Origin of the sequence: Novosphingobium sp. 18050 (assembly GCF_902706195.1) — a bacterium.
Taxonomy (GTDB): Bacteria; Pseudomonadota; Alphaproteobacteria; order Sphingomonadales; family Sphingomonadaceae; genus Novosphingobium.
The window spans coordinates 168,856-216,041 of sequence record NZ_CACSJO010000005.1; the positions used below are offsets into that span (position 1 = coordinate 168,856).

Genomic DNA, 47,186 nt, shown 5'->3' on the forward strand with positions numbered 1-47,186 from the left:
TCGTCGTCTATCCCGGTTGGAAGGCGCAGGTCGACGACGCGGGGGATTACCAGCTGCTGCGGACCTGACCCTATCCCCAGCCACGGAACCCACCGCACTTTCGCACGTCTATCGCTTGCAGTACGAAACGTGCCTGAGTGCGAACCCGGGACCGACGTGATTGGGGTCTGATTTGAATACCTTGAGCCGGTTTACCGAACGACTCCCGCTCCTCCCCGGCCGACCAGTCCTGCGCTACGGCGCGGCACTGGTGCTGTGCATTTTCGCACTATGGCTGCGCTGGGTGCTCGACGACGCATTCCCGCCGGGATATCCGTTCCTGACCTTCTTCCCGGCGGTGATCCTCAGCTCGTTCCTGTTCGGCGCGCGCCCCGGCGTCCTTGCCGCCGTACTCTGCGGAATCTTCGCCTGGTATGTGTTCATACCTCCACGCATGACGTTCGGGACGGACGGCGGCACGGTCACGGCAATGCTGTTCTACCTCGGCGTGGTCACCGTCGACATCTGGCTCGTCCACCTGATGCAAACCGCCAATGCCCACCTTAACACCGCCCGCGAGGAAGTGCGCCTGCTCGCCGAGGAACGCGGACACCTGGCCGCACGCGCGGAGCTTCTGTTCCAGGAGATGCAGCACCGCGTCGGCAACAACCTGCAGATGGTGGGCGCGGTCCTCTCGTTGCAGATGCGCACCCTCAACGAGCCGACCGCACGCAAAGCCTTGTCAGACGCCGCCGCGCGGCTCCAGGTCATCGGCAATATCCAGCGCCAGCTCTACCGGCAAGACGGCCAGCTGGTCCCGCTCGACCGTTTCCTCACCGAAGTCTCCGGCAAGATCATGGCCTCCAGCGCCCCTCCCGGCATCACCTGCCATGTCGACGCAGAGGCCGGCATCATCCTGCGCCCCGACAGTGCGGTGCCCGTCGCCCTGATCGTAAGCGAGGCAATCGCCAACGCGCTCGAGCACGGGTTCGCAGGCCGCCCTGCCGGGCGCATCGCGCTCTGCATGGCCCGCCGTGACACCTCCATCGTGCTCAGCGTGGAGGACGATGGCGTCGGTCTCCCACCCGGCCTGGACCCCACCAGCACAGACAGTATCGGCCTGCGCATCTCGCGCGTCCTAAGTCAGCAGCTGGGGGCGGAAATGGCGCTGGAAAGCCGCGAATCGGGCGCCTGCATGACCCTTCACCTTCCCCTTTCCCGACTTGCGGAACCCGCCCAACAGGCGCTTTAAGCGCCCCGAACCGCCCGGCCGCAGGGCTTGCGAGCCAAAACGAACATTATCCTTGCCCCCGCTAGCTTGAGATTCAGCGGCAGACGCCTACATTGGCAATCTGAAAGGACGGTTTCCCCGAATGAACGACGACCAGCCAAGCGGCAATCCCTGGGTCAAGAGCCTGCTCGTATGGGGGGGCATCTTCCTCGCGCTCCTGATGGTGGTGTCGATGTTCGGCGCGCGCACCACGACGGGCCCGTCGATTCCCTATTCCGATTTCCGCAGCAAGGTGGCGGAAGGCAGCGTCGCCTCGGTGGAGATCGCCGAAGACCGTATCGACGGAAAGCTGAAGAACGGTGACACGTTCAGCACGGTTCCTGTGCAGAACGACATCACCCTCACCCAGCTCCTGTCGCAGAACGACGTCAAGTATTCGGGCAAGGAAGCCGAACAGGGCAGCCTGCTGCTTTACATCCTCGCGCAGACCCTGCCGTTCCTGCTGATCGTGGGCATCGCGTTCTTCGCGCTGCGCCAGGTCCAGAAGGGCGGCGGTTCCGGCGCGATGGGCTTCGGCAAGTCCAAGGCCAAGATGTTGACCGAACGTTCGGGCCGCGTCACCTTCGACGACGTCGCCGGCATCGACGAAGCGCGTGAGGAACTGGAGGAAATCGTCGAGTTCCTCCGCGATCCCACCCGCTTTTCCAAGCTGGGCGGCCAGATTCCCAAGGGCGCACTGCTGGTCGGTTCGCCCGGCACCGGCAAAACCCTCCTTGCCCGCGCCATTGCGGGTGAAGCGGGCGTGCCTTTCTTCACCATTTCCGGTTCCGACTTTGTCGAGATGTTCGTGGGCGTCGGCGCCAGCCGCGTGCGCGACATGTTCGAACAGGCCAAGAAGAACGCGCCCTGCATCGTCTTCATCGACGAAATCGACGCCGTCGGCCGTCACCGTGGCCACGGCCTCGGCAACTCGAACGACGAGCGCGAGCAGACGCTGAACCAGCTGCTGGTCGAAATGGACGGCTTCGAAGCCAACGAAGGCATCATCATCATCGCGGCGACCAACCGTCCCGACGTGCTTGACCCCGCGCTGTTGCGCCCGGGCCGCTTCGACCGCCAGGTCGTGGTCCCCGTGCCCGATATCGAGGGCCGCGAGAAGATCCTCGCCGTGCACATGAAGAAGGTGCCGCTTGCCCCCGATGTCAATCCGCGCGTCATCGCGCGCGGCACGCCGGGCTTTTCGGGCGCCGACCTCGCGAACCTTGTGAACGAGGCAGCCCTGCTTGCGGCCCGCCGCAACAAGCGTCTCGTCGCCATGCAGGAATTCGAGGACGCCAAGGACAAAGTCATGATGGGCGCGGAACGCCGCTCCATGGTCATGACCGACGACGAGAAGAAGATGACCGCGTACCACGAGGCCGGCCACGCGCTAGTCTCGGTGCACGAGCCTGCTTCAGACCCGATCCACAAGGCCACCATCATCCCGCGCGGCCGCGCCCTCGGCATGGTGATGCGCCTGCCGGAGCGTGACAGCTACTCCTATCACCGTGACAAGATGCTCGCGAACCTCTCGGTCGCGATGGGCGGCCGCGTCGCCGAGGAACTGATCTTCGGCTACGACAAGGTCTCGTCGGGCGCTTCGGGTGACATCCAGTATGCCACGGGCCTCGCGCGCAGCATGGTCACCAAGTGGGGCATGTCGGACAAGCTCGGCCCGCTCCAGTACGAGGAAACCCAGGAGGGTTACCTCGGCATGGGCGGCTCGAACCGCACGATGGGCTCGGACGATACCAACCGCCTGATCGACAGCGAAATCCGCGTGCTGGTCGACAACGCCCACGCCCGCGCCACGCAGATCCTCAAGGACCAGAACGAGGCTCTGCACACGCTGGCGCAGGCAATGCTGGAATACGAAACGCTCTCGGGCGAAGACATCAAGCAGTTGCTTGAAGGCGGCTCGATCGATCGCCCCAGCACGCCGCGCGGCGCTTCGACCCCGCGCCCGCTCTCGGGTTCGGCCATTCCGAAGTCGGGCAAGCGCTTCAGCGGCGGCACCGCTCCGCAAGGTGCCTGACAGACGTTAAAGTTCTCCGACGGGAGAATGCAGGAGGGGCGCCAAGGTCTGACCTTGGCGCCCCTTTGCTTTTGATCGCAGCTTTCAGAATTATCATCGGGAAGATCCGTGCCGAGATAGCGCTCCGCACGGAAACTGCTGGCCCCCGCTTCCCGGCCAGCTAAGCAGTCCGCGTCCGCGCCGTCAGTTCGCGCGCTGCGCCAGCTTCTTTTCGATGGCGTTCCACAGCCGCGCAAAGGACCGCGCCGCCGGACTTTGCGGTGCGAGGGCGCCAACCGGCTGGCGGTGGACCGCGCATTGTTCGACCACGCTGGCATAGGGGATCGACGGCCAGTTGGGGTTCGCCTCCTGCGCCTGCTTGTGCAGTGCGCGGCGCATGTCGAGCATCGAGAGGACCGGCAGGATCGGCGGGTGACGCTTGGTATTGCCCGCAATCTCGCGCACCACCAGATCGAAGGCGCGCGCCGACAGCGGCGACGGCGGCAGCGGCACGATGACCAGGTCGGCGGCGCGCACGATCTGCGCGGAAAGCTCGTTCATCACCGGCGGGCAGTCGAGGATGATGCGCGAATAGTCGGCCGCCAGTTCCTCGGTCAGCCTGGCCAGCCGCTTGCGCTTGCCGATCCGCGCAAGCTGCGCGTCAAGCGTGCGGATCGATTCGTCCGCAGGCAGGATGTCGAGATCGGCAAAGGCCGTCTTCTGGATCAGCCCGGCAGCCGAGCGTTCCCGCGCAAAAACTTCCTCGGCAAGCTGCGCCTCCTGCGGCTCAAGGCCGTAAAGAAACGCCGATCCGCCCGCAGCGTCGAGGTCCCACAGCAGAGTGCGCCGCGCGTTCGTCACTGCCGAACACCACGCAAGATTGGCCGAGAAGGTAGTCTTACCGACCCCGCCCTTGACGCTGTAAACGGCGATCGTCGCACTGCCAGCCAACCCGCCGGTCGTCCGCGCTTCATCTTTCACGGACACGTCAAGGGGACCGGCCCTGTTGGGCGGTCCCCCGGAAATTCCGATAATACGAGGTAGTTTCGATTTAGATCCCACCTCGTGATCGTCGCCTGCCGCGGCGCGACAGTCAACGAAAAGGATCAGCCGTCGTAGTCGCCGCCGATCGAGGTGTTGCGCGTCGGTGCCGAAGCCGTGATGCGCAGAGCCTCTGCCGACTGGCTGAGCGAGCCGACTTCGTCCATCTCGTCATCGTCGTCAGGCAGGACGCGCTGCATCGAGGTAACGAGCGTTTCCTTGAGGGTCGACGGGGTCACCGTCTGCTCGGCAATCTCGCGCAGGGCGACGACGGGGTTCTTGTCGCGGTCACGCTCGAGCGTGAGTTCCGCGCCGCCCGAAATCTCCCGTGCACGCTGGGCAGCCAGCAGGACGAGGTCGAAACGGTTGGGGATCTTGTCGACGCAGTCTTCGACAGTTACGCGCGCCATGGGCACTCCCGGTAAAGAATCTAAAGGTTCGGAAAGGACAGTGGTTAGGCGCGCGCCGTGCCAAAGTCAAGAAAATGGGGCGGACTGCTGCTGCCTGTCGCGAAGCGATGAGCATACGGCGGCCCGTGGGGGCCGACGGAGAGGGCTTTGCCCCTCCATCCACAACCCGGTGCGCAGCCGGTGCCCCTCCCCGAGCAAGCCCGGGGAGCTGTCACTACCCCTGCGTGAAGCCCAGCGCCAGCTTCGCCAGCTCAGGGAATGCCTCCGCCCGTTCCCGCGCCTGCGCATTGGCCGCGGTGCCGCGGATCACGCGGCCCTTGATGCCATGGAAGATCGCCGCGAGGCGGAAGAAGTTGAACGCCATGTAATAGCGGTAGTCGGGCATGCCCTCGCGGCCGGTGCGTCGGCAGTAGGCGGCGACGTATTCCGTTTCGGTCGGGATGCCCAGCGCGGCGATGTCCGCCCCGCCAAGGCCCGCAACGATATGCGGGGGCATGTGGTACATCATCGCGTTATAGGCGAAGTCGGCCAGCGGATGGCCCAGTGTCGACAGTTCCCAGTCCAGCACCGCCAGAACGCGTGGCTCGGCGGGGTGGAAGATCATGTTGTCGATGCGAAAATCGCCGTGGATCACGCTGGAGGCGCCGTCATCCTCGGGCATGTTCGCCTCGAGCCAGGCGATCACCGCGTCCATGTCGTCGTTTCGGCCAGCCGCTTCGTCCGCGAAATACTGCTTCGACCAGCGGCCCACCTGACGGGCGAAGTAATTGCCCGGCTTGCCGTAATCGCCCAGTCCGATCGCCTCGGGATCGAAAGAATGGAGCTGCGCGATGGTGGCGTTCATCGCGTCGAAGATGCCGGCGCGTTCTTCGTTCGAGACGCCGGGGACGGTCGCGTCCCAGAAGATGCGGCCCTCGACCATTTCCATGACGTAGAACCACGTGCCCAGCACCGAATCGTCAGTGCACAGGCCGTAGACCCGCGCCGCCGGGAAGCCCGCGCCGTGGAGCGCGGACAGCACTTTCGCCTCGCGTTCCACCGCGTGGGCGCCCTTGAGCAGTTCGCCCGGCGGCTTGCGGCGCAGGACATAGGCGCGGCTGGGCGTCACCAGCTTGTAGGTGGGGTTCGACTGGCCGCCCTTGAACTGCTCGACCGTGAGCGGCCCGGCGAAGCCTTCGACCTCGGCCTCCATCCAGCGGATCAGCGCCGCCTCGTCGAAGGCGTAGCCCTCGCGAACGGCAGTGGTGCCCGAGTTGGCTTCCGCTACATCGCTCATGCGGGCTCAGCTTCTTTCGCTGCCAAGGCTTCCTGCGCCTTGCGCCAGTCACGGCGGATTTTCTTGGCGAGGCTCCATTTGTGGACTTCAGTGGGGCCGTCATAAATGCGAAAAGCGCGCACTTCGCGGAACACCTGCTCCACGATAGTGCGTTCCGTGACGCCGGTGCCACCCATGACCTGCACGCAGTTGTCGGCGATCTTCATCAAGGCCTCGGAGACCGAAACTTTCGCCATCGAGCTTTCGACGGTGCCCAGCGATCCGGTGTCGAGCACGCCCGCGCACCAGTCGATCATCAGCTCGCACTGCTTTATGAGGATCTCGTTTTCGGCGAGCATGAAGCCCACGCCTTCATGCTCGATCAGCTGCTTGCCGAACGCCATGCGGCGGCAGGCATAGTCGCTGGCGATCTCATGCGCGCGGATGCAGCAGCCCAGCCAGCGCATGCAGTGCGACAGGCGGGCCGGGGACAAGCGGATCTGGGCGTATTTGAAGCCCTCACCCGGCTGGCCCAGCATCTGGTCGGCGGGGACGCGCAGGTTGTCGATGGTCAGGGTGGCGTGGCCGCCGGGCATCGAGCTGTCGATCGTGTTCGGCACTTCGTCGATGCGAATCGCCTCGTCCGGCAGGTCGACCAGGAACATGCAGGCGCCGCCCTTTGTGTCTTCCTCGGCCGAGGCCGCCATGACGATGCCCACCATCGCGCCCTGCGCGCCGGTGATGAAGGTCTTGCGCCCGTTGATGACCCACTGGTTGCCGTCCTTGTGGCAGGTGGTCTTCATCATCGAGGGGTCGGAACCCGCGCCGCCCCATTCGGCAGGCTCGGTCATGAAGAAGGCGGAGCGGCCCTTGCCCTCGACCAGCGGCTTCAGGAAGCGTTCCTTCAGATCGGTCGAACCGACGTGGCCGATCAGGTACATGTTGCCCTCGTCGGGCGCCATGGTGTTGCAGGCCAGCGGGCCGAGCGGCGAAAGGCCCGACTTGATGAGGACAACCGCCGTCTCGCGCTGGGTGAGGTGCGAACCGTCCGCCTTGATGTGCGGGGTGAGCACGCCGGCCTCACGGGCCAGGCTGCGCATCTCCATCATCAGCTCATCGGTGGGCGCACCGTGGTGATCGCGGCGCGGGTCCTTCTCGAACGGCACCACCACATCGCGCACGAAAGCTTCGACCCTGGCGGCCATGTCGAGTGCGTATTGGGAAATCTCGGTCATTACTGAAGCACCCGGATCGGATCGGAGCCATCCCAGTCGCGGGCGGCATCCTTCATCATCTGAAACAGCCCTTCGGTGCCGCTGAGCGGCTGAAGGTACTCGATTACGTGGCCGGGGCCCTGGCCGGGATCGACGTAGATCACTTCGCCGTCCGCGCCGACCTTGCCCTCGACGATAACCTGCGCGCCTGCTTCTGCACAGGCTGCCCGCGCTTCTGCGATCGATTCGACGAAGACGCAGACATGATGCAGGCGGTCCCGCACGGCATATTCGCCGGAGTAGAGCGAAGGCGCATCGCTGTCGGTCTTGATAAGCTCGATCTGGATATCGCCCCAGTAGCCGATCGCCATCGTAAAGATGGCGTCGGTCGGTTCGCCCTTGTATTTCATCTCGTCGAGCCGGACGTCGTTGAGCACGAAGAACGGACCGACGCCGACGGTTTCGATCCAGTATTTCATCGTGGCGTCGAAATCGGTCGGGAAGTAGGCGAGCTGGATCACGTCGCCGAGCCGCTTGAGCGGGCCCGGTTTCATGATTGCTGTGGTGGTAGCCTCTCCGGTCATTGTTTTTCCTTTCAGGCGAACATGCCTTCCGGCGCCTCGATCAGCCCCTTGAGCGTCTGCAGGAACTGCGCGCCCGCAGCGCCGTCGATGGCGCGGTGGTCGACCGAGAGCGTCACCGAGATGCGGGTTTCGAACGCGATGCCGCCGTCGTCAGTCTCCACCGGCTGGCGCAGGGCAGCGCCCACGGCCAGGATCGCGCCCTGCGGCGGGTTGATGATCGCATCGAAGTTCTCGATCCCGAACATGCCAAGGTTGGAAACGGAAAACGTGCCCCCGTCCATGTCGTCCATGCTCAGCTTGCCGGCCTGCGCCTTGTCGATCAGGCGGCGGGTTTCGGCCGCGATCTGGTCGATGCGCATGAGGTTGGCCTGCCGCACCACCGGCGTGACGAGGCCCTTGGGGCTGGCCACCGCAATCGACACATCCGCATGCGGAAAGCGGTGGATTTCCTGGCCGTGCACCTGCACGTTGACGTCCGGGTGTTTGGCAAGCGCCGTAGCGCAGGCCTTGACGATCCAGTCGTTGACCGAGGCCTTGCAGCCCAGCACCACGTTGGCGGTCCGCCGCATTTCCATCAGCTTGTCTGCGCTGGCGGACATGCGCAGGTAGAAGTGCGGCAGCTCCTGCTTGGCCTGCGTCAGCCGCTGGGCAACGACCTTGCGTACGCGGTCGAAGGGCACGACCTCGGGGCGGTTTTCACCAGCCACGAACTCCGGCGTGCCGAAACCGGCAGCGGTTTTCGTTTCCGGCACAAGCGCCAGAACGTCCGCCTTGGAGATACGGCCACGCGGGCCGGTGCCGGTGAGGCCCGACAGCGAGAGGCCGTGGAGCGCGGCGATGCGGCGGGCGAGCGGCGATGCCAGCACCCTGAGGTCGTCGGGCTCCACCGCCAGCACGCCTTTGGGCGCCGCCGAGGAAGGACCGCGCAGAGCCTTGATTACATCCTGATGGGTAATCCGGCCTCCGCGTCCTGATCCCTCGACACCCGAGATATCGACGCCTTCCTCTTCCGCGAGGCGCAGGGCCTCGGGGCTGATCGGGCGGTTGGTGTCGATCTTGACGCGCTGCTTCTCAGGTTCCGGGGCAGCGGCCACGGCGGCGGGTTCAGCTGCCTTGGCCTTCTCCGCGCCCCCCTTTGCTGCACCTTGGGCGATACCGCCCTCGGCAGGCTTGAAACCGGACACGAAGGCTTCGATCTCGTCATCCGAGTGCGCGCCTTCGTCGAAGACTGCCAGCAGTGCACCAACCGGCTCCTCACCCGCGCCGCCAGCGACGATGATGCGGCGCACGGTGGCGTCGTATTCGGCCTCGACTTCATTGGTGATCTTGGCGGTTTCGATCAGGCACAGCGTCTGGCCGCGCTTGAAGCTGTCCCCTTCCTTGACCATCCAGTCGGCGATGGTTCCCTCGGTCATTTCAATGCCCCATTTGGGCATCGTGAATGCGCGGATGCGGCTCATGTCAGCGCCTCTCTCAACGGTAATCGAGCGTCTTGCGCACGGCCGCCGCGATCTTCGCGGGGCTGGGCAGGTAGGCGCTCTCGAGTTCGCGGGCGAACGGTACGGGCGTGTGCGGCGGCGTCACCATCTCGATCGGCGCCTTGAGGCTGGCGAAAGCCTTCTGGGCGATGAGCGAGGACAGGTCGGTCGCCAGCGAGCAGCGTGGCGGCGCCTCGTCGACGATCACGGCGCGCCCCGTCACTTCCACCGAGTCGAGGATCGCTTCCTCATCCAGCGGCGAGGTTGTGCGGATGTCGATCACGTCGCAGCCGATGCCGTCCTGCGCCAGATCGTCCGCCGCCGTCTCGGCGTAGCGAACCATCATGCCGCTGGCGACGATGGTCACGTCCTTGCCGGCGCGCGCAAGGCGCGCGTGGCCGAAGGGGATGCAGAAGTCCGGGTCTTCGTTGACCTCGCCGGTCAGGCCGTAAAGGAACTTGTGCTCAAGGAAGACCACCGGATCGTCATCGCGGATCGCCTGGCGCATCAACCCGCAGGCGTCTTCGGGCGTGGTCGGCATGACCACCTTGATGCCGGGCATGCCGGTGACGAACTGGCTGATCATCTGGCTGTGCTGGGCAGCGGCGTTGTAGCCGGCGCCGCAGGGCATGCGGATCACCGCCGGGCAGACAGACTTGCCGCCAAACATATAGCGGAACTTGGCGATCTGGTTCCAGAGCTGGTCCATGCTGACGCCGATGAAGTCGGCGAACATGATCTCTGCGATGGGGCGTTTGCCGGCCAGAGCCAGACCGCCCGCCGCGCCCATGATGGCGCTTTCGCTGATCGGCGTGTCGATCACCCGGTTTGGCCCGAAGGCGTCGTAGAAGCCGGTCGTGGTCGACCAGATGCCGCCGATGGCCTCAGGCCCGCCGGCAGTGCCCATGCCGCCGACCACGTCTTCGCCCAGAACCACAACCCGCTCGTCGCGCTGCATTTCCTGGAACATCGTGTTGCGGATGGCGTCGCGATACGTCAATTTTGCCATTGTTCTCGCTCCTGCCGTCAGTAGCTGATGTAGACGTTGTCGAGGACGTTCTCGGGCTGGGGACGTGCCCCTGCCCGCGCTGCCGTAACGGCATCCTCGATCGCCTGGAGAGCGTCCGCGTCGATCTTGTCGAGGTCGGCGGCGTCGAGCAGCGCCGCGCCGGTCACGCTGGCGCGGAAGATCTTAAGGCAGTCACGCTCGGCGCGCAGGCGATCGAGTTCGCCCTCGCCGCGGTAACGCTGCGGATCGCCCTCGAAGTGGCCGAAGAAACGCTCGGTGTCGAATTCGACCGCCGCCGGGCCGTTGCCGGGGGTGCGCACATATTCCAGCACTTCGCGAAACGTGTCGTAGACCGCGAAGAAATCGGTGCCGTCCGCGCGCCATACCTTCATGCCGAACGCTTCGGCGCGGCTGGCGATATCCTGCACGGTGCCGACGGCGTAATCGACGCCAGTGTGCTCGGAATAGTGGTTGTTCTCGAAGACGAAGATGCACGGCGCCTTGGTGACGACCGCAAGGTTCATCGCCTCGAAGGTGGTGCCCTGATTGCAGGCGCCGTCGCCCGAGAAGGCGAGCGCAATGGCCAGCTTGCCGTTTTCATCCGGGCCGTCGATCTTGTTCGACAGCGCCGCGCCCACCGCGATCGGAGCGCCCGCGCCGACGATACCGTTGGCGCCGAGCATGCCCTTGTCGATGTCGGCGATGTGCATGGAGCCGCCCTTGCCGTTGCAAAGGCCGTCCTGGCTGCCCCAGATTTCCTTCATCATCCCGTCCACGTCGCAACCCTTGGCAAGGCAGTGGCCGTGGCCGCGGTGGGTGGAGACGATCTTGTCGCGCTCGGTCAGGTGTTCGCACACGCCGACGGCAACGGCTTCCTGTCCGCAGTAGAGGTGGGTGAAGCCTGCGATTTCGCCGGTCTGGATCTCCTCATGGAGCCGTTCCTCGAATTCGCGGATCAGCTTCATCTGCCGATAGGCGCGGGTCAGCGCCTCGCGGTTCAGCTGCATCAGGATTTCCTCTCGTTTGTAATATGGATACGCGGGGGCTTCGACAGGCTCAGCCTGAGCGGGGTGGAGAGCAGATTGCCTACCCTACTCCGCTCATGCTGAGCTTGTCGAAGCGTCACAGGCCCAGCACCGATTTGGCGATGATCGTGCTCTGGATTTCGTTGGTCCCGCCAAAGATCGTCCAGGCCCGGCTGTTGAGATAGCGCGCGGAAGCGACTTGCGCTCCCTTGGAGTGAAGGCCCTGCGGCGCATTGTCACCGTATAGCGGACGCGCGGTTTCCAGCTGGAGACCGGCGGGGCCGTAAAGGTCCACGGCCAGCAGATCGATGTCCTGTCGCAGGTTGGAGGCGAGCAGCTTGGTCAGCGAGGTCTGCGGGCCGGGCTTGCGGCCCTTGGCGATCTCGGAAATGATCTTCAGTTCGATCATTTCGAGCGCGTTGACCGAAAGCCGCGCCTTGGCGACACGGCGCCGCCAGTCGGTCTGGTCGGACAGCGCGCCGCCCTTCCCGTCGCTTTCCAGCTTCGCAGCGGCCTCGATCTGGTCGAGATCGTAGCCCAGCTTGGGGGCGTGGCACGATCCGCCGCGCTCGTTTTCGAGGAGGAACTTGGCGATGGTCCAGCCCTGCCCCTCGCCGCCGACGAGGTTTTCGGCCGGGACGATCACGTCCTCGAGGAACACCTGGTTGACCTCATGGTCGCCGGCATTGGTCAGGATCGGGCGCACCGAAACGCCGGGGCTGTCGAGGTCGATCAGCAGGAACGAGATGCCCGCCTGCTTCTTCACCTCGGTATTGGTGCGGACCAGCGTGAACATGCGGTTGGCATGGTGGGCGTGGGTGGTCCAGATCTTGGAGCCGGTGACGCGGTAGTGATCGCCTTCCAGTACCGCGCGGGTCTTCAGGCTGGCAAGGTCGGAGCCTGCGCCCGGCTCGGAGAAGCCCTGGCACCAGTAGTCTTCGCCAGAGAGAATGCGCGGCAGGACCTGCGCCTTTTGTGCATCGGTGCCGAAGTTGTAGACCACCGGAGCGAGCAGCTTGAGGCCCAGGACGGTAAGGTTGGGCGCGCCGGCGGCGGCGCACTCCTTCTCGAACAGGTAGCGCTGCAGCGGGGTCCAGCCGGTGCCGCCGTGTTCGGCAGGCCACTGGTAGCCCAGCCAGCCTTTCTTGTTGAGCACGCCGTTCCAGACTTGCCCGATCTCCGGCTCGACGAAAACGGATGGGGTCGCCGCCGCGCCGGCCTTCACGTCGGCAGGCAGATGATCGCGCAGGAAGGTGCGGACCTCGTCGCGGAAAGCGGCGTCTTGCGGGGAAAGTTCGATATCCATCAGCGTTCCAGAATGGTGACGGCGGAGACGCCCGGCGCGCCGTAGACGTGACTGTAAGCCGTCTTCGGCGAGTTCGGGACCTGACGGCCACCGCCGTCGCCCCGCAATTGCACTACGTTTTCAAAGACCTGGCGCAGACCCGATGCGCCGATCGGCTCACCACAGGCGAGGCAGCCGCCATCGGTATTGACCGGCAGCGCGCCGCCGATCTCGGTATGGCCCTCGGCCAGCCACTTCTCCTGCTCGCCATCGGCGCAGAAGCCGTTTTCGGCCATATGCATGATCTCGGCGCCGGCCTCGGTGTCCTGAAGCTGGGCGACGTCGATGTCGCCCGGGCCGATACCGGCAAGGCGGAAGGCGTCGGCCGAGGCGATGCGCGAGGCCGTGCCGCGCGGGCGGGTATCGTCCGCCACCACGTCGACCGAAGGCGCGAAGACTTCGAAACTGCTGGGCGGGCGGGTGCGCATGGTCGCAGCCTTGAGGCGGATCAGCGGCTTGCCCAGTTCGCGCGCCTTCTTCTCGCTGGCGAGGATCAGCGCAACGCCGCCCTCTGCGGGCGAGCAGAACATGTACTTGGTATAGGGATCGCTGACCAAGGGCGCGGCAAGGATGTCCTCCAGCGCGACCGGCTGGCGGCGCCATGCATGGGGCGCGTGGACGGCGTTACGAAACGCCTTTTCCGCCACCCGGCCCAGCGTCTCCTGCGAGATCCCGAACATGCTCATGTAGCGCATGATCTTGGCCGCGAAGAACTGCGTGGTGACCATTTGGCCCATCTCGCCGTACCAGTCGGGCAGGTTGTATTCAGCTGGCAACGCATTGAAGGCGCCGCGCGGATGCTTGTCGAAGCCGACCGCGAGGCCGATGTCGAACTCGCCCGACTTGATCGCCATCTGCGCGGAAAACAGCGCCGACCCGCCCGCCGCGCAGCCGTTGCGCACGTTGATGAACTGCATCCCGGTCAGGCCGAGGCGGTCGACCATGGTGTCGGGATTACCCGCCGCGTCAGAACTGCCATAGGCAAACTGGACCTGCGGCCAATCCACCCCGGCGTCGACTAGGGCCTGACGCACGGCGAAGACGCCCTGATCCACGCCGGACAGGCCATCGGTGCGCCCGAACGGGTGGATGCCGATGCCGACGATGCACACGTCACCGCTCATGCTGCGTCTCCATGGGGCTGGAATGCGGGGATGAAGACGCTGTCTGCATCCTCGGGGTTCAGCGGCGCGGGTGCGAAACGCACCGCCATGCCGATCTTCACGTCCTCGAAGGCAACGCCGTAAAGCGGCGCCTCGACGATGACCTCGCCGGGCAGCTCGACATAGGCGACCACCCAGGGCGCGAAAGCCTCAGGCCCCGCGTAAGGCGGCGTCTTGGGGCGATAACGCTGCACGGTGTAGGACCACAGCGATCCCTCCCGCGAAAGGGGCACGGGTTCATATGTCGTGGCGGATGGGCACGGGAAGACGATGCGGCCGGTTTCCCGGTCCTTGCCACCAATCAGGCGCGGCTCGGCCTCGTCCGTGAACAGCCCTGTTGCAATCGCGCGCATCTTGCTCCCGCTTCCCATACAAACTTGGCCGGTATTGATATCCGGTCATGAGAACGGTTTAAGCCTGCCTGCCCCGGCATTGTGACTCACCAAAACGCTAGGGTAGTCATTGCGCTAGTTCGTGCGACCCGGGGTATGTTCGGGAAAACCCGGCGCAGCGGGAGACGAGCAACATGGCCAGGCAGTGGGACTATATCATCGTAGGGGCCGGTTCGGCTGGATGCGTCATGGCCGAACGCCTGAGCGCGGACGGCAAGGCGCAGGTCCTCGTGCTGGAAGCCGGCGGCGAGAACGACAGCTTCTGGGTGACCCTGCCCAAGGGTGTCGCCAAGCTGGTGAAGAAGCCTGAACACATGTGGGCCTACGCCGTCTCCCAGCCGCGCGATCCGGGCAGCAATTCGCCCGGAGGCGAAGTCTGGATACGCGGCAAGGGCCTTGGCGGTTCGTCCTCGATCAACGGCATGATCTGGAGCCGGGGCGAAAAAGCCGACTACGACGCATGGGAAAACGAAGCCGGTGCCACCGGCTGGAACGGTGCCAGCATGACCGAGGCCTTCCTCGAACTGGAAGACCACGCCGCCGGACCATCGTCGATGCGCGGCAGCGGAGGCCTCGTGCGCGTCGATCCGGCCTGCTTCAAGTACCCCCTGGCCGAGCGCATGATCGAGGCCGGTGAAGCGATGGGCCTTGCCCGCGTCGACGATCTCAACGGGACGCCGGGACCGCGCGTGGGCTACTACAGCCACAATATCCGCGGCGGTAAGCGCGATTCGTCCGCCCGCACCTACCTCGCAGCGGCGCGGGGGCGGCCCAACGTCACGGTGCTGACCGGCGTGATGGCCCAGCGAATCGTCTTCGAGGGCACCCGGGCCGTCGGCCTCGACGTTACCGTGAACGGCCGCCGCCAGCGTTTCGACTGTGCGGGCGAGATCGTGGTGAGCGCGGGCGCCATGGAAAGCCCGTTGCTGCTGCAGCGCTCAGGGATAGGCGACGCGGACCGGCTGGCGGCAGCGGGCATTCCCCTCGTCGCCCATTCGCCGGACGTCGGCGAGAAGATGATCGAACACCTCTCGATCTCGATGCCGTTCCGGCTGGATCGCGGCAAGGGTACGAACAAGAGCTTCTTCGGCATCGGTGCCGCATTGGCGATGCTGCGCTATCTCCTGCGCCATGACGGCGTACTCGCCACCGGCCCGTTCGAGATCGGCGCGTTCTGCAACGTCGCCCACCCGGACGGGCGCACCGACGCGCAGTTCTACCTCGGCGGCTATACCTTCAAGGTCGGCGACGACAAGGACCCGGTCCCGCTCGACAAGATCGACCCAAAGCCCGGCGTCACCATCTACGGCCAGCTCCTGCGCCTTACCAGCGAGAGCAGCGTGCGGGCGACCGGCCCGTCAGCAGACGACCTGCCCGACATCCACCACAATTTCCTTACGACGGAGCACGACAAGGCCTCGGCCATCGCCATGGTCCGCCGGATGCGCGCCTATATGCGCGCGGGCCCATTGGGTCGGATGATCGGCGCCGAACTGGTGCCCGGCGCGCAGGTCGAGAGCGACGAAGACGTGCTGGCGATGTTCCGCAACCTGTCGAGCTGCGGCCTCCACGCCATCCGCTCGTGCCGCATGGGCGCGGATGCGGACGCCGTGGTCGATGCGCGCCTGCGGGTGAACGGAGTACAAGGCGTGCGCGTGGCGGACTGCTCGATCATGCCCTGGCACGTGACCGGCAATACCAATGCGCCGGCCATGGCGGTGGGCCTGCGCGGCGCGAAACTGATGCTGGAAGACAGGGGCTGATCCTCCCTGCAAGGGGAGGAACGCGACGTCAAAGCGTCAGCACCATGAACTGGTTGTGCTCGCTGGCATCGTAATCCGCGAAAGGCCCGCACGAAACGAACCCCGAGCGGCGGTAAAGCGCGATCGCCGGGGCGTGGAGATCGGCCGTGCCGGTCTCCAGATGAAGCGCCTCGTATCCGCGCGCCCTTGCCTCGGTAACGATATGCCCCAGCAGCGCACGGCCGACACCCGTTCCCCGTGCCGAGGGCGCCGCGCGCATCGACTTCACTTCGCCCCGGCCCGCCTCAAGCTGTTTGAGCGCACCGAAACCGGCTAGGTCACCGTCCCGCCATGCCGTCCAGAAGGTGACGTCGGGTGAAGACAACCCGCTCGCGTCGAGGGCAAAGGCATGCTCCCCCATGACGCTGCGCAGTTCGCGAAGGTGATGGGCGAGAAGGTCGGACACATGGGATGCCGCCGGATCGTCCAGCCTGATTTCCAACTCGTGATCCTTCAGGATTTGCATGATGCGCTGAAGGCCCCCTCAGGTCTGGAGCGAGATATAGCCCAGCTGCGCCGCTTTGAAGACAGTCTGGCTGCGGTTCACGGCATTGAGCTTGGTGGCCGCATTGTGGATGTGGAAACGCACCGTCGCGCGGCTGCGCGACATGATCATGCTGATTTCCAGATCGGTCTTGCCGATCGCCGCCCAGCGCAGGCACTCGACCTCGCGCTTGGACAGACGGGACTCGGGCGGCAGCGCCTGCGTCGAACCCATGACCTGCACATAAGTCGCGATGAACGTGCGCGCATAAAGCCCGAGCGCGTCCGAGAGCAGGTCGAATTCCTCGGTCAGGTCGGTCTTGCTCTTGTCGAGCGGATTGAAGCTGACCGCGCCGATCTGGCCGAACGGCAGGTGCACCGGCACCCCGATGGCAGCGCGGGTCATGGCGCGCTGTTCGAAGTTGCCGATTTCGATCGAGGCCAGGTAAGCGTTTGGTTCACGCGTACGGAAACCCTCGGCATTGGCCCAGAACGGCAGGCTTTCGAAGCGGCAGGCAGTGGTCAGCGGGGAATCGAGAGCGATGCGCGAATTGCGCCACCACACCCGGTCCTCGTCGCCCCAGCCGAAGACCTCGGTCGCCAGCATCTTTCCTTCGGCATCGACCGGCGTGCGCTTGTCGGCGATATCGTGAGCGGGGGCCGCGCGCATGCCGTTGTCCATGGCGATGCGGTGCAGCGCCTCGGCGGCGGAACGGATGCCTTCGGGCGACTTGACCCTGACGGCGTCGATGTTTTCCTGTGACAAAAGTGGCATTTTGGTCCTCTCGCCTTCTTCTTAGCCCGGCGATTCTGGCGGCACAATCGCTTGAAACGCAGGATTAGCGCGTTTTTATGACTAGCCTTTTGCGCAGCGGTAACGCGTGCCCGCTTGGTGGTAGACCCGGCCATATAACCGGGAGTGGAATGTGAACTTCGATCTCAACGAAGACGAGGAAATGCTCAAGGCCCTGACCGAGCGCTTCGTCACCGACCATTACGACCACGACAGCCGCCGCGCGTTCCTTAGCGAGCCCGGTGGGTTCTCAGGCGCCAACTGGCAGTTGCTCGGCGAACTTGGCCTGATCGCAGCGCCTTTTCCCGAGGAATTGGGCGGGCTTGGCCTCGATGCCACGGGAATTGCCACTGTTTTCGAAGCACTTGGCCGCGGCCTCGTCGTCGAACCGCTGGCCGAAGCCGTAGTGATGGCCGGCCGCCTGTTCGCCATGGCCGCGCCGGAAGCCCTGCAGGGCGATTGGCTGGAAGCGCTGATGACCGGTGAGAAACGCCTCGCCCTCGCCCACGCCGAAGCGCGCGCGCGCGACGGGCTGGTGTGGGTGGAAACCTCGGCAACAGCGCAAGATGATGGCTATCGCCTGTCCGGTGCCAAGCCCTATTGCGCAGTCGGCGGCGGCGCGGACGGCTACATCGTCTCGGCGCGTCTTTCAGGCAAGCCCGGCGATGCAGACGGGGTTGCGCTGTTCCTCGTACCGGCTGGCATGCCCGGCGCCTCCACGCGAGACTGGACGATGGCCGACGGCAGCGTCGCCACCTCGCTCGACCTCCAAGGCGTTGTCGTGCCCGCAAGCCACAAGCTCGGTGACGACGGCCTTGCCGCCATCGCCGCCGCCAGCGACCTCGCCGCCCTCGCCCGCAGCGCCGAGGCACTGGGCATCATGGAGCGGCTGCTGCACGAAACCATCGACTACCTGCGCACGCGCGACCAGTTCGGCTCGGCGCTCGGCGCGTTCCAGGCGATACAGCACCGCATGGTCGCGCAGTACGCCGTGATCGAGCAGAGCCGCGCCTTGCTCAATCTCGCGCTGGTTTCCTGGCAGAGCGACGAATTTGCGAATGCCGTTCAGGGTGCGCGGGCGTTCATCGCCGATGCCTCGGTTGAACTGGGCCATGAGATGATCCAGTTTCACGGCGGCATGGGCGTTACCGACGAACTGGCGATCGGCGGCGGACACAAGCGCCTGCTGGTGCTCTCGCGCTGGCCCGAGGGGCCGCTGGCAGCGCTCGACCGCTACGCCGGGCTACTCAACTGAGATTGCAGATCCACACCTGACAAGGGGGCGCTCCGGTTTCGGATCGCCCCCTTCTTTTTGTTCATTGCCGATGAAGGCTGCCAAGCGGCGAGGCGGTTGGACGAGAAATCCGCCGGCAAATCAGCCGGCGACCTCCTTACCGCTCACGCTGTTTGAGCCAGCCGACACCCCGGCGCAACAGATCGTAGAACACCGGAAGATCCCAGGCGCAGCGGTCCACCGTGGGCCACCAGTCGAGCATCGGCTGGAGGTCGTAATGCCCCCGGCAATGCCCCAGCGTGTTGTACAGCACGCCGCCCTTGCCATGGTCCTTCAAGTACATCACCGGCTGCTTGCCGAGCGCGTCGCTGGCCTCGACGAAGCCGGTGCCTTCCTCCGTGCAGTCGGTTTCGAGCAGGACGTGAAGATCGCCGTGAGTCTCCATGTGGTAGAGTTCATCGGTCGTCTCGAATGGCTCGATGCCCGCCACCAGCGGATGGCTCGGATCGGCGACCGTCACCGTATAGGGCGCGATCGGCGGGTGCGAGATGAACTGCGAACCGAGCATATCCATGAACAGCGGCGCCCAGCGAGGCGCATCCCACAGGCCCTTGTCCGGCCCTTCGGAAAGCAGGCGCAGCACCGAATTGGTGCCGTGCAGCGCATACCAGCGCCCACCGGCAGTCAGCCAGTCGCGCAACACTTCCTGCGCCGCCAGCGAAGGCGTGACGTCGCAGGTATAGGTGATGAGAATATCCGCCTCGCGCAAAGCGTCGAGGTTCTCGTAGTTCTCGAACACGCGGGTACGCACGGAAGGATCTTCGCCCAGGAGCTTGAGCAGCTCCAGCCGGGCGAAGTCCATGTCGTGCCACACGCCCCCGCACACGAGGACGCAGTTGACGCGCGGCGGCTTTGCCACCTCGTTTCCAGCTTCGCTCATGCTGTCAGGCTTCCTTCGATCCGCCGAGTTCGCCCTCGATGTACTTCATCATCGTGTCCTGGAACTGGCGGATGCGGATTTCCTGATAGTTGCCAAGGTTCACCTTGCCCGTCTTCGAGGCGTGGAGGCCCTGCTGGACGTAGGGAAGGTTATCCATGTCCTGCTCGAACACGTCGCCCAGAATGCCCAGTTCCGGCGCTTCGGTCCACTTCTGGTCGAGCCGCAGCATCTTGAGCGGAGCACCGCGTGGGATCGGCTGACCCTTCGGAATGCGCGCCAGGATGCGCACTTCCATGATGCAGGTGTCGGGCGTTTTGCCGGGCAGCCAGTTATAGACGATGTTCGGCATGTAGCCGCCCCAGGGCGCGAAATTGGGGAACACGTTGTAGACCAGCCCGTCGAGCAGTTCGGCGTCGGTAGCGTGGCTGTGATCGTAGCCGGTGCTTTCGGCATAGGCAGTGCGCATGGCCTCACCCAGCGCGGCGCGGGCTGTCATGCCGTCGGGCACGGTGATCGCCATCGGGTTGGCGTGGGCCTCACCCTCGTAGTTGTCGCCAGAGCGACCGTTGTACTTGATGAACTCGTCGACGATCCACTGCTCGCCCTGGCCCTCCTGAATGTGCGGGCTCATGATACCGAAGGGAACGAGGTTGACGTTCACGTTGTCGCCCCAGGTCCAGTAGGCGGCATTGGAATCGCCGGTGAACGGCAGCAATTGCGGGTGCGTCACGATGGTGTGCCAGGCCTCCATGAAGGCCTCCATCACGACCTTCCAGTTGGCAGGCACCTCCTTGGCGACACGCATGACGCTGGCGCATTCCTCATGGCGCCAGCGCTTGAAGTGATCAGGCAGCGGCGCGAGGAATTCCTCAAGGCTGGGGCCGCCCTTCTCCTCGCGGATGAACACGTAGCCCGCCCAGCGGCCCACTTCGGCCTCCGGCAAGTCGAGGTTCTGCTTTTCCAGGTGCGGGAAGTCCCACTGGCAGGGCATCGAATCGAAGCTGCCGTCCTTCTTCCAGGCAAAACCGTGGAACGGGCAGACGAATTTGTCCGCAAAACCTTCCTCGGTGCGCAGCTTACGGCCACGGTGGAGGCAGACATTGTGCATCGCGCGGATCGAACCGTCGTCCTGACGGGTAACTAGGAAGGACCGACCGGCGTTCTCGTAGACGATATAGTCGCCGGCTTCGGGAAGGTCTTCCTCGCGGGCTACGAACTGCCACACATAGGGCCACATCCGCTCGCGTTCGAGGCGCGCGAATTCCTCGCCGGTGTAGCGTTCGGCCGGAATCGGCTCGGAGCCGCGGAAGGTATAGCTCTCTTCCGTCAGGATCGACGGGGGGGTACGCGAATCCAGGGCCATGAGTTCGGCCCAGCTGATGCCCTCGCTGCGATCTTCGCCCAATTTCATGGCGATTTCGGGGTCTCGGTCAGCCATTGCTATCAAATCTCCCAAGCACGGATTTCCTGTTTGGACCCTGTCTGGACCTTTGCGGGTGCCAAGTCACCTTGCTCAAAATCATAGGTTGTCGCGGAGTCAGGAAGCGCCATGTTGGGCGCCAATGGTCATTGGGAGAATGCCGTGAAGCGGCTTGAAGGCAAGGTCGCGCTCGTTACCGGAGGAACCTCCGGCATCGGCGCCGGCACCGTGGAGCGCCTGTGCTCCGAAGGTGCGACAGTTATTTTCACCGGCTCCAATCAGGCCGCAGCAGATGCACTGTGCGCCGCCACCGGCGCGCGGTTCGTCAAGCACAACGTCACCGACGCGGCCGCCTGGGAAGGCCTGATGGCTGACATCCTCGGCCAGCACGGCCGCCTCGACATCGCTTTCGCCAATGCCGGCACGGAAAGCGGCGACGGCAGCATCGAGGACATCGGGATCGAGGGCTGGAACAACGTCATCGGCGTAAATCTGACCGGCGTGATGCTCACCGTGCAGCACGCGATGCGCGCCATGGCCAAGAACCCGGAAGGGCCGGTCGGCTCGATCATCGTCAATTCCTCGATGAACGCCCACCGGGCGATGGGCAATTTCGTCGCCTATTCGGTGTCGAAGTCTGCCGTGATCGCACTGGTCAAGGCTGCGGCCGTCCATTCGGGCAACAGGAAGTACCAGATCCGCGTCAACGCCGTTCTGCCGGGCGTCGTGGAAACGGCGCTGATCGTGAACCTCATCAACAAGTCGGGCGATCCCGTCGCCACGCGCGCCGCGTATGAAGGTCTTTCCCCGATGGGCCGCATGGCCGCTGTCGGCGAAGTGGCCGGCATGGTCGCCTGGCTCGCCAGCGACGAGGCTCAGTTCTGCTCGGGCAGCGAATTCACCATGGACGGTGCGTCCACCGCAGGGATGAACGGCGTATGACGGACCTGGGCTCACTGCGCCTCAAGGGCCGCGTCGCCCTCGTTTCGGGCGGCCTGCGCGGCATCGGCCTCGCCTGCGTCGAGCGGTTTCTGGCGGAGGGCGCCGAAGTCGTGCTCACCGATCTTCAGGCCCCCGACAGCGAAGCTGCCGCGTCCACCCTCGCCCGGCTAGGCCAGGCGGCCAGCTACGTGCAGGCCAACGTCGCCAGCGAGGAAGACTGGGCCAAGGTGCTTGCCGCAGTGACCGAGCGTCATGGCAAACTGCACATCCTAGTCAACAATGCCGGCATCGACCTGACCGGCCCCGTTGCCACCACCTCGCTGGAGGGCTGGCGCCGGATCATGAGCATCAACGTCGACGGCGTGTTCCTCGGCACGCGCACGTTCGTACCGCTGATGGAAGCCAGCGGCGCGGAGGTTAAGGGCGGCGCCTCGATCATCAACGTCAGCTCGATCATGGGCCTTGTCGGCATGAGCGAAGTGTCCGGCTACAACGCCAGCAAGGGCGCGGTGCGGCTGTTCACCAAGTCGATCGCGCTGGAATTCGCCGAAAAGAGAATGCCGATCCGCGCCAATTCGCTGCACCCCGGCTTCGTCATCACCCCGTTGCTGCAGGAAGGCTTCCAGCGTTGGGTCGACAAGGGCGTGGCCAAGGAAACGCAGGACCTCGTCGACATGATGGCCAGCAAGACGCCGATCGGCCGCCTTGCAGATCCGTCGGAACTGGCGAGCGCAGTATTCTTCCTCGCCGGTAGCGACAGTTCCTACATGACCGGCGCGGAGCTGGTCATCGACGGCGGCTGGACCGCGCAGTGATGTGACGACCTCTCTCTCGTGATTGCTTCGCTACGCTCGCAATGACGGCAACTGAACGACACCTAACGGCACCTAGAAGCCACCGGGAGACCCTGAAATGACCATCGCCCTTCCCGACACGATCGCGGTCGTCACCGGCGCCGCTGGCGGCATCGGCCGCGAGATCGTCAAGGCCATGAAGGCGGCGGGCGCCATCGTGATCGCCACCGACCTCAAAGACACTGAAAATCTTGGGGCAGAAATCGAAGGCGCCGACCACTACCTCAAACACGACGTCACCAGCGAGACCGACTGGCGCGCGGTGGAAACGCTGGTGCGCGAAAAATACGGCCGCGTCGACGCCCTCGTGAACAACGCCGGCTTCTCGATCGTGACCAAGTTCGAGGACACACCGCTCAGCGAATTCCACAAGGTCAATGCGATCAACGTGGATTCGGCGATCATCGGCACGCAGGTCATGCTCGACCTGCTGAAGGAAGGCGGCAAGGCGCGTGCTTCCGGCGCTTCGGTCATCAACTTCTCCAGCGTCGGCGGGCTTCGCGGGGCAGCGTTCAATGCGGCCTATTGCGTCAGCAAGGCGGCGATCAAGATGCTCAGCAAGTGTCTGGGCGCCGAATTCGCCGCATTGAAATACAACATTCGCGTCAACTCGGTGCATCCGGGCGGGATCGACACGCCGATGCTCGGCTCGATCATGGACCGCTACATCGAACTGGGCGCATCGCCTTCGCGCGAAGCCTCGCTGGCGGCGGTCAACGCGTCCCACCCCATCGGCCGCCTTGGCAGGGCCGATGAGATGGCCGGCGGCGTGGTGTTCCTCGCCTCCAGCGCATCCAGCTTCATGACCTGCGACGAACTGGTGATGGACGGAGGGTTCAGCCAGGTATGACAATCAAGCCCGAATAAAGCCGGGCCTGTTATTTAAAGCAGTGGTTGCAAATAGGGACGGCGCGTTAGGCTCCGTCCCACCAACAGGCAGGCCGGGAAAATATCGGCCGCTCGGAGAGGATCAGCACCATGCAAGCTAGTTACGATCTCGTCGTACTCGGCTCGGGCGCCGCAGGGATGACCGCCGCACTGACGGCGACCGAACACGGCGCCAAAGTCCTCGTCGTCGAAAAGGGCGAGAAACTGGGCGGCACCTCCGCGTGGTCGGGCGCCAGATCTGGATTCCCTGCAACCCGCACCAGAAGGAATTCGGCAAGGAGGACAGCCGCGACAAGGCGCTGACTTATCTGGCATCGATGTCCAACGGACTGATCGAACCCGAAATGGCCGAAGCCTATGTCGATGGCGGCGTCGAGATGGTGTCGTTCCTCGAAGCCAATACGCCCGTGCAGTTCATGGCCGTGCCGCACTTCCCCGACTATCACCCCGAGCAGCCCGGCGCTGCCAGCCGCGGTGGCCGCACGCTGGAATGCCCCGTCTACCCCTATAGCGAACTGGGCGAATGGCGGGACAAGGTGGAAGTCTCCCCCTACTACTGGCCGCATGTCCACTTCACCGTCGGCGAAACTTCGCTGGCGCAGGCCGTGCCCGACCCGCTTCCGCCAGAGGAAGCCAAACGCCGCACCGAGAACGACGAGCGCGGCCTCGGCCACTCGCTGGTCGGGCGCCTGCTGCGCGGATGCCTCGACCGGGGGGTGGAATTCCTGCTGGGCACCGGCGGCAAGGATCTGGTGATCGAGAACGGCGCGATCACCGGCGTGACGCTGGACGATGGCACCGCCCTGAAGACCACCAACCTCGTGATCGCCACCGGCGGGTTCGAGCATAACGAGGCGTTCAAGACCGCCTTCCTGCGCGGCCCGCTGACCTCGCCGGTTTCCATCCGCACCAATACCGGCGACGGCCTGCGCATGGCGATGAAGGCAGGCGCGATGCTCTCCTCCATGCGCGAGGCGTGGTGGATGCCAGTGGTGGAGGCCCCGCTCAACCCGATGGGCCGGATGCTGTTCACCGGAGAGCGCACCCTGCCCGGCACCATCATGGTAAACAAGGCGGGCAAGCGTTTCACCAACGAAGCCGCCAATTACAACGCCTTCGGCGCCGCGTTCCACGTCCAGGATCTGAACTCCTGTTCCTGGGCGAACCTGCCCGCATGGTGCGTGTTCAACCAGAGCTTCTACGACAAGTGGGGCTTCCTCGACACGCAGCTCATCGGCGTCGGCGATCCAGGCGAACACCGCAAGGAACCCGCCGACTGGATCGCGCGCGGGGATACGCTGGACGAACTCTCAGCCCGGCTGGGCATCCCATCCGGCGCGCTGGAAGCTACGGTGGAGCGCTGGAACGGCATGGTAGATGCCGGCAAGGACGAGGATTTCGGCCGGGGCGACAGCTACTACGACCTCTACTGGGGCGACCCCGATCACAAGGGCCACAAGGAAGCCACCCTGGGCAAGCTGGAAGGCGGCCCCTGGTACGCGGCCGAGGTCAAGTCCGGCGCGCTGGGCACCAAAGGCGGCCCCAAGACTGACACGCTGGGCCGCGTCATCGATCTGGACGACAAGCCGATCGGCGGACTTTATGCGGCCGGCAATGCCATGGGTTCGATGATGGGCATGACTTACGGCGGCGGCGGCGGCACGCTCGGCCCCGGCATGGTCTTCGGCTACCTTGCCGGAAAACACGCCGCACAGCGCAATGTGGGGGCGGAAAGCCCCGCAGAAGTTTCCGCCTGATTGCAAACCAGACGGGCCGTCATCCGGCGGCCCGTAAACTCTATTTGAGGAGAGCGGACCATGACCCGCAAACTTCCCGGCGTCATCGGCGTCCACCACATCGGTGTCTCCGTGCCGGATCTGGGCAAGGCGCGCGAATTCTACCTCGACGTGCTGGGCGCGGTCGAGGAGGTCGAACCGCTGAGCTGGGCCGACAATCCCTTTATCGACCAGGTCGTAGGCCTTGAAGGCAGCGCCGCCGACCAGTTCTTCTGCCGCCTTGGCAACGTGCAGATCGAGGTTTTCCAGTACAACGCGCCGAAGCAGGCCCCTCAGGACCCGCGCCGGGGCGTCAACGAATATGGCTATACCCATATAGCGCTGCAGGTGGAGGACATTACCGCCGTCCACGACCGCATCGTCGCGGCGGGCCTGCCGGTCCATACGCCGCCGATGCTGGAAAACATCACCGTGGACGAACACGGGGTGAAGCACGGCTATGCGGGAACGTATTGCCGCGATTTCTTCGGCAATGTGTTCGAGATCCTGGAAATCCACGAAACGCCGGAGATCCTGCCGATCTGAGCAATCAGGCGCTTCAGTAAGCGCTCACAGCGATAGCGCAGTTATGCGGCGGGCAATCCCAGCCTTCGTCGGGATCGGCGGAACCAACTCAGCGCGAGACAAGGCCGACGGGCGGCATCTTCGACGCACTCTGTGTTACGCTGAACGTCCTGATCCGGCTGCGATCGAACAGTTTTTCCTCATCCTCCACGATCATCGCCAGCGTTTCGGGATCGCCCAGCGAAGAAAAACAGGCATCGCGGGTGGCCTCGTCGGGGAAGTCGATCTCCATCACCACGTCGTAGTCGAAGGGCTGGTCGATGCCGTCCGTCGGCATCAGGAAGCGCCGCACGTAGCGGGTAGCATAGCCCGACAGTACGGCCTCGCCGATTTTGCTGTGGTTGCTTTCGTAATAGGCGCGAAAATCCTGCGGGCTCATGCCCTCGCGCCGCTTGAGCAGGGTAATCACAGTCACTGTCATGCCAGCGTCTCCATCCAGCCGCGTGTTGCATCCAGCACGGCCTTGGCCCGCAAGGCCGGGTGCGCGAACGCATCGCGCAAAGCGGCCGAGCGCAGTTCGATCGACAGCGGAATGCCCGCCGGCAGCGCCTGCAGCATTCCCGCAAGCGGCAGCACGCCTTCCCCGCACTGCTCCCGCAGGTCGATGGCATCGATGATGACGGCGTCGAAGTCGGCCGGATCAGGCCGCTCGGCGCGCGCGTCGCAGATCTGGGCGTAGGGCAGCAGCATTGGATCGATTGCCGCCAGTTGCTCGATGGTGGTGCCCGAACGGTCGACGTGGATCGGATCGACCAGCACGGCGCGCAACGGGTGTCCCACGCGGTCCAGCACGCCGAGCGCCTGGGTCAGGTTCTTCACCTCGGTGAAAACGCCGAACTCCAGCGCCACGCGCATTCCTGAACCTTCGGCATGGCGGCACAGCGCCGACAGTTCCTCCACCGTAACGCCGACATCAGGGTGGGAAGACACACACAGCACGTTCGCCGCGCCCAACTCTGCCCCAACGTCGAGCACCTTGCGGTGATCGTCCAGCTTCGTATCGGGCCTGATCCACACCACCTCGACATCGAGAACCGGCAGCCCGGTACGCGCCAATGCTGCGCGGGTATCGCGGGTATGCTGCGCGGTCCATTCCAGCGGATCGACCCACAGGCCAACCGCATCGAAGCCGGCAGCGGCGCCAGCCTCGACCACATCGACAGCGCCAAACTCGGGCAATACCCCCGATGCCAGAGACAACTTGTGCATTATGGCTTCTCCCAGGCGGCCGTAACGCCGGGCTGCGCACCTGCCGCGAAGGGCAGGCGCGCAGCCCGGCGCATATTCTCACATCTGCGGCTGGGGCGCCGAGGCGTCATCCTCAAGATACCAGTTCAGCCATTCGTGAAAGTACTGGTTGCCGCGCTCGTTCTTGCCGAAGGTAAGGTCGTCATGAGCGCCGGATTCGAGGCCCTTCTGGATCTCCAGACCGATGACGTAATCCTCCTCGTAAGTCACGTCGCGGAAGAAGTTCATCGCCGCTTCGGCCCCCTCGCGGTCCGCTTCGTCCTTGATGGGATTGCGGCGCAGGTAGTTGAGGACGGTTCGGTTGCGGTCCGGCGTCGGCCCGGGGAACAGCTGCGCGACCTGGGTAATTTCCGGTGCGATGAAGATCGACACGTTGGGGAAGAAAATACGCACGAAATCGTAGCCGTAATTCTCGCGGTTGCCCCATTCCTCGCGGGGGACGTCCTTGAGTTGCTCGGCGATGGTGTGCTGCGGGAAGCCGATGCGGATGTTCGGCCCGAAGCCTTCGTAATGCGTGCAGTTCGACGGCGTGCGCGGAAAGATCGTTTCCGGGTGCAGCGACTTGAAGTGATAGCCCTCAAGATAGCCGTCAAAGGCGATCTTCCAGTTCGCGCCCTCGATCGTGCGGTTGCCGAGATAGGTCCAGTTGGCGAAGTCGAGCGCCTCGAAATCTTCCAGATAGCCCTGAAAATAGTTGTCGAGATCGATCGGCGCATTGGGCGTCAGGCACACGAAGATCATGCCGCCGCGTTCCTCGCAGGGCAGTTCGCGCAGGCCCATCCGGCTCTTGTCGACTTGTCCGAAAGTGCCCGGCTCGGAAATGCCGATCAGCTTGCCGTCGGGTCCGTAAGTCCACGAATGGTACTTGCAGGTGAAGCGCGCGCAGTTGCCCGTGCCGTCCGGCGCCACAGGCGCACCCCGATGCGAACATACGTTCAGGAAAGCGCGGACCTTGCCTTGCTTGTCGCGGTTGATGAGAACCGGCGAACCGACCGTGTCCATCGCCTTGTAGTCGCCGGGGTTCGGCAGCTCGGCGGTGAAGGCCAGCATCAGCGGTACGCGCTTGAAAACCAGCTCCATCTCGGCCTTGAACTGGTCCTTGTCGGTATAGGTGCTGGTCGGCACCCGGAGCGGACTGTCGGTCTGGTAAGTCTTCTTGTTCTCGACATAGTCGAGCATGATCTCGGCCACGTCGCCAATGCGCTTCACGCGTTCCACGGTCTTCTCCCGATTGTTTATAGCGTGATTCTGCGCGCACGAGGACGTGGCGACAACCTGCGCAAGGTGATAGGCGAAAGAGCCTCATTTTGGCTTGATTGGCATTTTGGCCAGTTGGCCTGAGGACACATGCGGAGCACTCAAGGACCATGAGTGAGAGGATAAGCCCCCCGTGGGCATGGCTAGAATCGCCACCGCAGCACCTTGCCGCCTATGCGGGCACGGGTCTTTGGGACGAACGTACCATTGCCGAGCAGGCGACGGCGCTGGCAGAGGCCGACCCAGGCTTCGTCGCGCTGATCGAAGGCGACACGCGGGTGACGCGCGCCGAGGTCGTCGCCGACGCCGAGGCGCTGAGCGCGGCGATGCATGCGCGCGGGCTGCGGCCCGGCGATGTCATCGCCTTCCAGGTGCCCAACTGGCGCGAAGCGATGGTCATCAACACGGCCGCCGCGATGTCGGGCCTCGTCGTCAATCCTATCGTACCGATCTACCGCGACCATGAAGTCTCGCTGATGCTGGCAGATTGCCGTGCGCGCGCGGTATTCGTAGCCTCCAGTTTCCGCCGCTTCGACTATGCCGCCATGGCGCGGCGCCTTGCCGAAGTGCTGCCCGATCTCGACCATGTATTCACCGTGCGCGGAGAAGGCGCGGACGATTATGCTGCACTGATCGAGGAAGGCCGCGCGCTTTCCTTCGCCCGGCCCAAAGTCGATCCGCTAGGCGTGAAAATGGTGCTCTATACTTCGGGCACCACCGGGCGGCCCAAGGGCGTGCTGCACAGCCACGTATCCATCGCGCGTATCCTGCGCGAAAGCGGGGCCTACTGGGGACTGACAGCGGGCGAGGCGACGCTGATGCCCTCGCCCGTCACTCATGTCTCAGGCTATGCCAACGGGCTGGAGGCGCCCTTCATCTGCGGCACCCGCACGGTGCTGATGGAAAGCTGGAACGCCGCCGAGGCGCTGGCCCTGATCGACCGGCATCAGGCAGTCGGCACGGTGGCGGCGACGCCGTTCCTCGTCGAACTCGCCGCCGCAGCGCGTGAGAGCGGCAACCGGCTACCCAGCTTCCGATTCTTCGCCTGCGGCGGTGCGGCGGTTCCGGCCGACCTCATTCCCGCAGCCAATACCGCTTTCGACCATTGCCGCGCCTTCCGGGTGTTCGGTGCGTCCGAAGTGCCGCTGGTCACGTTCGGCTGGCCCAATGTCGAGCGGCTTGCCGCGACGACCGATGGCGCCATCGTCGACTACGAGATCCGCATCGTCGACCACGAGGACCGCGACCTGCCGAACGGGCAGGAAGGCGAAATTCTCGCACGCGGCCCCGGCATGATGCTGGGCTATGCCGACGAGGCGCAGACCCGCGAGGCGATCACCACCGACGGCTATTTCCGTACCGGCGATCTCGGCGTGCGCACCTCCGAGGGCGCGATCACCATCACCGGGCGCAAGAAGGACCTCATCATCCGCGGCGGCGAAAACATTTCCGCCAAGGAGATCGAGGACGTGCTGCACGCTCATCCCGGCGTGCGAGAGGCCGCCGTGGTCGCCATGCCGCACGAGCGGCTCGGCGAAGGTGTCTGCGCGTATATCATCGCCGCGGGCGAAGCGCCGAGCCCGCAGGACCTCGCCGCACATATCGCCGATAGCGGCCTGGCCAAGCAGAAGACCCCCGAGCGCTTTGAATTTCGTGAGGATTTCCCGCGCACGGCCTCGGGCAAGGTGCGCAAGGACGTTCTGCGCGCCGACGTGAAGGCACTGGTCGAAGCGACGGTCTGACTTCCTCAGATGAAAGCGGCGACGGCGTCCCTCGGGACACCGCCGCCGGCCCTTCCTCCCCAGGAAGCTCTAATTCAGTTCGCCCCCATAGCAGCCATCACGGCCGCGTCGATCTCCGACTTCATGGGGTTGCGGCGAAGGGTCAGGCCGCCGTTCACCTGCAGGTTCTCACCCGTCATGAAACACTCGTCGCTGGACAGCCAGACGACGGCGGCGGCGATGTCCGCCGACGTGCCGATGCGGCCCAGAGGATAGCCCGAGAGGAAAGCGTCGAAAAGGCCCGGCACCTGCTTGGCGTCGGACGTCATCGGCGTGTCGGTCAGCCCCGGCGAGATGGAATTGGCCCGCACGCCTTCGGCGCCGAACTCATGCGCCACGCAGCGGATCACATGATCTGCGCCGGCCTTCGTTCCCATGTAGGCAGCATGGTCGTTGAGCATGATCGTCGCGGTCGCGGAGCTGATCTGGATGATCGAACCGCCCTCGCCGCCCCGGCTGCGTGCCATCTTGCCGACCATCGCCTGATAAAAGTGGAAAGGCCCCACATACTGCAGCATGGTCATCGCCATCAGCTCGTCATGGGTGGTTTCCAGAAAGCCCTTTAGCAGACCCCAGCCGGTAGCGTTGACGGCAATGTCGATGCCGCCCAGTGCATGCGCCGCGCTATCCGCCAAGGCATCCACGCTGGCCTTGTCGGTCAGGTCGCAGGATGCCCAGGCACAGCCGTGCTGCGCAGCAAAGTCGGCAAGGACATCTTCCTTGCGACCAGAGACAAGCACGCTGGCGCCCTCGTCCATCAAACGCCGGGCGATGATCTGTCCCATGTTGCCGGGACTGCTGGCGCCGAGGATAACGGCACGCTTGCCTTCAAGACGTCCCCGTTCGAGGTTGGCCATTTGAAATTTCCTCTCTCGTTGTCGGCGCGTTCGCTAGCACGCCTCGGCCATGTCCATTCCTGACTAAACTAATAGTGGCCTCCCCGCGCCCGAGGGGCGAAAGCACACCGGTACAAAAAAACCGCGTGAGGCAGAGGAGCTACGCAATGGATCTCGGACTCAAGGGCAAGAAGGTCATTCTCACCGGCGGCAGCCGCGGCATCGGCCGTGCCGCGCTGGAAATCTTCGCAAGCGAAGGCTGCGATATCGCCTTCTTCTCGCGCAATGCGGAGCAGGTGGCCGAGACGGTCGAATCGCTCTCCAAGCATGGCGGCAAGGTCGTGGGCGAAGCGCTCGACATGCTCGACCATGAGGCATACGTGGCCTGGCTCAAGTCGGCAGCCGAAAAGCTGGGCGGCTGCGACATCTTCGTCCCCGGTGCCAGCGCATCAGGTTCCGGCGCGACCGGCGACTGGGAAGCCTGCTTCAACGCCGACATCAAGGGCACCGTGCTGGGCTGTGAAACGCTTCAGCCAATCCTCGCCGAATCGGACGCTGGCGCCATCGTCATCATGGCTTCCACCGCCGGCACCGAGACTTTCATCGTCCCCCAGGCCTTCAACGCCATGAAGGCCGCGCTGATCGCCTACTCAGGCCAGTTCGGCCAGATGGTGGGTCCGCAGGGCATCCGCGTGAACTGCGTCTCGCCCGGCCCGATCAAGTTCCCCGGCGGCAACTGGGAAGCGATCGGCCAGATGGCCCCGGAACTTTACCAGGCCACCGAAGCCCAGTTCGCACTCGGCCGCTGGGGTGGACCTGAGGAAGTGGCCCGCACGATCGTGTTCCTCGCCAGCCCGGCCTCGTCCTACACCACCGGCACCAATGTGGTGATCGACGGCGGCTACACCAAGCGCGTCCAGTTCTGACAGTTCCCTCCTCCTCTCCAGAGGAAACAGTGCGGCGGGCCTTCTTGCAAGGTCCGCCGCTTTTTTATGCCTGCCGGAAAGGGCCGCTGCGCTGGAAGGCGGAACAGCCCTGAGGGTTTAACTGCGGCCCAGCGTTGTCATTTCGAGCGCCGATGCCCCGCCCCCTAATGCCGCACCATCGCGCCGCCATCCACCCACAGGCCGTGGCCAGACACGAAGCGCGCATCGTCGCTGCACAGAAACGCCACGACATCGGCGATGTCTTCTGGCTTGCCCAGACGCCGCAGGGGTGCCTTGCCTTCCCAGAATGTGCGATATTCCGGCATCTGGTCAAAGGCAGGGGCGGTCATCGGGGTGTCGATGGCGCCCGGCTGGACGCAGGTGGCAGTGACGCCGAAAGGCCCCAGTTCCGCCGCAATCGACTTGGTCAGACCCAGCACCGCGTGCTTGGAGGCCGAGTAGGCGCATAACCCCTCGTCGCCGTAAGTCGAAGTGGTGGAACCGATGGTGACGATGCGCCCCGCCCCGTGCGCCTTGAGGTGAGGCGTTGCCTCGCGCACCAGTCGGAACACGGCGATCAGGTTCACGTCGAGCACCCGCTGGAAGTAGGCGTCATCGTGCCCTTCCAGCGGGTGGAAGGTGCTGATCCCCGCGCAGGGGACGACGATATCCAGCCCGCCCATCCGCGCGGTCGCCTCGGCTACCAGCCTCGTGTTGGCGTCCACAGCGGTGAGGTCGGCGACGAAATCGACCTCGCCCTGGATGTCGGCGGTGAAGACCTGCGCCCCATCAGCCACCAGCCGCGCCGCCACTGCCGCGCCGATGCCTGAAGCAGCCCCGGTGACCACTGCCTTTCGTCCCTCCAGCCGCATACTCATGTGATCTTCAACACGAGCTTGCCGGTGTTCTCGCCCGAAAACAGGCGCATGAAGGCCGGGTAGGCATTCTCCAGCCCTTGCTGCACGTCCTCGTCGGCGCGCAGCTTTCCTTCGCCCAGCCACTGCGCCATCTGTGCGCCGCCCTCTGCAAAGCGGCCTGCGTAGTCGGCGATCAGGAAACCGTGGATCGTCGCGCGGCGCGCCAGCACCTGCCAAAGGTTCTTCAGCCCCAGCTTTTCCGGGCTGTTGTACTCGGCGATAAGGCCGCACAGCACGATCCGCGCATGGTGCGCCAGGGTGAAGACTTCCGCCTCCAGCACTGGCCCGCCGACGTTCTCGAACACCACGTTGACGCCCCCGGGGGCCGCCTCTGCGATCGCCGCGACAAGCGCTTCGTGGTCCTTGCCCTTATAGTCGATGGCGGCGTCGAAGCCGTAGTCCTCGATCAGACGGCGGCACTTGTCCGCTCCGCCTGCGATGCCGACCACCCGGCAGCCCATGATCTTGCCGATCTGGCCCACCGCCGAGCCGACCGCACCCGCCGCGCCCGATACCAGCAGCGTCTCGCCCGGCTGAGGCTTTGCCACTTCGCTGAGGCCGAAAAAGGCCGTCAGCCCCACCGCACCGAGCGCCGAAAGATAGTTCGAAGGTGATGCCACTGCCGCTATGTCGATGGGCATGGTGAAACCGCCCGGCATCGCTACCGAATAATCCTCGAGCGCGTTCAGCCCCATGACCCATTGCCCGACCGCGAAGTCCGGATTGTCGGAGGCATGGACCACGCCCACCGTCGTCGCGCGCACCGGATCGCCCAGCGGGATCGGCGGCATGTAGCTTTCCGCATCGTCCATCCACCCGCGCTGCGCCGGGTCGAGCGAGGCATAATGGTTGCGCACGACGATGCCGCCCGCCGGAACCGCGGGGATGTCCTGAGCCTCCAACTGGAAGTCTTCGGGGACGGGCGAACCCTGGGGCCTGCGTGCAAGCAGGAAGCGCCGGTTTTCGGCCATGGCATCGATCTCCTTTTCCCCGCTCTGGTCGGACTTCGCGCAATCTGCCGCACCTGTGCAAATCGACAGGTAGGCGGCGGCGCAATCCGTTGCATAGTGACATGCAATGACGGCTGGAATCACAGCCGCATGGGAGGATAATCTGATGGCATCCGCACATGTTCGCGGAGCGTGGTCCTGCACGCTCATCAAGCTCGCACTCGGCACCAGCGCACTGACCTGCATATCAGCTCCAGCCTTCGCCCAGGAGGCAGTGCCGGCAGCGGCTGCGGTCGATCCTAACGAAATCATCGTCTCGGCCCGTCGCCGCTCGGAAACGCTGCAGGAAACCCCGGTCGCCATCACCGCGATCAGCGCGGCGATGCTGGAAAACAAAGCCTCCGCCAATATCGGTGATCTTCAGGGCGCCGCGCCGGGCCTCCTCATCACCCAGCAGAATTCGGGCGCACAGGCGGCCAACATCTCGATCCGCGGCCTGACTTATGCCGACATCGAGAAGTCGCAGACCCCGACCGTGGGCGTCGTCGTCGACGGCGTGACCATCGGCACCAACACGGGCCAGCTGCAGGATGCCTTCGACATCGCCCAGATCGAAGTGCTGCGCGGCCCACAGGGCACCCTGTTCGGCGCCAACACCATCGGCGGCGTCATCAACATCACTCGCACGAAGCCCACCATGGAACCGGGCGGCAAGGCCGAATTCACCTATGGCCGCTGGAACACCTGGGCCGGCAAGGCCATCGTCAACTACGGTGACGGCGAGACCTGGGGGATCAAGGGCTGGTACTTCCACAGCGAGTCCGACGGCTATTATCACAACGCCATCCGCGACACGAGCGCAGGCGGCAGCAAGGCCGATGCCTACGGCGCCAGCCTGCTGTTCGAGCCGGCAGGGTCGGGATTCGACGCGCAGCTTTCGGTAGAGAACGTTGTCCAGAGCTTCGAACCCGTGGTAAGCAACCTCACCAACAGCACCGAACTGTTCTGCGGGCTCATCCCCGCCAACCAGTGCGGCCGCAACAACACGACCGACCTCTACACCGTCTTCACCCTGCCCGCGAAGAGCACCTACAAGGCGCCCAACGCCACCTTGCAGATGAATTACGATCTGGGCGGCATCAAGCTCAGCTCGATCACCGGCTGGCGTCACAGCAAGGAAGCGCAGACCCAGGACTTCGACGGTTCGTCGAGCGATCTCTACTACGTCGACCGCCGCCAGAAGTACACGCAGTGGAGCCAGGAATTGCGCGCCGCGGGCAACCTGTTCAGCGGGTTCGACTATGTCGTCGGCGGATATTACTTCCATTCGAAGTACAGCCTCACGCAGTGGACGCGCTTCTTTGGCTTCGACCCGTCGATCCCGCCGATGGAATTCGACCAGAACCCGCAGACCAATGTGGGCAAGACCACCAGCTACGCCTTCTTCGGCGACTTCAACTGGGCCTTCGCCGACAAGTGGCGCCTCTCGTTCGGTGGCCGCTGGAGCCATGACAACAAGAAGTTGACCAACAGCTTTGCCACCGCCGGGCTGATCGGTTCGGGCGATGCCAACTTCACCAAGTTCACGCCCAAGGTCGGCATCGACTATCGCCCCAGCAGCGACATGATGCTCTACGCCAGCTGGTCGCGCGGCTACCGTTCCGGCGGTTTCAGCCCCCGCGCCGCCACGGCCGCCACGGCCAGCACGCCGTTCCAGCCAGAGACCGTGGACGCCTACGAAATCGGTGCCAAGTTCTCCGCCTTCGACCGCAAGCTGGAACTCAACCTTGCCGGCTACGTGTCCGACTACAAGAACATGCAGCAGAACCTGACCGTGCCGGGCGGCCCGCTGGGCAACCAGACGATCACCGGCAACGTGCCCGGCGGCGCGATCATCAAGGGTATCGAAGCCGATGCCACGCTGCGCATCACGCCGCAGTTCCGCATCACCGCATCGTCGGCCTACATGAAGTCGCACTTCCGCGACTTCATCACCTGCGGCGCCTATGCCGCTGGAACCGCCGCCGCGAACAGCTGCGGCACCGGGCTGGTCCCCTTCAACTATTCCGCCAACCGCCTGATCTACGCACCCAAGTTCACCGGCTCGGTCAATGCCGAATACGAAGTGCCGACCAGCTTCGGCAAGGTCGTCGCCACGGCCGGTTGGCGCCACATCAGCCCCTACGACGAGCAGATCTCGCAGAATTCACTTACCCCCACCGTCGACGGCGCGGGCGACGTGACTGCGGTGACCGTCAACGGCAACGATGCGCGCGTGCGCACCACCACGCAGGATCTCGTCGATGCCAGCCTGACCTTCAATTTCGATGTCGGCGACAAGGAGGCCTACTTCCGCGTCTTCGGCCGCAATCTCGCGAACGAAAAGACCACGACGCACGCCTTCACCGTAGCCGGACTGTTCTCGTTCGGCATGGCGCTGGAGCCGCGCACCTACGGAGCGACGGTCGGCGTGAAGTTCTAAAACTTACCCGCCCTTCAGGGCAACCATCGGGGGTGTCCGGCTGTTTTCTGCCGGGCACCCTTATGACATTGAAAAGGAGCACGATTATGGGCCGTCTCGAAGGCAAGATCACTCTGGTTACCGGCGCCGGCAACGCGCGCGGACTGGGCGCCGCCACTGCGCAGCGCTACGCAGAGGAAGGCGCTTTCGTGTATGTGACCGACCTCGACCTTGCCGGTGCGCAGGGCGTGGCTGCCTCCATCGTCGAAGTCGGCGGCCACGCCGAAGCGCTGGCGCATGACGTCACCACCGAAGCGTCGTGGGACGAAGTCTTCGCGGCCATCCAGAAAGGCCACGGCCGCCTTGATGTGCTGGTCAACAACGCGGGCATCGCCGTCCTCAAGCCGCTGGCGGAATTGACCGCCGCAGACTGGTCGAAGCAAAACAAGGTCTGCCTCGACAGCGTGTTCTATGGCACCCAGCGCGCCGTCGCACTGATGCGCAAGGTTGGCGAAGGCGGATCGATCGTAAACCTGTCCTCGATCGGCGGGCTCGTCGGCGTGCCGATGTGCGGTGCCTATGCTGCGGCCAAGGGCGGTGTGCGCATCTTCTCCAAGGTCGTAGCGATGGAATGTGCGGCCGAAAACATCCGCTGCAACTCGGTCCACCCCGGCATGATCGAGACCGCGATGCAGGACGTCGCCCGCCGCGACAATCCGGAAGGATTCAAGGAAATCGTCGGCGGCATCCCGATGAAGCGCATGGGTACACCGCTCGACATCGCGAACATGAACCTGTTCCTCGCCAGCGACGAGGCAAACTACATCACCGGCGGCGAATTCACCGTCGACGGCGGCGTAACCGCAATGTGATGTGCCGGATACCGGGGCGCTGCAGCTTGCGAGCGCCCCGGTAGCGGTATAGGGCGCACAGACTATGGCAAAAGCGGACCGTCTCGAACGACTGGACACTCTTCGGGCAAGCCTCGAAGAAGACTACCTTGCGGCACTGATCGCAGCCCTGCGAGTGACCGCATCGGGCAAGTGGGGCCTGTTCGGCCACAATGCGGACCGCACGGCGCGCGCCGCTGCCGCGCCTACCATCGAGGCCCTCACCGAACTCGGCGAAGAGATCGACTCCGCGCGCGAGCAGCTGTTCATGGAGCCGTTCGAACTGCACCAGCAATTCCTCGCCTCACGCGGGCCGGTGGATGCCCAGGCCGTGGGCGAGCCCAAGCAGGCCCAGGCCTGGCTGGCGAAACTGACCGCCACAGAATAGCGATGCGAGGGCAATTGCCCTCCCGCTTACGACCTCGCGCATCCGGAATGTCGAGGCCGGCCCACCCATAATTGCATTTTGCGCAAATACCGTCTATGGTAGCTGCTGCTGACGTCGCGTGCGACGGACCATCGGGCAGACATACCGCCCCCTTTGTCCCTTACGAGCCTCATGAAGCCGGAATGTGCCGCGATGGCGCATGCCGTTACGCGTCGGACAAAGGATACCGATATGACTACCGGAACTGTGAAATTCTTCAACGCCGACAAGGGTTATGGCTTCATTGCGCCCGAAACCGGCGGCGACGATGCCTTCGTGCACATCTCGGCCGTTGAGCGCGCCGGAATGGACACCCTCAGCAAGGACCAGCGCGTTTCTTACGAACTGGAAACCGACAGGCGCGGCAAGACCTCGGCCGTCAATCTTCAGCCTGCCTGAAGACCGAGTGTTCGTGCGGGTGGCCCAGGCCATCCGCACCGCTTATCCCTGCCCCTTGGGCCGCACTGTTGAACGAGAATTTCAATCATGACTGATCCCAGCTCTCGCCCGTTCCTTATCAAAAAGGACGCGGACGGCCATTTTCGCCTCACCGTCAGGACCACCCGGTATAATTCGCAGGGTTATCCGCTCGTTACGGCTACTCTTCAGGACGAGTTGTTCAAGACCGCCAATGCCGCCAGGGCATTCGCGCAGGAGAACTTCAAGGCCAAGCCCGGCGAATATTCCACCAAGTAAGCCCCCCTGCGCGGTGGCGGATGAGCGGCATTACAGCCTGACCACGACCTTGCCGATGTTCTTGCCGGTCAGCATCCGCTCGTAGGCGGTCAGCACGTTTTCCAGGCCGCCGGTCTCGTCGAAACGAACCGAGAGCTTGCCGTCATCCAGCCATTCGCGAAGCTGCGGCATGAATTCGGCGCCGCGTTCGAGGAAATCGGGGATGAAGAAACCCTCGATCCTTAGCCGCCTCATCAGGACCTGGTCGAACTGCGCAGGCCCGGCCATCGGTGCGTCGTTGTCATAACCTGCGATCATGCCGCACACCGCGACGCGGCCGTAATGCGCCATGTTGCCCAGCACCGCGTCCAGAATCGGCCCGCCGACATTGTCGAAGAAAGCGTTGATCCCGCCCGGCACTTCGGCAAGCCGCGCGGCGACATCCTCGCTCCGGTAGTCGATCGCCATGTCGACGCCGATCTCGTCGGTCAGGAAGCGGCACTTTTCCGCACCCCCGGCTATGCCGACCACGCTGGCGCCCAAATTCTTGCCGACCTGACAGGCGATGCTGCCGGTCGCCCCGGCCGCGGCGGAGACCACCAGCCATTCGCCCGCCTTCACCGCCGCCACTTCCTTGACGCCGACGTAGGCAGTCCAGGCATTCATGCCGAGCGCGCCGAAGTGCTGGCGCGGATCGGCGACGGTATCGTCCACCACTTCCAGCCCGGTCAGCGCCGGCACCACGGTCGCCACGTTAGCCCACTGGCCGAATCCGCGCACCAGCGCGCCGACCGGATAGGCCGAGTCTGCGCTGGCAATTACGCGGCCCAGCACGAGGCCGACCATCTTGGATCCCAGCGGCAGGGGCGGCTGATAGCCATCGGTGCGCGGGCTCATCCACATGCGGGTGCCTGCGTCCATCGACAGCCATTCCACCGCGATGCGAACCTCGCCATCGGCAAGGGCCGCACACTGCTCTTCGTGGAGGCTTAAAAACCGCGCGAAATCAGTGTTGCCCTGGGGGTGGCGATCCAATCGCCAATAACGACAAACGGTCAATTCAGGTCTCCTCGCGCCGGACCCTTGCCCGCCTGCGTCCACGCGCCACCTGTTCAAACTGATAGGGCTATCCGTTTGAACAGGACACACCCGGCCCCGCACGGGTCTAGGCAGCGAAAAATAACGATTACAAAATTACATGGGAGGTTTCTGAAATGCGATTCACAAAATCCGTTTTGCTCGCATCAACCGTACTCGGCATCGCCGTGAGCGCAGCGCCCGCAATCGCGCAGGATGCCCAGGACGACAGCGCCCAGCAGTCGGCCCAGACCGGCGGCCTCAACGACATCATCGTCACTGCCCGCAAACGCCAGGAAACCGCGCAGGACGTGCCTGTCGCCGTCACTGCCATCTCGGCCGAGCAGATCGCCAACCGCGACGTCACCAGCGTCGAGAAGATCACCGCCATCGCCCCGCAGTTCAGCGTCGGCCGCGCCTCCAACGGCTCGGGCGCGCAGTTGACGCTTCGCGGGATCGGTTCGTCCTCGACCTCGATCGGTATCGAGCAGTCAGTCGCAGTCGTCGTCGACGGCGCCTACTACGGCCAGGGCCGCGTCATCCAGGAAGGCTTCTTCGACCTGGCCCGCGTCGAAGTGCTGAAGGGCCCGCAGGCCCTGTTCTTCGGCAAGAACGCGACCGCCGGCGTGATCTCGATCACCACCGCCGATCCCACCGACAAGCCCGAGTTCATGATAAAGGGCGGCTACGAGTTCAAGAGCCAGCAGTACCGCGTCGAAGGCTATGCCTCGATGCCGCTGACCGACACCCTCGGCTTCCGCCTCGCCGCGCGCTACACCAAGATGGACGGCGGCTACTATCGTAACGAAGCCGACACCATCAACTACACCGAGCTTGATTCCGCCACCGGCAACTTCACCACTCACACCGCCGAGCCTGCCGCACACAAGGCTCCGGGCGAAGAGGAATTCCTCGCCCGCGCTACCCTGAAGTGGGAGCCGACCGACCGCCTGACGGTGAACCTCAAGGGCACGATGGACCAGAGCACGGTCAACAACTCCTCGTGGAACTACGTGGCATTCCGCTGCGGCAATGGCGAGACTTCGCAGCTCAACGGCTATGCCTGCGACAAGCATTTCGTCACCCACCAGAACAACATGCCTGCCGACATCGCGGCAAACTATCCTTACGCCAAGAAGGACGGCTCGCTGTACAACAAGTACCGCTCGGCCGGCGGCACTCTCAACGTGACCTATGACGCCGACCTGCTGCAGGTCTCGTCCGTCACCAACTACCAGTGGAACAACAACCGCTGGGCCTGCGCCTGCGACTTCCAGTCGGGCGGCAGCGAGAACGGCATCGGCCCAACCTGGGCGACCGAGAACTCCTCGTGGAAGGCATTCAGCCAGGAACTGCGCGCGCTGACGCAGTTCGACGGACCGTTCAACATGATGGTGGGCATGCTCTACCAGAAGACCCGCCGTGACTTCGCGCAGTTCGTGCTGACCGGCGGCGTGTCGAACTCCGACGCTCCGGACGGCTACCAGTACGTCACCACCGCCAAGAGCAGCTTCACCAAGGGCGAGACCATGGCGGTCTTCGGCCAGCTCACCTACAAGGTCCTGTCGAACCTCGAACTGGCCGCAGGGGTGCGCTATTCGGACGAAACGAAGAACAGCTTCTTCACCCAGCCCTACAACAACCCTCTGGTTCTGGGCATCTTCCGCGACCAGAACGACCCCGATGGCCTGGGCGAAGTAACCGCGCGTCAGCACTTCCGGAACTGGTCGCCCGAAGCCACCCTGACCTGGAAGCCGACGTCCGACCTCATGGTCTACGGCGCGTTCAAGACCGCCTACAAGTCGGGTGGTTTCTCGAACGGCGGCATCAACTCGAAGTTCTCGACCGACCCGACCGCGGACCTCACCTTCGACCCTGAGAAGGCCCAGGGCTTCGAGCTGGGCTTCAAGTCGACGCTGCTGTCGAACCAGCTGCGCTTCAACGTGACGGCGTTCAACTACAAGTATTCGAACCTGCAGGTCGACTTCTTCAACTCGCCGATCTTCGCGTTCCAGACGCTCACCGCCGATGCGCGCACCAAGGGCGTCGAAGTGGAATGGCAGTTCGCCCCGAACGGCATCCCCGGCTTCGACATCCACGGCTCGATCAACTACGACAAGGCGCGCTACACCGGCTTCCCGCTGGCGCCGTGCTACGCCGGCCAGACCCCGGCAGAAGGCTGCAACCTGTCCGGCAACAGCCGTCAGGACCTCACGGGCGAGCAGCTTTCGGTTGCCCCCAGGTGGACGGGTAACCTCGGCATCAACTACGAAGTGTCGATCGGTTCGGCCAACAAGCTGGGCCTGAATATCGACTCCAAGTATTCGGCCAGCTACCTCGCCTCGGGCTTCGGCAATCCGCTGTCCCGCCAGAGCAAATACGTGACGATCGACGCGGGCCTGCGCTTCGGCGCCGAGGACGACAACTGGCAGCTTGCCCTCATCGGCAAGAACCTGACCAACCAGTTCTACGTCACCGGCGTGGTTGACGGTCCTTCGACCGGCGGCGGCACCGGCACGGCCGGCGGCATCAAGGCCGACCAGCTCGGCTTCGGCACGCTGCCCCGCACCGTCATGGTGGAAGTGACCAAGCGCTTCTAAGCCAAAGGGCTACGGGCAAAAGTAAGCGAAAGAGGCGGGGTCCGAGGGCTCCGCCTCTTTTTTTGCATGAGCGCGCCGTCCCTCGCCATTGCGAGCGCAGCTATTTATTGCGCCGTTACGTAACTTTCTCATGGAGCCCGGTTGGCCCGGACGGCGCGAGCGGCTAGGCCAGAGGCCATGAACCCGGCGAGGGCCTCCATGCGTTGCCCCCTGCCGCCAGAGGACTTTGCCCGATGCACACGACCCGCCTGCTGACCGCGCTGCTACTTACCGTCGCCGCGCCCGCCTTTGCCTCCGGCTCCATGGCCGCCGCCGATCCCGCGCCCAAGGCAGTCACGCAGTCCGCGATCACCGGCATCGACGAAACCGCGATGGACAAGGCCGTAAAGCCGGGTGACGAGTTCTACCTTTTCTCCAACGGCACCTGGCTCGCGCGGGCGAAGATCCCTGAGGATCGCAGCCGCATCGGCTCACACACCGTCGCCGCCGATGAGACCGAGCGCCAGCAGATGCAGCTGATCTCCGGCATTCTCGCAGCAAAGCCCGCCGCTGGCACCGATAAGGCCCGCGTGCGCGACTACTGGCGCGCGTACATGGACACCACCGCGATCGACAAGGCAGGTCTCGCTCCATTGAACGGCGACCTTACGCGCTATGCCCGCATCGCTGACAAGGCGCAGCTGGTCCGTGTCCTGGGCGACCAGACAGAGAGCGACCTCGACCTGTTCAACAACAACAACGACATGGCGACGGAGAACCTTTTCGGCCTGTTCATCACCAAGGCGCTCAGGAGCGACGAGGTCGTGCCCTATCTCTTCCAGGGTGGCCTCGGCCTGCCCGACCGTGAATACTACGTCTCGAACGAAGCGCGGATGGTCAACCTGCGCGGCCAGTACAAGGCCTATGTAGCGGAACTGCTGCGCCTCTCCGGTATCGACCAGCCAGATGTCCGCGCAGGCCGCGTCCTTGACCTGGAAACGAAGATCGCCAGGGCTCATGCCAGCAAGGCCGACGTCGCCGACTTCACGACCGGCGGCACCCTGTGGACCCGCGCCGACTTCGCGAAGAACGCGCCGGGCATGGATTGGGACGCCTACCTCACCGCCGCCCGGATGCCGCGCCAGCAGTCGTTCGACGTCTATAGCCCTTCGTCGGTGACCGGCATCGCAGCACTGGTCGCGTCCGAGCCACTGGAAGCCTGGAAGGACTGGCTCGCCTTCCACCGCATCAACGCCAACACTGACGTGCTGCCCACGAAGATCGACGCGCTGCATTTCGCCTTCTTCGACACCGCGCTGTCTGGCACGCCGCAGCAGCGCGCGCGCGAAAAACGCGCCCTCGCCTCGGTCAACGCGGACCTCGGCAATGCGCTGGGCAAGCTCTACGTCGAAGCCTATTTCCCGCCCTCGGCCAAGCATCAGGTCGAGGAAATGGCGTCCCACATCAAGCACGCCTTCGCGCGCCGCGTCGACGCTCTCGACTGGATGTCGCCGGCCACGCGCAAGGAAGCGCGCGCCAAGCTGGACGGAATGGTGGTCAGCGTGGGCTACCCCGACACCTGGCTCGACTATTCGATGGTCACGATCAAGCCCGGCCAGGCATACGCCAACCGCATGGCCTCGATCCGGGGCAAGACGCTGCAACAGCTGGCCAAGCTCGGCAAACCGCAGGACCGCGGCGAATGGTGGATGAACCCGCAGTTGGTCAACGCCGTGAACCTGCCGGTGCAGAACGCGCTCAACTTTCCCGCTGCGATTCTGCAGAAGCCGTTCTTTGACCCCGCCGCAGACCTCGCCGCCAACTACGGCGCAATCGGCGCAGTGATCGGCCACGAAATCAGCCACAGCTTCGATTCCAGCGGCGCGGCGGTCGACGCCTCGGGCACGCTGCGCAATTGGTGGACCGCCGAGGATCTTGCCCACTTCGAAACGCAGAGCCAGGCCCTCGTCGCCCAGTTCGACGCCTATGCGCCCTTCCCGGACCTGCACCTCAACGGCAAACTGGAACTGGGTGAGAACGGCGCCGATGTCGCCGGCCTGGTCGCCGCCTATGACGCCTACCGCGAGGCGCTCGGCGGCAAGGATCTACCCGTTGTCGGCGGCTACACCGGCGACCAGCGCTTCTTCATCGCCTATGCGCAGAGCTGGGCCAGCAAGGACCGCGAAGGCGCGCTGCGCCGTCAGGTGATCGGCAATGCCCACGCACCGGGCCAGTACCGCGCGCTGACGGTGCGCAACGTGGACGCATGGTACAAGGCGTTCGATGTGAAGCCGGGCGATGCGCTCTACCTGCCGCCGGAAAAGCGCGTGAAACTTTGGTGAATTGAACCGTCGTCCCGGATCATGTCCGGGACGACGCGTTTGGTTTCAGACGCCCTTGGGTCCGTGCTGACGGTGGATATTGCGGAACGAGCGGCTCTTGAAGTGCCACTTGCCGTCCAGCTTGATGCAGGTATCCTCGTAGACACCCCGGTCGCGCATGGTCACGCTGTCCTGGTCGTAAACCTCTGAAGTGTAGCTGCGCATCACCGCATTTTCGCCGTCCACCTCGATCGAGCCGGGCCATGCCTCGAACATGATGCCGGGATAGGCTTTCATCGCTTCCACCCACATGCTCACGATCGCCTCGCGGCCCTTGGTAGTGCCGATCTCGGGATAGTCGGGCAGCGACCACTCGGCGTCCTGCGCCCAGGTCGCGCCCCAGGACACGGCATCGCAGCGCGTCACCGCGTCAGCATAAGTCTCAAGCAATTCACGAATGGCGAGGCGGTCCTCGAACGGGCCGGTGTAAGGCATCTTGGCATTCTCCCAATGTTTGACGGGGATGCTAGAGCCTGACGGTCGCGCTGAAACCTATGCCTTGTAGCAGGCAGAAATCCGCTCAGACCCCGACCGGGCGCTCGTCCGGCCCCGGCGCGGTATCCGGCACCGCGACCTCGATCATGCCGTTCTCGATACGCAGTGGGAAAACCCGCAGGTCCGCATAGGCCCCGCCGATGCAGCGCCCCGTAGCCGCCTCGAAGCGCGCACCGTGCAGTGGGCACATGATCGCCCCGCGCCGCACACGGCCCGGTGACAGGAGCGCCGCCTGATGAGTGCAGCGGTCGTTGACGGCGCGAAAGCCGTCATCGGTCTTCACGACCAGCACGCTCCAACCCTCAAGCCGCGCCGCGATCTTGCCCTCTTCGGGAAAATCGCTCTCGGCGACGATGGGATGAAAGGTCTCACTCATAGTCGTGCTCATCTCAGATACACACCAGCGTCTTGCCGACCGTGCGGCCCGACATCAGGTCGATGAAGGCTTGGGGAAGCGTCTCGAAGCCATCGCGCAAGTTGGCAAGCGGTCGCAGTTTTCCCTGCGCCACCCATTCGTCGAGTTCGGCCTGCGCCTGCGCGAGGACATCGGGATAATCGTACGTGATGAAGCCCTGCATCCTGATCCGGTTGACCACCAGCTGCCACAGCGTCTTCACACCATAAGGGTGATCGGCATCGTTGTACTGACCGATCATCCCGCACACCGCGACGCGGCCGTGCAGGCGCATCAACGGCAGGATCGCCTCGAGCATCTCGCCGCCCACATTGTCGAAATAGACGTCGACGCCTTCGGGCGCGGCGTTGGCGATCTCGGCGGCGATGTCAGGCGTGGCGCGGTAGTCGATGGCAGCGTCGAAGCCGAGGTCGCGGATCACATCCATCTTCTCGGGCGAACCGACGATGCCGATGACCTTGCAGCCCCTGGCCTTGGCGATCTGACCGACCGTGGAGCCGGTAGCCCCCGCCGCCGCGCTGACCACGACTGTCTCGCCCGGCTTGGCTTCGCCTACCGCAAACAGCCCGACCCATGCCGTAAGGCCAACCGGGCCGAGCGCGCCCATGTAATGATGCAGTTCCGTCCCATCCCGTTGATGGACCTTTTCCAGTCCCCAGCTCTCGCCTGAAAGCACATAGTGATCCTGCCAGGTCGCAAAGGCGCGCACGAACGTTCCCACCGGATATTCCGCGTTGTTCGACTGCACGACCTCGCCCAGCGACATCCCGTTGATCGGAGCGCCCAGCGCCACCGGCTCGATGTAGCTGGGCCTGTCATCGAGGAATCCGCGGATTGCCGGATCGACAGAGCCGACACGCATGGCGACGAGGAACTCCCCGTCACCGGGCACCGGCATTTCAGCCTCGGCTAATTGGAAGTCCTCCAGCACCGGCATTCCCTCGGGACGCCGCGCCAGCAATATCTGTTGTACCTTTCCCATGCCCACCTGCTTAGACGCACGCGCGCGCTGCGGAAGGCTGGTCTAAACGCTAGGTTTGCGCCGGACGGCGCTATGGTCAAACTCTCGCCCAAACAAACTGGAGCAGGATCGATGACCATGACCCCCGCAGAGATGACCGAATTCGTCGACACCCTTTACGCCGCATGCGGCGTGGGTGACTGGGAAACGGCTGAGTCCATGCTCACCGACGATTTCGTCGCCTATGAAGCGGATGCCCTGCCTATGGGCGGCGAATATCGCGGTAAAGGCGGCCTGCGGGAACTGTTCGGCGTGGCGATGGGCATGGCCGACGTTGTCGGCCTCGACCGCACCGACCTGCTGCTGAGCCGGGACCGCGCGATCGCAGTTCTGACGATGCGCTTTGCCGACCCTGCGCTCAAGCCTGCCGAACTATGCGAGATGTTCACCTTCCGGGACGGCCTGTGCTGCGAGATCAAGCCTTACTACTACGAACCTTCGGCATTCCACACTGCAGCAGCGGCAAAGGCCGAAGCGGTCTGAGGCCAGAGCAGTGCCGGGTGAAAGTGATAACCCGGCATCGCTCTAATCGTCATCTCGCGCAGGCGGGTATCCATCTTTGCGATGGCGCCGTGGAGTAGGTTCGGGCTTAGCGGCCACACCGCCTTTGCGAGGAAACAAACGCGGAGTGCCCCGCGAGCTTTTGCTTGCGGGGTTGGTGTATTGTTATTGTGCTGGGTTTTAATGGTTTTGATCGGTTGCGGGGGCAGGATTTGAACCTGCGACCTTCAGGTTATGAGCCTGACGAGCTACCGGGCTGCTCCACCCCGCGTCAATCTTGCGCGTTCTGCAGGAACGCGAAGAGGGCCGCATGGGCCCTCTTGTTTGTTGTCATTGTGATGGGTTTTTTGTCTCTAGTGTATTGCGCCGGCTTCAATGCCTGGCGACGTCCTACTCTTCCGGGGCTTGAGCCACAGTACCATTGGCGCTGTCAGGTTTCACGGCCGAGTTCGAG

44 protein-coding genes, 1 tRNA gene and 1 pseudogene (1 of these 46 running past the window's edge) are annotated in these 47,186 nt (G+C 64.4%); 20 read left to right on the forward strand and 26 right to left on the reverse strand.

What is annotated here, in order from left to right; genetic code table 11:
- The 3 genes from GVL61_RS07910 to ftsH form a co-directional block, all read left to right on the forward strand.
- Positions 1–68, forward strand: the 3' portion of a protein-coding gene (locus GVL61_RS07910; protein ID WP_159978719.1) for a hydantoinase/oxoprolinase family protein. Its footprint begins 2,035 nt before the window's first position; only the last 68 of its 2,103 coding nucleotides appear in the window; the start codon falls outside the window, past its left edge; its stop codon occupies positions 66–68.
- Between the two features lie 113 nt (positions 69–181).
- A complete protein-coding gene (locus GVL61_RS07915) occupies positions 182–1,231 on the forward strand; it encodes a sensor histidine kinase (protein ID WP_159978721.1) in 1,050 nt (349 codons plus the stop codon).
- Between the two features lie 121 nt (positions 1,232–1,352).
- On the forward strand, positions 1,353–3,284 hold the full coding sequence (ftsH, locus tag GVL61_RS07920; RefSeq protein ID WP_159978723.1) for an ATP-dependent zinc metalloprotease FtsH: 1,932 nt from the start codon (positions 1,353–1,355) through the stop codon (positions 3,282–3,284).
- Between the two features lie 183 nt (positions 3,285–3,467).
- Here the strand turns inward: ftsH and GVL61_RS07925 are convergent, their stop codons facing one another.
- The 11 genes from GVL61_RS07925 to GVL61_RS07975 all read right to left on the reverse strand — a co-directional run bounded on the left by GVL61_RS07925 (position 3,468) and on the right by GVL61_RS07975 (position 14,140).
- Positions 3,468–4,244: a ParA family protein gene (locus GVL61_RS07925; protein ID WP_235037573.1), complete on the reverse strand. Its 777-nt coding sequence runs from the start codon at positions 4,242–4,244 to the stop codon at positions 3,468–3,470.
- Between the two features lie 125 nt (positions 4,245–4,369).
- Positions 4,370–4,714, reverse strand: coding sequence for a DNA-directed RNA polymerase subunit omega (gene rpoZ, locus GVL61_RS07930; protein WP_059149591.1), 345 nt, complete (start codon positions 4,712–4,714; stop codon positions 4,370–4,372).
- Between the two features lie 214 nt (positions 4,715–4,928).
- On the reverse strand, positions 4,929–5,990 hold the full coding sequence (locus GVL61_RS07935; protein ID WP_159978725.1) for a phosphotransferase: 1,062 nt from the start codon (positions 5,988–5,990) through the stop codon (positions 4,929–4,931).
- On the reverse strand, positions 5,987–7,204 hold the full coding sequence (locus tag GVL61_RS07940) for an acyl-CoA dehydrogenase family protein (protein WP_159978727.1): 1,218 nt from the start codon (positions 7,202–7,204) through the stop codon (positions 5,987–5,989). Before GVL61_RS07940 ends, GVL61_RS07935 begins: the two co-directional genes overlap by 4 nt.
- A complete protein-coding gene (locus GVL61_RS07945) occupies positions 7,204–7,767 on the reverse strand; it encodes a VOC family protein (RefSeq protein ID WP_159978729.1) in 564 nt (187 codons plus the stop codon). The genes GVL61_RS07940 and GVL61_RS07945 overlap by 1 nt, the downstream gene beginning before the upstream one ends.
- Positions 7,768–7,778: 11 nt before the next feature.
- Positions 7,779–9,227, reverse strand: coding sequence for a 2-oxo acid dehydrogenase subunit E2 (locus GVL61_RS07950; protein WP_159978731.1), 1,449 nt, complete (start codon positions 9,225–9,227; stop codon positions 7,779–7,781).
- Positions 9,228–9,240: 13 nt separating this feature from the next.
- A complete protein-coding gene (locus GVL61_RS07955) occupies positions 9,241–10,254 on the reverse strand; it encodes an alpha-ketoacid dehydrogenase subunit beta (RefSeq protein ID WP_043975589.1) in 1,014 nt (337 codons plus the stop codon).
- A 17-nt stretch (positions 10,255–10,271) separates the two neighbouring features.
- Positions 10,272–11,261, reverse strand: coding sequence for a thiamine pyrophosphate-dependent dehydrogenase E1 component subunit alpha (locus GVL61_RS07960; RefSeq protein WP_159978733.1), 990 nt, complete (start codon positions 11,259–11,261; stop codon positions 10,272–10,274).
- Between the two features lie 115 nt (positions 11,262–11,376).
- Positions 11,377–12,585: an acyl-CoA dehydrogenase family protein gene (locus GVL61_RS07965; protein WP_159978735.1), complete on the reverse strand. Its 1,209-nt coding sequence runs from the start codon at positions 12,583–12,585 to the stop codon at positions 11,377–11,379.
- On the reverse strand, positions 12,585–13,748 hold the full coding sequence (locus tag GVL61_RS07970; protein WP_159978737.1) for a thiolase family protein: 1,164 nt from the start codon (positions 13,746–13,748) through the stop codon (positions 12,585–12,587). Before GVL61_RS07970 ends, GVL61_RS07965 begins: the two co-directional genes overlap by 1 nt.
- Complete coding sequence (locus GVL61_RS07975) at positions 13,745–14,140, reverse strand: Zn-ribbon domain-containing OB-fold protein (protein WP_159978739.1); 396 nt, start codon at positions 14,138–14,140, stop codon at positions 13,745–13,747. Before GVL61_RS07975 ends, GVL61_RS07970 begins: the two co-directional genes overlap by 4 nt.
- A gap of 173 nt (positions 14,141–14,313) precedes the next feature.
- Between GVL61_RS07975 and GVL61_RS07980 the strand changes: the two genes are divergently transcribed.
- Complete coding sequence (locus GVL61_RS07980) at positions 14,314–15,942, forward strand: GMC family oxidoreductase (RefSeq protein ID WP_159978741.1); 1,629 nt, start codon at positions 14,314–14,316, stop codon at positions 15,940–15,942.
- A 28-nt stretch (positions 15,943–15,970) separates the two neighbouring features.
- Here the strand turns inward: GVL61_RS07980 and GVL61_RS07985 are convergent, their stop codons facing one another.
- Positions 15,971–16,423 (reverse strand): GNAT family N-acetyltransferase, encoded by a 453-nt coding sequence (locus GVL61_RS07985; RefSeq protein WP_159978743.1) that lies wholly within the window; start codon positions 16,421–16,423, stop codon positions 15,971–15,973.
- Positions 16,424–16,465: 42 nt separating this feature from the next.
- Positions 16,466–17,239, reverse strand: a complete 774-nt coding sequence (locus tag GVL61_RS07990) for a LuxR C-terminal-related transcriptional regulator (RefSeq protein ID WP_159978745.1) — start codon at positions 17,237–17,239, stop codon at positions 16,466–16,468.
- Positions 17,240–17,390: 151 nt separating this feature from the next.
- Here GVL61_RS07990 and GVL61_RS07995 point away from each other — a divergent pair, with 151 nt between their 5' ends.
- Positions 17,391–18,512, forward strand: a complete 1,122-nt coding sequence (locus tag GVL61_RS07995) for an acyl-CoA dehydrogenase family protein (RefSeq protein ID WP_159978747.1) — start codon at positions 17,391–17,393, stop codon at positions 18,510–18,512.
- A gap of 136 nt (positions 18,513–18,648) precedes the next feature.
- Here the strand turns inward: GVL61_RS07995 and GVL61_RS08000 are convergent, their stop codons facing one another.
- Positions 18,649–19,431 (reverse strand): ThuA domain-containing protein, encoded by a 783-nt coding sequence (locus tag GVL61_RS08000; RefSeq protein WP_159978749.1) that lies wholly within the window; start codon positions 19,429–19,431, stop codon positions 18,649–18,651.
- A 4-nt stretch (positions 19,432–19,435) separates the two neighbouring features.
- Positions 19,436–20,869, reverse strand: coding sequence for an SRPBCC family protein (locus GVL61_RS08005; RefSeq protein ID WP_159978751.1), 1,434 nt, complete (start codon positions 20,867–20,869; stop codon positions 19,436–19,438).
- A 144-nt stretch (positions 20,870–21,013) separates the two neighbouring features.
- On the opposite strand from GVL61_RS08005, the gene GVL61_RS08010 reads away from it, so the two are divergent.
- The 5 genes and pseudogenes from GVL61_RS08010 to GVL61_RS08030 all read left to right on the forward strand — a co-directional run bounded on the left by GVL61_RS08010 (position 21,014) and on the right by GVL61_RS08030 (position 25,856).
- The gene (locus GVL61_RS08010; protein WP_159978753.1) at positions 21,014–21,793 is read left to right on the forward strand and encodes an SDR family NAD(P)-dependent oxidoreductase; all 780 of its coding nucleotides are present in this window, start codon (positions 21,014–21,016) and stop codon (positions 21,791–21,793) included.
- A complete protein-coding gene (locus GVL61_RS08015) occupies positions 21,790–22,608 on the forward strand; it encodes a glucose 1-dehydrogenase (RefSeq protein ID WP_159978754.1) in 819 nt (272 codons plus the stop codon). Before GVL61_RS08010 ends, GVL61_RS08015 begins: the two co-directional genes overlap by 4 nt.
- A gap of 97 nt (positions 22,609–22,705) precedes the next feature.
- On the forward strand, positions 22,706–23,497 hold the full coding sequence (locus tag GVL61_RS08020; protein WP_159978755.1) for an SDR family oxidoreductase: 792 nt from the start codon (positions 22,706–22,708) through the stop codon (positions 23,495–23,497).
- Between the two features lie 176 nt (positions 23,498–23,673).
- Positions 23,674–25,292, forward strand: a pseudogene (locus tag GVL61_RS08025) (FAD-dependent oxidoreductase).
- A gap of 60 nt (positions 25,293–25,352) precedes the next feature.
- Positions 25,353–25,856, forward strand: a complete 504-nt coding sequence (locus GVL61_RS08030; RefSeq protein WP_159978756.1) for a VOC family protein — start codon at positions 25,353–25,355, stop codon at positions 25,854–25,856.
- An 88-nt stretch (positions 25,857–25,944) separates the two neighbouring features.
- Here the strand turns inward: GVL61_RS08030 and GVL61_RS08035 are convergent, their stop codons facing one another.
- The 3 genes from GVL61_RS08035 to GVL61_RS08045 form a co-directional block, all read right to left on the reverse strand.
- The gene (locus GVL61_RS08035) at positions 25,945–26,316 is read right to left on the reverse strand and encodes an EthD domain-containing protein (protein WP_159978757.1); all 372 of its coding nucleotides are present in this window, start codon (positions 26,314–26,316) and stop codon (positions 25,945–25,947) included.
- Entirely contained in the window at positions 26,313–27,104 is a 792-nt protein-coding gene (locus GVL61_RS08040; protein ID WP_159978758.1) for a sugar phosphate isomerase/epimerase, read from the reverse strand. The genes GVL61_RS08035 and GVL61_RS08040 overlap by 4 nt, the downstream gene beginning before the upstream one ends.
- Before the next feature lie 78 nt (positions 27,105–27,182).
- Entirely contained in the window at positions 27,183–28,361 is a 1,179-nt protein-coding gene (locus tag GVL61_RS08045) for an aromatic ring-hydroxylating dioxygenase subunit alpha (RefSeq protein WP_159978759.1), read from the reverse strand.
- Positions 28,362–28,510: 149 nt separating this feature from the next.
- Here GVL61_RS08045 and GVL61_RS08050 point away from each other — a divergent pair, with 149 nt between their 5' ends.
- Positions 28,511–30,142 carry an AMP-binding protein gene (locus GVL61_RS08050; RefSeq protein ID WP_159978760.1) on the forward strand — a complete coding sequence of 544 codons (1,632 nt, stop codon included), beginning with the start codon at positions 28,511–28,513 and terminating at the stop codon, positions 30,140–30,142.
- A gap of 74 nt (positions 30,143–30,216) precedes the next feature.
- Here GVL61_RS08050 and GVL61_RS08055 read toward each other — a convergent pair whose 3' ends face one another.
- Positions 30,217–31,038 (reverse strand): SDR family NAD(P)-dependent oxidoreductase, encoded by an 822-nt coding sequence (locus GVL61_RS08055; RefSeq protein ID WP_159978761.1) that lies wholly within the window; start codon positions 31,036–31,038, stop codon positions 30,217–30,219.
- Between the two features lie 146 nt (positions 31,039–31,184).
- Between GVL61_RS08055 and GVL61_RS08060 the strand changes: the two genes are divergently transcribed.
- Positions 31,185–31,943, forward strand: coding sequence for an SDR family NAD(P)-dependent oxidoreductase (locus GVL61_RS08060; protein WP_159978763.1), 759 nt, complete (start codon positions 31,185–31,187; stop codon positions 31,941–31,943).
- Between the two features lie 164 nt (positions 31,944–32,107).
- On the opposite strand, the gene GVL61_RS08065 is transcribed toward GVL61_RS08060, so the two are convergent.
- Together GVL61_RS08065 and GVL61_RS08070 are read right to left on the reverse strand one after the other, a co-directional pair.
- The gene (locus GVL61_RS08065) at positions 32,108–32,821 is read right to left on the reverse strand and encodes an SDR family NAD(P)-dependent oxidoreductase (RefSeq protein ID WP_200844852.1); all 714 of its coding nucleotides are present in this window, start codon (positions 32,819–32,821) and stop codon (positions 32,108–32,110) included.
- Positions 32,818–33,831 (reverse strand): NADP-dependent oxidoreductase, encoded by a 1,014-nt coding sequence (locus tag GVL61_RS08070; RefSeq protein WP_159978765.1) that lies wholly within the window; start codon positions 33,829–33,831, stop codon positions 32,818–32,820. The genes GVL61_RS08065 and GVL61_RS08070 overlap by 4 nt, the downstream gene beginning before the upstream one ends.
- Positions 33,832–33,976: 145 nt before the next feature.
- On the opposite strand from GVL61_RS08070, the gene GVL61_RS08075 reads away from it, so the two are divergent.
- The 5 genes from GVL61_RS08075 to GVL61_RS08095 all read left to right on the forward strand — a co-directional run bounded on the left by GVL61_RS08075 (position 33,977) and on the right by GVL61_RS08095 (position 38,284).
- Entirely contained in the window at positions 33,977–36,292 is a 2,316-nt protein-coding gene (locus tag GVL61_RS08075; RefSeq protein WP_159978767.1) for a TonB-dependent receptor, read from the forward strand.
- 86 nt (positions 36,293–36,378) lie between these two features.
- On the forward strand, positions 36,379–37,143 hold the full coding sequence (locus GVL61_RS08080) for an SDR family NAD(P)-dependent oxidoreductase (RefSeq protein ID WP_159978768.1): 765 nt from the start codon (positions 36,379–36,381) through the stop codon (positions 37,141–37,143).
- A gap of 64 nt (positions 37,144–37,207) precedes the next feature.
- Positions 37,208–37,549, forward strand: coding sequence for a hypothetical protein (locus tag GVL61_RS08085; RefSeq protein WP_159978770.1), 342 nt, complete (start codon positions 37,208–37,210; stop codon positions 37,547–37,549).
- A gap of 231 nt (positions 37,550–37,780) precedes the next feature.
- Complete coding sequence (locus tag GVL61_RS08090) at positions 37,781–37,987, forward strand: cold-shock protein (protein ID WP_043975625.1); 207 nt, start codon at positions 37,781–37,783, stop codon at positions 37,985–37,987.
- Positions 37,988–38,074: 87 nt separating this feature from the next.
- Positions 38,075–38,284 (forward strand): hypothetical protein, encoded by a 210-nt coding sequence (locus GVL61_RS08095; RefSeq protein ID WP_159978772.1) that lies wholly within the window; start codon positions 38,075–38,077, stop codon positions 38,282–38,284.
- 30 nt (positions 38,285–38,314) lie between these two features.
- Here the strand turns inward: GVL61_RS08095 and GVL61_RS08100 are convergent, their stop codons facing one another.
- Positions 38,315–39,322, reverse strand: a complete 1,008-nt coding sequence (locus GVL61_RS08100) for an NADP-dependent oxidoreductase (protein ID WP_159978774.1) — start codon at positions 39,320–39,322, stop codon at positions 38,315–38,317.
- Positions 39,323–39,477: 155 nt separating this feature from the next.
- Here GVL61_RS08100 and GVL61_RS08105 point away from each other — a divergent pair, with 155 nt between their 5' ends.
- Entirely contained in the window at positions 39,478–41,940 is a 2,463-nt protein-coding gene (locus tag GVL61_RS08105) for a TonB-dependent receptor (protein ID WP_159978776.1), read from the forward strand.
- 233 nt (positions 41,941–42,173) lie between these two features.
- Positions 42,174–44,261 (forward strand): M13 family metallopeptidase, encoded by a 2,088-nt coding sequence (locus tag GVL61_RS08110; RefSeq protein ID WP_159978778.1) that lies wholly within the window; start codon positions 42,174–42,176, stop codon positions 44,259–44,261.
- Between the two features lie 45 nt (positions 44,262–44,306).
- On the opposite strand, the gene GVL61_RS08115 is transcribed toward GVL61_RS08110, so the two are convergent.
- From GVL61_RS08115 to GVL61_RS08125, 3 genes are all read right to left on the reverse strand, one after another.
- On the reverse strand, positions 44,307–44,735 hold the full coding sequence (locus GVL61_RS08115; protein WP_159978780.1) for a nuclear transport factor 2 family protein: 429 nt from the start codon (positions 44,733–44,735) through the stop codon (positions 44,307–44,309).
- Between the two features lie 85 nt (positions 44,736–44,820).
- Positions 44,821–45,171, reverse strand: a complete 351-nt coding sequence (locus GVL61_RS08120; protein ID WP_159978782.1) for a Rieske (2Fe-2S) protein — start codon at positions 45,169–45,171, stop codon at positions 44,821–44,823.
- A 13-nt stretch (positions 45,172–45,184) separates the two neighbouring features.
- A complete protein-coding gene (locus tag GVL61_RS08125) occupies positions 45,185–46,192 on the reverse strand; it encodes an NADP-dependent oxidoreductase (RefSeq protein ID WP_159978784.1) in 1,008 nt (335 codons plus the stop codon).
- Between the two features lie 111 nt (positions 46,193–46,303).
- On the opposite strand from GVL61_RS08125, the gene GVL61_RS08130 reads away from it, so the two are divergent.
- The gene (locus GVL61_RS08130; protein WP_368667106.1) at positions 46,304–46,714 is read left to right on the forward strand and encodes a nuclear transport factor 2 family protein; all 411 of its coding nucleotides are present in this window, start codon (positions 46,304–46,306) and stop codon (positions 46,712–46,714) included.
- Positions 46,715–46,929: 215 nt separating this feature from the next.
- Here the strand turns inward: GVL61_RS08130 and GVL61_RS08135 are convergent.
- A tRNA-Met gene (locus GVL61_RS08135) sits at positions 46,930–47,003 on the reverse strand.
- Positions 47,004–47,186: the final 183 nt, after the last annotated feature.

What these genes read in the sequence shown, in the direction of transcription:
- ftsH (WP_159978723.1), top strand. Translation starts at nt 1,353, where the DNA reads ATGAACGACGACCAGCCAAGCGGCAATCCCTGGGTCAAGAGCCTGCTC.
- rpoZ (WP_059149591.1), bottom strand. Translation starts at nt 4,714, where the DNA reads ATGGCGCGCGTAACTGTCGAAGACTGCGTCGACAAGATCCCCAACCGT.
- GVL61_RS07935 (WP_159978725.1), bottom strand. Translation starts at nt 5,990, where the DNA reads ATGAGCGATGTAGCGGAAGCCAACTCGGGCACCACTGCCGTTCGCGAG.
- GVL61_RS07940 (WP_159978727.1), bottom strand. Translation starts at nt 7,204, where the DNA reads ATGACCGAGATTTCCCAATACGCACTCGACATGGCCGCCAGGGTCGAA.
- GVL61_RS07945 (WP_159978729.1), bottom strand. Translation starts at nt 7,767, where the DNA reads ATGACCGGAGAGGCTACCACCACAGCAATCATGAAACCGGGCCCGCTC.
- GVL61_RS07950 (WP_159978731.1), bottom strand. Translation starts at nt 9,227, where the DNA reads ATGAGCCGCATCCGCGCATTCACGATGCCCAAATGGGGCATTGAAATG.
- GVL61_RS07955 (WP_043975589.1), bottom strand. Translation starts at nt 10,254, where the DNA reads ATGGCAAAATTGACGTATCGCGACGCCATCCGCAACACGATGTTCCAG.
- GVL61_RS07960 (WP_159978733.1), bottom strand. Translation starts at nt 11,261, where the DNA reads ATGCAGCTGAACCGCGAGGCGCTGACCCGCGCCTATCGGCAGATGAAG.
- GVL61_RS07965 (WP_159978735.1), bottom strand. Translation starts at nt 12,585, where the DNA reads ATGGATATCGAACTTTCCCCGCAAGACGCCGCTTTCCGCGACGAGGTC.
- GVL61_RS07970 (WP_159978737.1), bottom strand. Translation starts at nt 13,748, where the DNA reads ATGAGCGGTGACGTGTGCATCGTCGGCATCGGCATCCACCCGTTCGGG.
- GVL61_RS07975 (WP_159978739.1), bottom strand. Translation starts at nt 14,140, where the DNA reads ATGCGCGCGATTGCAACAGGGCTGTTCACGGACGAGGCCGAGCCGCGC.
- GVL61_RS07980 (WP_159978741.1), top strand. Translation starts at nt 14,314, where the DNA reads ATGGCCAGGCAGTGGGACTATATCATCGTAGGGGCCGGTTCGGCTGGA.
- GVL61_RS07990 (WP_159978745.1), bottom strand. Translation starts at nt 17,239, where the DNA reads ATGCCACTTTTGTCACAGGAAAACATCGACGCCGTCAGGGTCAAGTCG.
- GVL61_RS08000 (WP_159978749.1), bottom strand. Translation starts at nt 19,431, where the DNA reads ATGAGCGAAGCTGGAAACGAGGTGGCAAAGCCGCCGCGCGTCAACTGC.
- GVL61_RS08005 (WP_159978751.1), bottom strand. Translation starts at nt 20,869, where the DNA reads ATGGCTGACCGAGACCCCGAAATCGCCATGAAATTGGGCGAAGATCGC.
- GVL61_RS08015 (WP_159978754.1), top strand. Translation starts at nt 21,790, where the DNA reads ATGACGGACCTGGGCTCACTGCGCCTCAAGGGCCGCGTCGCCCTCGTT.
- GVL61_RS08020 (WP_159978755.1), top strand. Translation starts at nt 22,706, where the DNA reads ATGACCATCGCCCTTCCCGACACGATCGCGGTCGTCACCGGCGCCGCT.
- GVL61_RS08030 (WP_159978756.1), top strand. Translation starts at nt 25,353, where the DNA reads ATGACCCGCAAACTTCCCGGCGTCATCGGCGTCCACCACATCGGTGTC.
- GVL61_RS08035 (WP_159978757.1), bottom strand. Translation starts at nt 26,316, where the DNA reads ATGACAGTGACTGTGATTACCCTGCTCAAGCGGCGCGAGGGCATGAGC.
- GVL61_RS08040 (WP_159978758.1), bottom strand. Translation starts at nt 27,104, where the DNA reads ATGCACAAGTTGTCTCTGGCATCGGGGGTATTGCCCGAGTTTGGCGCT.
- GVL61_RS08050 (WP_159978760.1), top strand. Translation starts at nt 28,511, where the DNA reads ATGAGTGAGAGGATAAGCCCCCCGTGGGCATGGCTAGAATCGCCACCG.
- GVL61_RS08055 (WP_159978761.1), bottom strand. Translation starts at nt 31,038, where the DNA reads ATGGCCAACCTCGAACGGGGACGTCTTGAAGGCAAGCGTGCCGTTATC.
- GVL61_RS08060 (WP_159978763.1), top strand. Translation starts at nt 31,185, where the DNA reads ATGGATCTCGGACTCAAGGGCAAGAAGGTCATTCTCACCGGCGGCAGC.
- GVL61_RS08065 (WP_200844852.1), bottom strand. Translation starts at nt 32,821, where the DNA reads ATGAGTATGCGGCTGGAGGGACGAAAGGCAGTGGTCACCGGGGCTGCT.
- GVL61_RS08070 (WP_159978765.1), bottom strand. Translation starts at nt 33,831, where the DNA reads ATGGCCGAAAACCGGCGCTTCCTGCTTGCACGCAGGCCCCAGGGTTCG.
- GVL61_RS08075 (WP_159978767.1), top strand. Translation starts at nt 33,977, where the DNA reads ATGGCATCCGCACATGTTCGCGGAGCGTGGTCCTGCACGCTCATCAAG.
- GVL61_RS08080 (WP_159978768.1), top strand. Translation starts at nt 36,379, where the DNA reads ATGGGCCGTCTCGAAGGCAAGATCACTCTGGTTACCGGCGCCGGCAAC.
- GVL61_RS08085 (WP_159978770.1), top strand. Translation starts at nt 37,208, where the DNA reads ATGGCAAAAGCGGACCGTCTCGAACGACTGGACACTCTTCGGGCAAGC.
- GVL61_RS08090 (WP_043975625.1), top strand. Translation starts at nt 37,781, where the DNA reads ATGACTACCGGAACTGTGAAATTCTTCAACGCCGACAAGGGTTATGGC.
- GVL61_RS08095 (WP_159978772.1), top strand. Translation starts at nt 38,075, where the DNA reads ATGACTGATCCCAGCTCTCGCCCGTTCCTTATCAAAAAGGACGCGGAC.
- GVL61_RS08105 (WP_159978776.1), top strand. Translation starts at nt 39,478, where the DNA reads ATGCGATTCACAAAATCCGTTTTGCTCGCATCAACCGTACTCGGCATC.
- GVL61_RS08110 (WP_159978778.1), top strand. Translation starts at nt 42,174, where the DNA reads ATGCACACGACCCGCCTGCTGACCGCGCTGCTACTTACCGTCGCCGCG.
- GVL61_RS08115 (WP_159978780.1), bottom strand. Translation starts at nt 44,735, where the DNA reads ATGCCTTACACCGGCCCGTTCGAGGACCGCCTCGCCATTCGTGAATTG.
- GVL61_RS08120 (WP_159978782.1), bottom strand. Translation starts at nt 45,171, where the DNA reads ATGAGTGAGACCTTTCATCCCATCGTCGCCGAGAGCGATTTTCCCGAA.
- GVL61_RS08125 (WP_159978784.1), bottom strand. Translation starts at nt 46,192, where the DNA reads ATGGGAAAGGTACAACAGATATTGCTGGCGCGGCGTCCCGAGGGAATG.
- GVL61_RS08130 (WP_368667106.1), top strand. Translation starts at nt 46,304, where the DNA reads ATGACCATGACCCCCGCAGAGATGACCGAATTCGTCGACACCCTTTAC.